Consider the following 55,723-nt stretch of genomic DNA (forward strand, 5'->3'; position numbering starts at 1 on the left):
ATATAAGGGATAAAAAAAGTACTAACCTCTATGTGATTGAATTTTTAGTAATCGATTACTCGATAAGTGCTCTTTTTAGTAGTGATAAGCATCGTTTGTGAATTTTTATTCATTTATAGCAGTAAAGAGAGTAGAAGGTTCTCTTTATAATTAGGAGTTATATAAAAATGGAAAGCATAATTATCCAGCGATTAATCAGGCCATAGTGGAAGCAGGCTGAAGAGTAAGATGATAATTTTGTGTACTCTCCGAGCGTTTGTTAACCCAACGCATACCAAGAGGGTGTGTTTTGTGGTGTATTGGAGAGACTATTCATATTGGATTGTCATGTAAGTGTGGCTATGGAAGTAGAAGAGATCTATCGGCGAGACTTAAACCTGCTGGTTGCACTGCGCATTTTAGTCGAGGAGCGTAGTGTGAGTCGTGCGGCAATGCGCTTAAACTTGAGCCAATCGGCAATGAGTCGCGTGTTAGGACGGTTGCGTGATTTGTTAGCTGACCCATTGTTTAGTCGTCAGGGGCAGTCGCTTATCCCGACAGAAAAAGCGTTGTCAGTCAATCGTGCTCTGGATGAACCGCTCGCATCGTTACAGCAAATGTTAGCACCGAGTGATTTTAACCCCGGCACGTGTGATCATACCTTTACCATCGCGACAACTGACTATGCGATGCAAACAATCTTGCCATTTGCGCTGCCGCGTATCTATCAGGAAGCCCCTCAAGTGGCATTTGATTTTCAACCGTTGCAGAACGAACAGTTAAAAGAGCAATTGACATACGGCCGAGCGGATTTGGCTATTTGTCGGCCGAGTAACCCGCTTGATCCCCTTCATCATGAGACGCTTGGGCGGGTTGGGGTACAATGCTTGGTCTCACAGCAGCATCCACTGGCAGGAAAGTCCATGACGCTGGATGACTATTTGCGATTCCCCCATGCGATGATTGCCATCAGTGATGGGGTGAAAGCACTGATTGAAAGCGCGCTAGCTGATAAACCGAAACGAAGAATGGTGCTCCGAGCTTACCACTTAGAGGCAGCACTCGCGATTATCGACACGATGCCTTTAATTATTACCGTGCCAGCTGACCTGGCTTATCTCGTCGCGGAGCGTCATCAACTGGTGGTAAAGTCGCTACCATTTCATTTTACCCCCTTTGACTACTCGATGATTTGGCATCCACGCTGTGAATATTCACCTGAACATGAGTGGCTACGAAGTGTGGTGAAAGAGGAGTGCGGGAAGTTGATAGCGAAGCGAGTCGAAGACATACAGTTAGACCAAGTAAGGCTCTAATGAGCCTTACTTGCGAGTACTCAGACTATTAAAGCTTTATCACGGTGCGACCAGAGATTTGTCCTCTAATAATTTTTTCTGCAAATTCAGGAGCCTCACTTAAATTGATCTCATGGCACGCTTGCTCAAAGTAGCTCTCAGGCAAGTGGTTTACCAATGCTTGCCACGCGGCGATGCGCTTTTTTCTTGGGCAGCTGACGGAGTCAATGCCTTGTAGGCGTACATTACGAAGAATGAACGGCATGACGCTGGTAGGAAGGTCAAACCCACCGGCTAAGCCACAGGCAGCCACAGTACCGCCATATTTGACTTGGCTGAGTGTTTTAGCCAAGACTTTGCTGCCTACGGTATCAATAGCGCCTGCCCAGCATTGTTTTTCTAATGGTTTTGCCGGTGTTTCCATCGTACTGCGTTCAATAATCTCTGAGGCGCCTAATGCTGTGAGGAACGGTTGGTTCTCGTCAGCTCGGCCTGTGACTGCGCCGACTTGGTAGCCGAGTTGAGCTAATAAGGTGATCGCGACCGATCCCACACCACCACTGGCTCCTGTAACCAATATCGGTCCATCTTCTGGTTTGATATTGGCATCGAGTAAGGCCTGAACACAGAGCATGGCGGTTAAGCCAGCGGTACCTACCATCATGGCTTGCTTAGGTGTCAGTGCATCGGGCAAAGGAACAAGCCAATCGGCTTTTAAACGCGCTTTTTGAGCCATTCCGCCCCAATGGGTTTCACCGACCCCCCATCCTGTCAGAACGACATGGTCGCCTTCTTGGTAGCGGCTGTCTTCAGAGTGGATTACCTGACCAGCAAGATCAATGCCTGGTACCATAGGAAATTCGCGAACAATTTTCCCTTTGCCAGTGATAGCCAAGCCATCTTTATAGTTAAGGGATGAATAATCGACAGCAACGAGTACGTCACCATCAGGGAGTTGAGACTCATCAAGTTGCTCGAGAGATGGAAGGGTTTGCTTGTTTTCTTGCTTAAGAACGAGCGCATTAAACATATCAGTCTCCTAGACGATAGCAATGGTGGAATGGCTCTCAGTCTAACGCTGACACATCTATGAACTAAATGAAACTTAAGCATTGCCTGTATGCGTTTTAGTCATGACTTGCTCGCTTGAGAGTAACGATGTGCTACTTTCCCAGCTTGTATCACAGGTATGTAGCTCACTGGCATACAATGTGGCGACCCAGGGCGAGATTGCGAACGCTTTTTGACCTGCTCTTTGCTTCATTGTGTGCGGTTATTGTGGGGGTTAAACAGATATTAGATGCAACCCCTCCATATAAAAGCTGGTTGGATTCAGTATCGATTTATATTTGGTTATTTGATTCAAGCGTCCGAAAGGGCGCTTTTTTGTTAGAGGTCGCTGTCACCACAAGAGCCGTAAGGTACAATCTCCCCAATTTTCGTCAGTTTGATTATAAGAACTTATGACCAACAACAACTTCTCCCAAACCGCTGCCTTCATTTGGTCGGTGGCTGACCTGCTTCGCGGTGACTTCAAACAATCTCAATACGGCCGTGTGATCCTGCCATTTACCCTGCTTCGTCGTCTTGAGTGTGTGCTTGAGCCAAGCAAAGATGCCGTGGTTGCCGAATATGAGCGCATCAAAGCGATGAGCCTGCCAGAGGATGCGCAGGAAAAGTTCTTGCTGCGTGCAACAAAATCGCCAGCTCAGCCTGATGGTTTGTCATTCTTTAATACCTCGCCAATGAACCTTGGCAAGATGGGACAAAGCAACATCAAGGCGAACCTTGATAAATACGTGCAGTCATTCTCAAAAGATGCGCGGGAGATCTTCGAGCACTTCAAGTTTGATGAATTTGTCGGGCTGCTGGAAGATGCCAACCTGCTTTACAAAGTGGTGAAGACATTCGCCACCACCGACCTTAGCCCAAGGAAAATCTCAAACTATGAGATGGGCTTGGTGTTTGAAGAGTTGATCCGCCGTTTTGCGGAGAGCTCGAATGAAACGGCGGGTGAGCACTTTACGCCGCGTGATATCGTGCGCCTGACCACCTCGTTGGTCTTTATGGCCGATGATCAGGCGCTCAGCCAAGATGGGATTATTCGTACCATTTACGATCCAACCGCCGGTACGGGCGGTTTCTTGTCTTCAGGCATGGAGTATGTGGCGGAGATGAACCCTAACGCGGTGATGCGCGCGTTTGGTCAAGAGCTAAACCCAGAATCCTACGCGATTTGTAAAGCCGATATGCTGATCAAAGGGCAAGACGTTGACCGAATCAAGCTAGGTAATACCTTATCCAATGATCAACTGCCTGCCGACAAATTTGATTATATGTTGTCCAACCCGCCGTTTGGAGTGGATTGGAAAAAAATTGAAAGTGACATCAAAGATGAGCACCAGCAAAAAGGCTTTGATGGGCGCTTTGGCGCAGGCTTACCGCGTGTGTCTGATGGTTCGCTGCTGTTCTTGATGCACCTTATCAGCAAAATGCGTGACAAGAAGACTACGGACAACCAAGTTACCGATGGTGGTCGTATCGGCATTATCCTCAATGGTTCACCACTCTTTACCGGTGGCGCGGGTAGCGGTGAGAGTGAAATACGCCGCTACATCCTTGAAGCGGATCTACTTGAAGCGATTGTCGCGCTGCCAACCGACATGTTCTACAACACCGGCATTGCGACCTATGTTTGGGTACTGACTAACAAGAAAGACCCAGAGCGTAAAGGCAAGGTGCAGCTTATCAACGCGGCTAACCTCAGCACGAAAATGCGTAAATCATTAGGATCTAAGCGTCACTATTTAACGGATGACGAAATTCGCACCATCACCAAAAACTTTGGTGACTTTGAAGAAATTGATACATTGACCCAAGATGGTGTGACGGACAATAAAAAACACTTCGCCAGCAAAATCTTTAATACGCATGAGTTTGGCTATCGTCGCCTCACCATCGAGCGTCCATTGCGTCTCTCCGCACAAATCACCGATGAAGCAGTAGAATCATTGCGCTTTGCACCTAAGCCGTTTAATGCCGTCATGCAGGCGGTCTTTGAGCAATTTGGCACTGAGTGGACGGAAGACACCTACGGCTCATTGATTGACGTGGAAAAGGAAGTTCGCGTCTTGATCAAAGCCGACTTCCCAGAGCTGAAAGAAAAGCAAATCAAAGACGTGCTGGATAGCAAGCTGTGGCTCAATCAAAAAGCCCTGATGGATGCGGCAAAAGCCCTGCAAATTGCTGTGGGTGACAGTCTTGGTGGAAAATCGCAGCAATCCGACGATTTCAACCAGTTTGAACTGACGCTAAAAGGCGCGTTCAAGGCTACAGGCATCAAGTTCGATGCCAAGCAGAAGAAGCAATTTATTGATGCGGTAACGTGGAAGAACCAAGATGCCGAACCTGTGATCAAAAAAGTGCTGAAAGAAGAGGCACAGCCGCTATACGGTGCATTTGATTACAAAGGCAAAGTGGTTGAGTTCCAACAAGATGGCGAACTGCGTGATAACGAGAATGTACCGCTTGACCCAAGTGTCACCACCATTCGCTTGATTGAGAGATACTTTGCACGCGAGGTGCAACCACACGTTGCCGATGCGTGGATCAACGCGGATAAGCGTGATGAAAAAGACAATGAGATTGGTGTGGTGGGTTATGAGATCCCATTCAACCGCCATTTCTATGTTTACCAACCACCACGTGCACTGGAAGCCATTGATGCTGAGTTGGATGCGGTCAGTGCAGATATTATGAAGTTACTGCAAGAGGTGCATTCGTGATCCATATGTATCGTCTAATTGCTTCATTTCGTGTTGCTAAACGGTTTTGTCAACAATTTTACTTGACTAAAAATGACGGTGTGGTCGATAATGTTACTAACACGCCCACCAAGCCTATGCACTGCAAGCTCAAATTGAGTGGGCTTTTTTCTGCCTATAATTTTCCTCAACTGGCTATTTGTTTCGCACCACTCATGGAGGCGAACTGATGGCAACCTTTACCAAAACCGCTAAAGCATTAGATGAACAAATCGCTTTGTTGCAAGAGCGTGGTCTAACAATTCGCGATCCAGAACGCGCCAAGCGTTACCTTGAGGTGATTAGCTTCTTTCGTCTTTCTAGCTACATGCGCCCTTTCCAAGTACCGAATGATCAGACTCACCAGTTTAAAGCTGATGCAGAGTTTAAATCAGTGGTTGAATTGTATGCTTTTGATCGTGAATTGCGCTTACTTATCATGGATGCGATTGAGCGCGTTGAAGTCGCTGTACGCGCAACATTTAATAACCATATGGGGACGAAATACCAAACCGAAGAACCGCATAGCGGCTCACATTGGTACTTGAACGAATCTCTGTTTAAGCGTGATTACAACCATAAGCGGATGTTGAGTGAGGTCGAACGATGCCAAAGTCGTGACACCAGCGATTTGCAAAAAGACATCAATAAGATTAACCGCAGCAGACAAAGCAAAGAAGAAAAAGCAAACAGGATTGAGAAAAGAGTGCGTGAGCGCTACCCACGCTTTTATCAGCACAACTATCAACATCCACGCTTGATGCCAAGCTGGGCAATGGTCGAAGAGTTGACCTTCGGCACCATATCACACCTCTATGAAGGGCTAGCGAAAGATGCTGATCGTAAAGGCATCGCCAAACGTTTTGATGTACCTCAAGAAGTGTTTGAGAGTTGGCTGCGTACCCTTAACTTTGTTCGTAACTGTTGCGCGCACCATAGTCGTCTGTGGAACCGTGAACTTTCTATACCGCCCAAAGTGCCTCATGGCGAGCACTGGCAGCTTCCGCATCGATTAGAGCCAAGCAAGGTGCAACCTAGCCGTCGTATCTATATGGTGATGTTGATGCTGGCGCATTTGATGCGGCAAATTAGCCCAGATAGCCAGTGGCATAACAAAGTCAAAGCTTTAGTAACCGTAATGTACCCAAATGTGCCTCTCGCACCGATGGGATTCCCTGAAGATTGGCGTACACATATTTTTTGGGGTGGGGAAGATGAGTAAGTATCAGGCGTATCCAAAATACGAACCAATAAACGCAGAGTGGCTGAGCGAGATTCCGATAGGTTGGAGTACAACACCACTTAAACATGTCGCAAGTATCAACATGGGTCAATCGCCAAGTTCGGACGATTGCAATATTGATGGTATTGGTGTTCCTTTCTTACAAGGTAACGCTGAGTTTGGTGTTAAATCTCCGACAGAAAAGCAATTCTGCCCTATTCCCAAAAAAGTGGCTAAGGCAGGAGATTTGCTGTTTTCCGTTCGTGCTCCAGTAGGGTCACTGAATTTCGCCAATAAGGATTTTGGTATAGGTAGGGGACTTTGCAGTATTAGAGGAACCAATGCGATATCGCAATCTTTTCTTTGGTGGGTATTGCCATCATATAAATATCAATTTGATGCAATAGCAACAGGAAGTACATTTGAGGCAGTATCTGCGGAAGAGGTAGGAAATCTCAACTTAGCGTTACCACCTATTCTCGAACAAACCCAAATCGCCAACTTTCTCGATCACGAAACCGCCAAAATCGATACCTTGATCGAAAAGCAGCAGCAACTGATTAAACTGCTGAAAGAAAAGCGCCAAGCGGTGATCAGCCATGCGGTGACCAAAGGGTTGAACCCACAAGCACCAATGAAGGATTCTGGTGTTGAGTGGTTAGGGGAAGTGCCTGAGCATTGGGTGACTAAAAGCTATCGTTATGCCTGTAGGATATATCGTGGAAAATTTGGGCATCGTCCTCGCAATGATCCTGCCTTTTATGATGGTGATTATCCTTTTATTCAAACAGGCGATGTTGCTAGAGCTGGCAAAATGATCACTACCTATAGCCAAACGCTGAACGAGAAAGGTAAAGAAGTTAGCCAGTTGTTCCCTTCTGGCACCTTGGTGATGGCTATTGCTGCAAATATTGGTGATACCGCAATACTGGGTTTTGAGGCTTATGCGCCTGATAGTGTTGTTGGTTTTAAGCCCTATGCCGACCTTGATATCGAGTTTCTTCGATATAGCTTTATGGCAGCACTGCCAGCGCTAGAGCAGACATCGACGCAAAGCACGCAAGCAAACTTGAATGTGGATCGAATTGGTGCAGTTAAGGCGGTTTTCCCTACGTGCGATGAACAACGTGAGATTGTCCAATATCTGGATGGATTACTTAATCAATATGATTCGATTGAGAAAAGATGCAAAGAGGCTATCGCGTTAATGCAAGAACGCCGCACCGCCCTAATCTCAGCCGCAGTTACTGGCAAGATTGACGTGCGCAACTGGCAAGCACCAACATCTCAACAGCAAGCGTTGGAACAAACCGCCTAAGTAGAATAAGAGAATGGTTATGAAAGACACCACACAAGAACGGATATTTCAGGACGACATCATCCGCCAGATGGTGGCCAATGGCTGGGTGCAGGGCACGGGAGAGGGCTACAACCGCGAATCAGCACTCTATGAAGCGGATGTGCTGACCTTTATCAAACAGACCCAGCCGAAAGAGTGGGAGAAGTTCTGCAAAGTTTTCCCAACCGATTCAGAGCGTCACTTCCTTGATGCCTTGGTGACGCAGCTAAAAAAAGCTGATGAGAACGCCACCGACCGTGCTTCACGCACTTTTGGTACCTTGGGCGTGTTACGTCATGGTTTGAAAATCCGCAATGCCCGTTTTGAATTGTGTCAGTTTAAGCCCGAGCATAACCTCAACCCTGAAACCTTAGCGCGTTATCAGCAAAACATTTGCCGTATTGTGCCAGAACTGGTTTACAGCCCGTATGCCACGCAAGCGGAATTTGAAGCGACAGGCAAGCAAGCCAAGAAATGGCGCATTGACTTGGTGTTGTTCGTTAATGGTTTGTCCGTTTCTACCCTTGAGCTGAAATCTGAATTCAAACAAGCGGTCGAAAACGCCATTGCGCAGTACAAGCTAACCCGTTTACCGAAAGACCCAGCCACCAAAAAGCCAGAGCCGCTTTTAAGCTTTAAACGCGGTGCCTTAGTGCACTTTGCGGTAAGCCAGTATGAAGTCTACATGGCAACCAAACTCGCGGGTACCGATACCTTCTTCTTGCCGTTTAACAAAGGGACGCATGACGGCGGTAAGGGCAATGATATTCCTGAAGATGAAAACCGCTATGCCACCGACTACCTGTGGAATGAGGTATTAACCCCAGATAACCTGCTCAATATCATCGGGCGCTTTATCCACCTTCAACTAGAAGAAAAGGAAGATTGGGAAGGGCGCAAAACCAAGAAAGAAACCCTGATCTTCCCGCGTTACCACCAGTGGGATGTGGTCACCAAGCTGGTCAATGCTGCGATTGAAGAAGGCACAGGTAACAAATACCTGATCCAGCACAGTGCAGGGTCGGGCAAGTCCAACTCGATTGCATGGACAGCGCACCAACTCTCGACCTTGCATGATGCCAAGGGTAACAAGCAGTTTGATTCGGTGATTGTGGTCACTGACCGCACCGTTCTGGATGACCAACTACAAGACACCATCTACCAGTTTGAACATGCTGATGGCGTGGTAGGGCGCATCAACCGTAAAGAGGGCGATGGCTCGAAATCAGAGAAGTTGGCTTCGGCATTGGAAACTTCTCAACCAATCATCATCGTGACCATTCAAACCTTCCCGCATGTGTTAAAGGCGATTGAGAATTCAACGTCATTGAAAGCGCGTCGTTATGCCATCATTGCCGATGAAGCGCATTCGTCACAAACAGGCGCAACCGCTCGTCAACTTAAAGAAGTGTTGATGACGGATGAAGTCGATGATGACACCGAATTATCGTCTGAAGATATTCTCGATGCCACTGTTGCGGCGCGTCGAGGCAGTGCCAACCTGAGTTATTACGCCTTTACCGCCACACCAAAGCCAAAGACGCTGGAGTTGTTTGGTCGCAGGCCTGACCCAGAGCAGCCAGCATCTAAACGCAACTTGCCGGTGGCTTACCACATTTATTCGATGCGTCAGGCGATTGAAGAAGGCTTTATCCTTGATGTGCTGAAAAACTACACCAACTACAAGGTGGTCTATCAGCTCAAGCAAAAGCTGGAAGCGGAAGATAAAGAAGTGGATGCCGGCAAAGCCAAGGTGAAGCTCAACAACTGGGTACGCCTGCATGACCACAATATTTCACAGAAAGTGAAAGTGATCATAGAGCACTTCAAAAAGAACGTGATGGGCTTGTTAGGTGGTCAAGCTAAGGCCATGGTGGTCACCAGTTCACGTAAAGAAGCGGTGCGCTACAAACTGGCGTTTGATAAGTACGTTTCAGAGCATGGTTACGCGGGCATTCGCGCCATGGTCGCTTTCTCTGGCGAAGTCGAGTTTAACGCTTCCGATCCAGACAGCACCGCATTTATGGACCAGAAATTTACTGAGCACAGCATGAACCCTGACCTTAAAGGGCGTGAGATGCGCAAAGCCTTTAACACTGATGATTATCAAGTGATGCTGGTTGCCAATAAATTTCAAACGGGCTTTGACCAACCGAAGCTCTGCGCCATGTATGTCGATAAAAAGCTGGCTGGCGTTGAGTGTGTGCAGACGCTTTCTCGCCTCAACCGAATCTATCCGGGCAAAGCAGAGTGCGGTACGTTTGTGCTTGATTTCTACAACGAACCGCAAGATATTTTGGATGCTTTCCAGCCTTATTACCAAGTGGCAGAGCTTGAGGATGTCACTGATCCTGACAAAATATTCGACCTATCAGAGAAGCTACGCGCTAGCGGTATCTTCCTTTGGTCGGAGGTCGAGCAGTTTATTGATGCCTTCTTTACCAAAAACAAGTCTAATGCGGCGATCAGTAATATCTGTAAGCCTGCGATAGACCGTTGGCGTAAGCGCTATACTTCTGCGGTAGATGAGTACATTCACGCCAAAAATGTGTTTGAACGCACCAAGAAAACCGGCGATGCGGTATTAATCGCTAATGCGGAAAATGCCTTCAAAGAGAGCAAGCAGGAGAAAGACCGCCTTGAGATCTTTAAGAAAGACTTAGGCAGCTTCGTACGCTTTTATGAGTTTATGTCCCAGATTGTCGATTACGACGATAAAGAGCTAGAGAAGCTGAGCCTGTATGCACGTCACTTGCGTCCAATGCTGCGCGAGAAGGTGATTGAAGAGGATGAACTAGATCTTGGTGGTGTGGTGATGAGCCACTATCGCTTATCAAAAATCCGTCAGCAGGACATTCAGCTTCAAGAGAATACGCCTGAGTATAAGTTGCACCCAAGTAACGATGTAGGTACAGCTAAGCCAAAAGACAAGAAAGAAGAGTTTTTGTCTCACATCATTGAGCGATTGAACGAAGTATTTCTCACTGACAACCTGACCGACAAAGACATGATCAACTATGCCTTTACGGTGCGTGACAAGCTCACAGAAAACGAAACGGTGATGAGCCAAATCGCCAACAACACTCGCGAGCAAGCCATGCTGGGTGACTTCCCACGTGCGATTGATGATGCGATCTTGAATAGCAATGAAGCCCACCAAGAGCAGATGATGCAGTTGTTGTCTGATCCGAACAAAACCAAACAATTTGCGCGGGTGATTTTTGATATGTTGAGTGGCGTTAAATAGTGGCTATCTATCAACTATCGAATGATGAGCTAGTTTCTGTTGAAACAACTTCATTTGAGGTAGAACAACTCAAGGAAAGGCAAGACATTCAGCGGCTATTAAGAACTAATATTGCCGCTATCAGCGAAGAAACGTTGGTTATAGCCGAAGAGTATGGTCACTTCGTGGATTCTAACCGACGTATTGATCTTCTTGGTATCGACAAAAATGCCAATCTCGTTGTTATCGAGTTAAAGCGCGATGATGATGGCGGACATATGGAGCTTCAAGCAATCCGCTATGCTGCCATGGTTGCAAACTTAACTTGGGAGCAAGCGGTCAGTGCCTATGGCGACTTTCTTACCCAGACTGAGCAGGATTTGGATGCTCAAAGCTCATTGCTTGACTTTCTCGGTTGGGATTCCCCGCAAGAGGATGATTTTGGTAAAGAAGTACGCATCGTGCTTGCTGCTAGAAACTTTTCAAAAGAGATCACTACCTCTGTCTTATGGCTTAACGATATGGGGCTGGATATTACCTGTGTCCGCCTTAATCCCCTTCGTTTGGGAGAAAGGTTGTTGCTTAACGTTGAGCAAATAATTCCTCTGCCTGAGGCCCTAGACTATCAAATTGAAGTTCGCCATAAAAAGCGTGAAGAGAGGGCGGCGCGCAGTGGTAGTAAAGATAGGTCAGTGCTAAGCCTGTTCGTTGGTGGTGAGTTGTTTGAGAAAGACTTTAAAAAGTCGGATGTTGGTTTGTTTACAGTCTTAGCTCTCGCCCAAAATAACCTGATTGACGAAGACGCTTTTCAATTCCTACGTCACAACAAAACCTGCTCTTTCCAGCTTTTGAAAAAGCGCGAAGAGATCAAAGCTACTGAAGATAAATATAAGAAGTATCGTACTCATCTCGAACCTGAATTTACTTATCAAGGGCAGGAATATTATGTAGCTCGCAACTGGGGATTGCCAAACACGAAGCGATTTATGGAAGAAATCCAAAACAGGTTCTCCAGCTTGCGCTTTGAGTGGGGGGTAGGCTGCCTATGACATGTCAAAAAGGGCGAGAAGTCAGTGACTTGTCCTTTCCAATCGATTGGTGGGCTGGCGTAACTTGAGCTCGTGATATAAGTTCATGTGTTTGCTAATTTCTCCCGGCTTGACTTTCGTAAGGTTTACCATTGGGTTGAAAGTGAAATAGATGAGTGTTTAGCTGGAAGGTGACTTCGTGCCGCTTTTTTTCAGAGGGAGTCGTCACACTCTATCATTCTTCTTACATTCTCTATCGCCTTATGCAACCAGGCTGTATATCATCGTAAATTAATGATGTTTGATGGTAGTGTAGGTTTTGGTTAGTGGAGAATAGAAAAAAAAGCTTAGTTAATGTATTGAAGTCCTGGCATTTAGTAGAGTTTTTTCAAGCCTACACAGTACCAGACAAAGACGACAGTAAAATTGCTCCAGTAAACGTGGCTGGTCACGAACTGCAGTCGTACGGTAATTACTTACTTCCGTGGTTAAATCCCGCCGCTCGTGACAAGCTCGGCCTCACTCCGGGAAAAAGGTGTGTTTATACCCTATATCTAGGGTTGTTCGATAAATCGGCGATAGATAAAAAAGTTTCAGAGTATTTTTCTACCAACCGCCAGGAGGACTGCTTCTCTGAAGAGGTAGAGCAAAGAAGAGACAATGAAGGGGCATCTTGCTTTGCCAAATTGATGTTGGATGAGTTTGGTTCTCCCCGACTCGATACCTTTTCGGTAAGTACACTACCATGGGCTTTAGCCGAGTTACTCGGGGGAAGGGCTGGGTCGATATCTCAGGAACGATTTGAGAGTCGGTGCGACGATCTTAATGAATTTGTGGATCGCTGGTATAAAACTTTGCCAAGCCATCCTCGCTCAGAGGGAAGACATACTCTTTGTGTGAAAAGCCTAATGAACTTGATTGAAGGGCTTTATCAATGGGCTGGTATTTCCAATCAGGAGTTATTGCTTTCAGATAATTCAAAGGTTTACCCGCTTCAGATGGCTTTTTATGAGTACGAGGCGAAGTCAGACAATCTTTTGGAGAATAAAAACAAGTCAGCAAAAGCTGAAGACGATAACGAAGATGACCCTAGCGATGACGAATCTCAGTTACCCATCCTGAACAGCTTTTACATTCGAGATATAGAACGTGCCATTAATGCAATTTCTACTAGCAGGACTAGCAAGCCCCTTCAAACCTATCTGGGGCAATCCGGTCACAAGCATGTCGATCTGTACACAAACGATTCTATGCCATTGATTCATAAGAATCTTAGCCCTAAAGAAACGCCAGAAGGAAGGTGGTTGACAGAACCTGCGCACAACATGTCCTTAATGCAGCAGTTTGCTATAAATACCGTATTCAAAGAGCTAGATACTGGCGGTCTTATCTCAGTTAATGGTCCGCCAGGAACAGGTAAAACGACGTTATTGCGGGATATAATTGCGCAAAATATTGTTGAGAGAGCGAAAGTATTAGCTTCCTTTTCGAAAGCTCGTGACGGGGTAAGTCCTGAAGGATTTCTTGTTGAAGAACTTGCTGATTTTGAAATGGTCGTAGCGTCCTCTAACAATGCCGCGGTTGAAAATATCTCAAAGGAGCTTCCTCAAGTAAAGTCGGTAGCTGGCAGGTATGCTGATACTGGTTTTTTTCGCTCTGTTGCCAATCAAGTAAGTGCTGATGAAAAGAAAGGTCGTTTACAGCCTTTGGACGACAAAAAGCAGAGCTGGGGGAATATTTCAGCTGTCATGGGAGCTTACAAAAAGAGGTATAAGTTTCTTGATCGTTTTTTCTTCAAGAATCATTACGAAAAAGGCAAAGAACCAGCAGTTAGAGAACCTTCTTTAGACTTCTTGAACTTTTGGAAATATCGCTCAACTTATGCAGGACCTTCTTTTAACACGGCTAAAAAAAATTTTAAAGAGAAGTTATCTCGTTTCCATGAACTGAATGACAAGTTAGCCTATTTTGATAGCCTGAAAAATACTTTCGATGCACATAAATTTGATGGTGAACTACATCGGATGAACCTAGCTCTCAATGAGCTAGAGAACTACGTTCATTCGCTTTCTATGGAGTTAGATGCCCTTAATTCGATAAGAAATGCTGAAGTAAAAAGGGAAGAAGAAATTGCAGTCTCCATAGAGTTGATGAAGGTGAACACGCCTAGTTGGTTTAGTCGGCTCTTTAACACTAAGAAAAATAAACAATATAAGGCCTCACTATCCCAAAAGCTTGGCGAGTTCGAAAGTGTCAAAAAAGCTATCCGGTCGGCTGTTGGTGATGTTGAAGCCAAAGAAATCGAGATAAAAACATATACAAAGAAAATTTCACAGCAGCAGGTTGATATTCAAGCTTTAGAGCTTGAAAAGAAGAAGCTTCTAGATGAGTTAGGAGCCTATAGAAAGGAGTTTGAAGAGTATCATTTACCTGAAATTACTGATGACATTGAGGGGCATGACAGACAGAGGCACGCATGCTGGCAGCACGAAGAGATCAATGCATTGAGGTCTGATGTATACGCGGCAGCGTTACTGCTTCACGAGGCTTGGTTGATAGAGGCTAGCAATCTGAATAGTTTTCTCTCGCAGATACATAAAATTAATGATGTTGTATTAGGGAAGAGTCGCGAGAATGCTCTGGCGATTTGGCAGATACTATTTATGTTTGTCCCTGTGGTTTCGACGACTTTTGCTTCATTGGGAAATATGTTTTCTAAGTTGCCCCCAGAATCTCTAGGTTGGCTCATGATTGATGAGGCCGGGCAAGCAATACCCCAAGCAGCGGTTGGTGGATTGCTTCGTGCTAAGAGGGCTGTGGTTGTTGGAGATCCTCTGCAAATCGAACCTGTTTTTACTTCTCCACCAGAGCTTATTGACTATCTAATGCAATCTATGTTGCAAGAGGAATCCGAGAAGTGGGACCCTTGTAAGTGGTCAGTTCAGACGTTAGCCGACCGCGTTAACCCATATGGCTGTATGATAGATATGGACGGTGAAGACCAATGGATAGGTATACCGTTGTGGGTACATCGTCGATGTATAGAACCAATGTTTAGCATTTCTAATGAAATAGCTTACAACAATCGAATGATACATGGCTCTGAAAACAATAAAGATGTTGAGCCAAGAAATCATAAAGCCTTAGGACACAATCGATGGAATGATTCACAAGGAGACTGTGTACTCAAACAGTACAAACGTGAGTTGGGGGAAGATGTTAAAGCTCTTTTACTCGAATTAGCAGCGCATAATGGTGACTTAAGCAGCATCTACCTGATAACACCGTTTAAAGCGGTAAAAAAAGAATTGAGAGAAGATCTACGGCGTAACAAGTCTGAGCTGTTGAGTAACTCGAATTGGAAAGAGAAGGATTTTAATAACTTTTTGAAACACAACGTGGGGACTGTTCATACCTTCCAAGGCAAGGAGAACGATACCGTTATTTTGGTACTTGGTTGTGACACAAGAAACAGTGGTGGGGCGTCTTGGGCTTCTTCAAAACCAAATTTGTTGAACGTAGCGGTTACCCGAGCCAAAAAACATTTGTATGTCATCGGTGATCTTCAGGTTTGGTCCGACAAGCGCTATTTTGATATAACATACATGAAGTTAAGCTACGTTAGCTCATGTAACCCTCCCCAAAAAACTGGTCATTAGCAATTAGAGTTTTCCGTTTATACTAAAACAATCTCAAACGTATAGATACAAAAAGCCCCGCTGGACTAGGAGCTCAGCGGGGCTTTCAAACGTTCTAGAACGTCTTCGTATACGAATTTGGTGGAGCTGGCGGGAGGCTATTTCCCAATCCAGCACGCTGCACATAACCTTTTGATTTAAAGGCTTTATTTCGTGTGTCTTCGAGCGTGTGATACCAAATTTTCCCCGAATTGTAGCTCAGCTATGTAGGTGAGTAAATAGTTAAGCTGATTGGCTGTCTTGTAATGAGTACAGATGGGCTTTCAATCACAGCATGCTTGCTATGTTGATGGTCTAATAAAAAAGCACATGTATTAAAGCTGTTGCATCTGCAAGCACACTGAAGCAGATATAAGGAGAGTGAAATGGACTTTATAGAGCGACTACAAGCTTTGTCCAAAAAGGTGGGACAGCTATCTGACTCGATAGAAACAGAAGAGGCGACAAAGACTGCTTTGGTGATGCCGTTTCTTCACAATGTGCTTGGATACGATATCTTCGACCCCAGCGAGGTTATCCCTGAGTTCACTGCTGATACAGGCACGAAGAAGGGAGAGAAGGTTGATTATGCTCTGATGAAAGACGGGGATGTTCAGATCTTAATCGAGTGTAAGAAAGTGAATGAAGCGCTCTCACCAAAACACTCTAGCCAACTATACCGATATTTTTCAGTGACCAATGCTCGTATAGCTGTATTGACTAACGGTTGTGAGTATCAGTTTTTCACTGACCTCGATGCGCCAAATAAAATGGATGACAAACCGTTCTTGATTCTAGATATGTCCGAGGTCGACGAGCATGTAGTCCCAGAGCTGAAAAAACTGACGAAGACTTCTTTCGATGTCGATTCCGTGGTCGATGCGGCTGGTGAATTGAAGTATCTCAATCAAATAAAAAAGGTGTTAGCAGAGCAGTTCCAAGATCCAGAGGAAGACTTTGTAAAGCTTTTGACTGCTAGGGTCTACGATGGGATGCAAACAGCCAAGGTCAAAGCACAGTTTACTGAAATAACGAAAAAAGCTTTGAAGCAATTCCTCAACGACAGCATAAACGCTCGTTTGAAGTATGCCATAGGCAGTGAAGAGCGTGAGGCGAGAGGACCCAACGAACAACCAGAGCAGGATGAAAGCGCTTCCGAAGCTGATGGTAGCAACCCTAAGATAGTCACCACAGAGGAAGAGCTCGACGGTTATAATGTTGTCAAAGCTATTCTACGAGAAAAAGTAGAGGTATCTCGCGTTGCACACCGCGATACTCAAAGCTACTTCGGTATCTTGCTTGACGATAACAACCGTAAACCCCTATGTCGTTTACACTTTAACGGTCGTCAGAAATACATTGGTCTATTCGACGTAAATAAGAAAGAGACTAAAAATCCGATTGATAGTGTCGATGATATATTCCAATACGCAGGGCAACTTAAGGCTTCTATAGATCTGTATGAATAATACATTTAGAGCGCTAGGCTATAAGAATTACTCACCTAGCGCTTTAGATTATATGAATTAGCTATACTGCTGGTGGCGCTTTGTCTTTGGCAGTCTTCGCTTTTAGTTAACTATATAGCGTATCAGAGTTGTGTCTTTTTTATGCTTGAGAATCTATTATGTCGACAACGCTTTTAAGTGAGGTTGATGTCATATGTGTGTACCTCGCAGTCATAATAGGTGTTTTGTGACCAATCCATAACATTCTTTTGGAATCACTTACATCTAACTCTGCTAATCTGGTAGCGCAAGTATGGCGCATCATATGAGGAACAAACTCTTTCTCTTTATCAAATCCTAAAGACTTTTTCATAACCTTCCATTGCCAACTAAGACGGTCTTGAGTCAGATTGAATACATTTTCTTCTGGGCTGTTCATGTTTTGATATCTTCGTTTAAAAACATTTCGGGAACGTTTTGTTAGAGGAACAGTTCGGAATTCATCATTTTTAGAGTTTCTTATAAAAATAGACTCACTCTCTAGCCTGTAGTCTGACCATGTAAGCCTCATTAGTTCACCAACTCTAGCACCAGTGTCGATTGCTACCATCACAAAATCAGCCATAAGGGTATTACCTTTCTTATGAAAGAAATTTATTACCTTCTCTTCCTCTTCCTTACTAAGTATGCGAGTTCTAGCGTTAGAGTGTTTTTGCCAAGGAAATTCAGGTACATGTGGTATGTAGTCAAGCATGACAGCGTGTCTCAGTATTACCCTCAGCTTGCTCAAATTCCTATTTATAGTAGCATTGGATAAGTTTTTAGCTTGTAAGTAACCAACGTAATCAACGAGTCTTCTTGGCGTGATATCACTTGGTGGTGTTGAATACCCAAAGTGTTTGATGACATTCTCTGCTTTTCTTTTTGTTGCTTTGTGGTCTTTTATGTTTCTTGAATTCCATTTTATTTCACAAGCAAAATCGTAAGAATCCTTTAGTGTTCCTAAAGGAGGAGAAGGTCTGGTTGTATACCTTGGGTCGAGTATGAAAATCTCACTGAAGTATAATTGCTTTTTAGGGTTTAGTTTAAGAAATCTCAATTGGTTTATTAATTGCATGTAAAGCTCTTTGTCACCCTGTTTGTTGATTGCTTCTCTTATGGCATCTCTTGGGTTGTTATTTTTTATAACAGAGGTCTCACCTTGGCTGTAATATGATAAATAGTAGTCATATTTCCCTTTTTTTAAGTTCATTCCGTAATAGCTTAGGACTCTGTTTACATTGGTGTGTATTGGGTTTTTCATTATTTAGTCCTCTGATTGAGAGGGGTCTATATTTATTTTTATCTTTCAATTTTTAAACCTATGAAATTAATTTCATTCACATGTTTCATTTTATTTTCTAATGCTTTTCTTTTTTTAAAACAATGATATAAGTTAAAACATACGACATTGCTTGTTAATATTTTTCATGTTTTTATTTTCGCTTTGTTTTTTTGTGAAAAAATCTCTTGCGACTTTAAGTATATATGTGTTGTTTAAATTTCCCCCTATGCCCCTACTAGAAACTTCAGTATCTGACTTGGTGAAATCGAAAATATCTCTAATAAGCAATGAAGCTTTACTTGGAGTGAGTGTTATTTTTCTCTACTTTATGGGTTTGTAAATGTTGCCTTTTGAACCTACCTCAAACAGCTACGGCAGGGTGGTCTATAAGTCATGTTTGACAGTTTTAGACCTATATGAAATTATGAGCCCATCTTATAGACCAAGATGAAGAGTAAGAAATGGCTGTTATCGCGTATTACCGTGTTTCAACTGACGACCAAACAATCGAGAACCAAAGAAGAGAGCTCAATAAGACATATCGTATAGACAAGGAGTTCGCTGATTGTGGAGTGAGCGGGACAGTTAGCGCTGAGAAAAGGCCAGAGTTTAAGAAGCTACTCGACTATGTGCGCGAAGGAGACACACTTGTGACGGTCGATCTTGATAGATTGGGGAGAGACAGCATTGATGTGCAAAACACCGTGAGAGAGCTCCTGAGAGGCGGTGTGAACGTCATTGTGACAAGGTTAGGGGTAGACCTCAGCACAGACGCAGGAGAGCTTCTGGTGACCATTCTGTCCAAGGTTGCAGAGATGGAAAGAAGGAAGATGTTAGAACGCGCAAATGCAGGCAGAGAGCGCGCTAAGGCAGAAGGTAAGCATATGGGTCGCCCTCACACTATAAGCAAAGAGCAGGTGCATGAGCTTCGCTCAAAGGGGTACTCTATTAATGCCACAGCCGAGGCTTTGGGGTGCTCTGTGTCGTCGGTTAAGAGGTTACAAAAGTCATAGATGAAATATCAACCGAGCGATACATCGCTGACTTCAAGTATTAAAGTTGTGCGGGCAGCTTGATTTACAACGTCTAATTGAAGAGCCCAAGGAAAACTTTTAGATATACACTAAGAGTCCCCTCACTGCCACTCCTTCTCTGGCTCTTTCTCATCAGAACCTCTGTCTCATCAAGCCATTTACAACGTCTAATTGAAGAGCCCAAGGAAAAACTCTTAGATATACATTAAGAGCCCTCTGTGACATCACACGACCGCTGCCCTAGTCGTAGCAGATACTAAATAGACCACCAGCACAAGACTATCGCACCTTTGCTTACATGGATAAGTAGCTAAGTAGAGCGACTCTGCGTTGACTGTTATTTCACTTGATAGAAGGAGTTATCATTGTGAGCAGCAGTCGACTAGAGTGTGTCTGAGTTGTATGGTCTGTAGGTGCTAGTGGAATATTGTATAGGCACAACCAAGAGAAAAGCTTTAGGTCTCTCTTCGAGGACTACGTTAAGAGAGTGGTCTGGGTATCATAATGATTCAGGTGAATGCCTGAGAGACTGTGTTGAGACCAACCTCTAGCCAACGCTCTCATAAGAAATGGCCTTGGTTATCTGGCTTATACACAATCTCACACCTATGGTGGCGAAGCGTGACTTAGCCGTCCAGACTGTCTCTGATGCAATCAAAATCGCTTTTGGATATAAGTGAGCCAGTGACTTAGCAAAATACTATTAGTTGAGGTGTGGTACATCATTGTAGTATTGTCTGAAAAGAAGTGTGGTCATTTTCTACGAATTGCATCAAATAGTTCGAGGTTGTTTGACGAACTGTCTCGAAAAAGAGCACAGTAATATATTGATTGCCTTTTCTAGCAACTTCAAAGCTAAAGAAAAAGAACTCTTGCGAACACTCTTCGAAAAGGAAATATCCATTTGGAATGCGGGAGTAAGAGGAGAGATGCCCCAATGATGTGTATGGTGGAAAAACACAGTACGGTTAACCTTGGAATTATTGACGAGGAAGGTTGCTCGTTAACCTTACCTGAAAATACGAAAGAAAGACTTATCGAAAGAAAATCACTTTCAAGAGGTCTAAATACTATAGGTTCAACGATAAGGTGGAGCTAATGTCAGATAATAAAAAGTTGTCTCAAACTAAGCTTTTCAAAGCTGCAATAGGAGCTCCTATTCTCGTCTCAATAGTATTAGGTTACGTGCTCTACACCTATGAAGATGTGCCTAAGCTACTAGCTGACTTTTGGACGACCTTCAGAATACCTATGACTATTGCCTCTTTGAGCATTCCTTTAGTTGCTTGGGTTACTGCTAATCACCGTTCAGAACAAACTATAAAAGGGTTAGAGTTACAAAAAGATAAACGCCTTTATGAAATGTATTACGAACAACAAAAACATTTTGAAAAGGTAATGGGGAGGCGGGTAAAGAATGCGAAGTTTAAGTATATAACAGAGGAGGATTTACCTGTGATTTTCTCGGAACTGTACGAGTTCAATCGCATCAAAGAAAAAGGCGAAGTCACCTTAAAATCGACTGCTGTAGCGGAAATGAATAGGTTCATAACTGATACAGGTGAAATCCTTTACAGCTTTTACGAGCATTTCTCGGAGCGCAAAGAAAAGAATCCCGACCAAAGACGAGTTTTAAATAACATCATTCAGCAAATGTACACGCTTCTACAAAACAACCTCCACAAACTAAGTGATGACATAGGGTTTAAATTCATAGGCTTGCCAGATTCTAGTGTGGAAATCTTTAGAAGGGCTTATTTAGAGGTTTTGCACTTCGCATATTACATGGGTGACGACTTCAAAGAAGTGTGGGACGTACCGACAGAAGAAGACGGAAGATCTAGAGACCAGAACATACTGAATGTTTTCAGTGCCATTGAAGAAGTTATTCGTGGTCACATGGGGGTCGATGGAGAGGCAAATTTTAGTAACCTACAGAATGACGAGTCACTTAGCGAAGTTATGAAGGTGGTCAACGCGACACCTTTACAGAATCTTGTCAATAATTCATCTCGGAAGTTAATGGAAAATCTAACCAATAACTTTGAGTTTAGCGATATAGCCTTAATAGAAGGTAAATACGAAAGATACCAGTTCCCTATGAGTGAAGAGCTACCGGCATTTGAGCTGTGGTTTGATGAAATCTCAGATAATGAGGGAGATCTAGTGCTAACTACACCAGACAGCGAGCATAGAGCTAGATTCACTATCCTAGATGAGAAGGTTGAAGTTGATGGAAAAAAACAGACCAAATACACCATTGATGATGATATGGGTGAGAGATTCGAGAAGCTATCTTTTCAATCTCTCAGTTCTTTTTTTTGTAGTTCGCCAGGCTAACCTTGATAAAGCCTACAAACATTTTAGATGTTCTAGGGTTAGAAAAAGTGAGCTAGAGTAATCTGTCAAAGCACGTCCTGAATAATCCAGTCTTAGTCATCAGAGAGAACAGACTACAAACCGACACAAGGGCTTTAGCCTCAAACGGCTTCCACCTATGCATTGTGGTTTGTCTGGTCTACCGCTCAAAGGAAATGCATGAGGAAATCATGGGGCACTGCTACTCGCCCCAACAATAGAAAGATAAGCCACCATCAATCGACAATAGTGTTTCTACTTGGCGGTTATAGGCTCCCCTAGAGGCCATAGAGTGGCTACTCTGCCATATGGAGTCGAGTGTCAACTGCTTCTTGCTCGTCGATGGGGTAATCTATGGTCTCTACATGCTTCTTGAGACTAGCTATCGTCAGACCTGAGCCGTAATTGCCACTCACAGAGCTCTCTGACCATCCACCAAGTTGCTTATAAGCTACTTCAGGCACTCCAGCATTCAACGCGAGGTCTTTGAAGTTGTGTCTCAAGCTATGGAAAGTCACACGGTCTGCTCTTAGTTCATGCTTGCGACAGAAATAGGCATAGCGCTTACTGTATATGTCTGAGCGATATCCGCCCTGTTTTGGAAGAGGAATATCGAATAGCGTCTCTGTACTCAATGACTGTACAAACTCGATGAAACCAAGGTTTAACAGTGCGTCAGGCAGAGGCACAGATCTGGCAGAAGAGCTAGTCTTTAACGCCTTGCCGTCCTCTTCATTTACAGAGACATACCAAATGCCTTGGTGTTGCCTGATGTCTGAAGGTCTCAACTGGACGATTTCATTCATACGTAGACCACAACAAAGTGCTATTCGTACAATCCAGTAGTGCTCTGTGCCTTTGGTCAACTGAAGTAACCTGTCGAGCATCTCTGGTGAGTATGGTCTCCGAGCATCCTTGTCCGCGACTCTTTTCTTGAGCCTCATGTTCTCTGCAGGGTTGAATGCGATATATCGTTCTTGCATAGCGAACTTAAACATTGCAGAAATCGCTTCTAAGCGCTGATTGATGCTCGTGATAGAAAGAGGGGGAAGATGCTTCAATTGCCCGCTACTCACTACAGCTATAAGCTCAGGAGTCGTAAGATTCTTGGTCTCCTTTAACTTAGCTGAGTTACTTGGCGTGTCTATCAGTACCTTTCTCAGATTTCTTATATCTGGTGCCAAGACCTCTTTGACAGGATAGTCAGCCCCCATAAAACCAAGAAGGAACTCAATAGATACTTGATAGCGTTGCTTGAGTTTCTCACTCATTGGCTTACCAGTTGCTACCATTTCTGTTTGCTTGTTCTCTAAGAACTCATTAGCGACATATTCAAGTGTTGGAGCTTTTTCTATCTTAGGAATTGGTTTGGTGATGGTCTTAATGTCGCTCGAGAAGCCGCTAATCGAGTCTAGGAGAGTCTGTGTCTGGGCTTTTAGGTGCTGGGCGAACTCGATGAATGCACGCGCTTTCTGTGGCTCTGTGAGCGCGTTGTACTGGCTGGTGGTTCGGTCAGGGATGGCTCCCTCAAAAACACGTTGTACGCGAGGTGCATCAGCTAGTTTTAGGCTGTCGTGTAGCATTCCTGCTGCATGTTCTTGAATGGCGTCTAAGCTTGCTTCTAACCCGTTCCGTATGCCCTCAACATCGACAGAGCCAGTTAGCATGTTGTCCTGCTTGTCTTTTACCCACGTATTGGCGGCTTCAATGGCAATGTTCTGAAGGTCGACCAGCTCAACTCTCTTCTCTGGTACAGAATAGCCACTGAGCTCCGCGAACTCTTTCATCAGGCGACCAGCCTCGATGGTGGCTAGTTGTTTGGCTTGTGTCTTGTTCGAGGTCTTCAAAGAGAAGCGAATAAGGCGCTTGCCATAGTGCTCGACTAGGCGGCTAGGAACTCGCTTTTGGAAATAGTAAACGCTGCTGTTTTTACGTTTGTATATGTGCAAATCGTCGCCCGTGTAGCTCAGCTGCGTATCACACATATGCTTTTTAACTGCTTGAAACAAAAGAACTTTTAATAAAAACAACAACTTAAAGGAAAGTGGTGGGCTGGCGTAACTTGAACTGTAATTATAAGTTCATGTATTTGTTGATTTTTTACAGTTTGACTTTAATTAGGTGTACCATTGGGTGTATCTAAAGTGCAGGCTGTGTGCTTAGGCTCAGTATAAAAGGCACCTACTCACCACGTTTAAGGTAATGCTTGTAAGACATGGTACCAGGTAGTGACACCAGCTTTGTGTACTCAAAGACACGGCCGTCTCTTGGCAAGTTGATGGATAAGCAGAGAATAGATCTACATTTTATTAACGACTAGTGATAGCCATAAATGATGTTCAATGCTTATACGCTACCTTCAGCGAAAACCCGATAAACGCTCCGTCTAGAACCTTCAGAAACAGTCGCGCACCGATGTTATGATGATAGTATAGGACTTTTAATTCTATTAAGTAATAAATATGTACTTTTTATAACTATAGGTGATGTTATCATAGAGTTACTAACAGAAAAACAATACTATTTCCTTCATCGCCGTTATGTTTGGATTAGTTGGCCTGCTATTGTCATCTCTGCCGCTAGCTCGTGGCATCCTTTATTCCTTTTCTTTTCTTGTATACCAATCTGTAATTGGTTGCGAGTTCATTATTTGTTACCCCACGAATCTGCCTGGTTAAGTGAGGCTTGGACTCAAACAGAACAGCTCAACTTCAACCAAGCGCTTGCCACATTAACCAGAGAGCCTGCTTGCTCAGGATATAGTGCAAAGCTCAAAGCAAGAATGTTGCAAGTTCGTATATTGCTCAGAATGGGCGACCATTTAAAAGCTCAGAAAACTTTAGCGACAATTGATACCACTGCGCTACTTAAAAGGGAGTCTATACGGCTAGATGGTTTGCGCGCCTTTTTCTATCAATGTACTGGGGATGTGAAGTCATTTTACCAGGCAGTAGAAAAGTTTGCCGATGCCGATATAAGCATAGATACTGAGTATACATTATTAAAAGCTGATGCTTTATTGACTGAAGGATCGATTGAGGCGGCGAGAGAGTGCTTAGAGAAGAGAATCAATGGCACGCAAACCCCAGAAAGTTTATATAAACTTTACAATAACTTAGCGCAATGCGATGACAGGTTTGGCCTTAGGGAACAGAAGTTAACTCACCTGCGGCAAGCATGGCGAGAATGGAAAAAGCGTCCTGAGCCGAACGCTATTGAGTACCTGATTCATAACCTAGCTATAGAAATGGTGCGGAATAGCGAACTAAAAAACGCAAAGGAGCTTCTCAACGAAGTCTTATCGCTTATTAATCAATCACAGCCAGAACAAATCTTGATGTGGCATAACGTCGTAATCGATACAGCGCGTGAAGCGCAAAGTGTTGAATTACTAAAAGTGGCTTACGCAACATTCGAAGAACACTTTCCTCATTGGAATTGCACCGCCGCACAAAAGCTGACGGTCAAAATCACTAGGCTTCGAATGTACTTTAATGATGGACTACAGTCAGATACTAAGGACTTTGTTGCGCAGATAGGAGAAATTTTTGATGAACTCTATCTGTTGAGTGCATCAGAACAGTTATCTGCTTTGAAAGAAATTAGCCATAATATCACGCAAGTCATCCTTACCAACAAGGGCCAACGATCTGTAATTGCGGAACTTAATGGCCTGTTAGATCGTTGTGATTCGATTGCTATTGCGCTGAGTGATACTGTTAAAGCTCAACTTGAGACACTACCGCCCGCGCTAGTGAACCAGCGTATACACTGGCTTGGTCTGCAACATTACCTTGAAAAAATTCGTATACGTCAAAGTACTGCAAGCTTCCCCAAGCAGGCACTGGAAAGCCTGTTCAAATGCCAAAAGGAAAGTGCAGAGTTACACCAGAGTAAGAGGATTCATCGCGTAGCTATTCACGCATGGATGATTATTTGTGACGAATACGTTGCCTATCTTGACCAGTTTTTCTCTCATAAGCCATCGTGGGCGATTGACCTAAAAGAACAACATCAAGATACGGCTATCTCTGCGCTTTATGCAGCCGAAGAAATCCTTAATGAACGAAGAGTCTCCGGCGGCTTTGAGGAGGTAATGGTCGGTGTCGCTTATTTTTACTTAAAGCTCTTTGATGATAAAGCCGCTGCTCAGTACTGGATGTCACAGTTTGACGAAGGAAACTGGAGCCTACAGCATTATGCGCAGAGGTTCCGAGATATGTATGCCTGGGCAAAGTCGGTAACTGGTTAAGTGACATTTTTTCTGTCCAGTTTATGACCAAAGGAGTCAATCATTCGGCTCCCTTTCTCGTTAACTCTCATCGTTGACCTAGAGCTCCACCACTTACTCACTCTCCAGTATGTCCAAAATCTCGTCCCAATCCAGAATGGTAATGAGTTTTTTTATGACGTCCTGGGGAGTGCTTTGAGTCTCTTCAGCCAGTTTGTCGAGCTTATCAAGTACTTCATTTTCTATTTCTAGTGTGTCTCCTCTTTGTTTATTTCTAGACTTCTTTGAGCTCCAGGTGCTCCTGAATTTATCGATGAACTTTTTTTTATCGCTTTCAGGGATGAGATCATAAACCGCTACAAGGACTGACTTCCTATCCTCAGTGCTAGACGGTGTCCAAGTGTACTTTATTTCTTCCTTTTTTTGAATGTGTTCATAAGCCCATATAAGCTGATTGTGGTGGCAGCCATCTAACCATTTTATCATTTCATTCCGTTTGCTGTTTTTAAGCCACTCACTTTTTAAGTGGTTCGATAATATTTTCTCCTCCTTCTCAGAATAGGGCGAAAAAATAAAACAGCTCTCTATTTGTTCTCTTTTTTCTTCTGTCGTGTTTGGGCGTTTTTCTTTTAGGTATTTGTCATCTAGCTCAAGAGTTATGGGTGTAAAATTTTCGATTATTATTCCTTTCTGGGGCTCCTTGTGCCTCAAAATCATTACCCGTTTTTTTGAATTTTTTCTTATATAGCACCACAGCCAGTTTGTTTTTCTATCTTCATCGCAAAGGTTCTTGATGTCATAATTTTTTAACTTTTCATCATGTAGTTTATCCTTTGTTCTTTTTAGAAATCTTCCGGTTTCCTCTAGACTGTATTTTATTTCTTTATCGATTATGACAGATAGACGCTTTATTGCTTTATCGAGTGTAGGCTGACTTTCAATGTCGGCGGTTACGCTTTTCCTCCTTTCAGGCCCTAGCTCTATGAGACCTTCCTCGAGGATTTTACCCCAAAAGAAAGCTAACTCTCTTTCCGTATGTATAGCTGTCGAAAGATGTGTATGTATGACTTGTTTTTGCATGTTAATCAGCTTGCTTGTTCTTTTAGCCCCGTTTTATCACCTTCTTCATGTGATAAAAAGTGAGTTTTTCGCCTCTCGTTCTTATTGTGATTGTGATCACAAAAAGTGTCATTTTTTGCCTTTTGAGTGACAATAGTGTGCATAAAACGGCATTGGGGTTATGCTCGCCTTTGGGGGGGGCTCATAACTTCCACATGCTCAGATCGTCGGTGACAGAGGGAGAGGCTAGGTTGGCTGGTGGGTGATATGGTCACAGGAGTAAGGGGAGTTGTCGGTATAGTAATATACGTATTCGCTCTTCTCTTCATATACCCATTACCAGTAAAGAAGATAAGGTAAAAAATAATATAACCAGTGTTCCTTTGTAGTACTCACAGAGGAGCATGAGATGGACACACATACCTACAAAGACTTTCCTATCCTTCTACCTATCAATGAATGCAAGGCACGTTACTTAGAGAAAATACGCAATATGTTAGCTGATGGTTATCAGGACTATAATAACCTCACTGTTGCTCGTCTTGACTTAAGGTTTCCAGCTACTGATGAGTCTGATGACTTTCTGAAGCGTGATGAGGCCCTCTCTTTCGAGCGATGGAAAAAAGGCACGATTAAACGATTTATTCGAGCTATTGAATTAGAAATGGCAAAGCAAGAGTGTGAGAAGCGAGCGAAGGGTAAGCGGGTGCATCGTTGTAAGGTGCGATATTCTTGGGCAAGGGAGCGTAATCATTCACACAACGATCATTATCATTTCGCGTTGGTTTTAAATAAGGATAGGTTTTATTGCTGGGGGAAGTTTGAGAACGTCGAATGCGGTGATGGTTTATATAATATCATTGTCCGTGCCTGGGCGAAGGCAATCGGCCTGTGTAATAATCAAGCGATGGGGTTAGTGCATATCCCTGATAATAGCATTTACTACCTTCACGGACGTCCTGAGAGCTCTGAGCGAGCTGAGCAGGAGTATAAAGATATATTCTATCGACTAAGCTATTTAGCCAAAAAAAGAACCAAGCGTCGCAACGAGGGGTTTCGTTGCTTTGGTTCTAGCACCAAGTAAATCTTGCACAATCGTTTTTTATTGATGATATATATTTAAAATCCCGTCGGCCGTACTGTCATGGTGCGGCCTTACCTCATATCTCTAAGGCAATAAAATCATTGTCGACATCCTCCTGTGTAATACCAATATAACGAAGCGTGATGCCTTCTGAGGTATGGCGCAGCATTTTCATCACCCGACCAATATCTTTTGTAGCTTGATACAGCATATAACCGCGTGTTTTTCGCATTGAGTGCGTCCCTAACGAGAGGTTGAGCTCTTGCCCGACCTGTTGAAAGGCGAGAGTAACAGCGCGCCGAGAGAGCGGTTTAGGCGGCAACTGCTTAATCTGCTGACAGCGGTGAGATTGAAACAGGTAGACGTGATCAGGATGGTCTGCCCGTATCTTTTCAATGCGCGCCAGTGTTTTGGGGTTGAGCTGGATATCAGCAATCTTACCTGTCTTACGTTCTTTGATTCGCAACCGGTCACCGTGGATATCGTCGAACTGAATAGCAAGCAGATCGGAGATACGTAACGCCAGGTTTAACCCGATATACCAGACGTCGGCCATTTGGCGATGATAACGAATACTCAATAGGTGGCCGATAAGCTGAACAGTCTCAGCATCTTTGATGGCTTGAACTTCTGACATGGCTTACTTCCTTTTTTCTTCACAGATGGAGGTTTTGAGAAGCACAGCACGACAGCGACAGCCAGACCCTTGTTGCGCCTGGGTTGGCTGCTTCCCGTTTTAACATAATGAGAAGCAGGGAAAGGTATCGCTGCCTGTGTGCATGTGTGGCGTGTAAAAATGGCCTGTGAAGCCGCTACACGACTGGGATCCAGCCTCGCTCGGCGAAAGACACACAGTCTTCACCGACAACCACATGATCTAAAACGCGAACATCGATAAGGCCCAACGCTTTGATCAATTTGTCAGTGATATGACGGTCTGCTTGTGACGGCTCGGCAATCCCCGATGGGTGGTTGTGCGCAAAGATAACGGCAGCTGCATTGTGACTCAGTGCCGCTTTTGCCACTTCGCGTGGATAGATAGACGCGGCATCAATGGTGCCAAAGAACAGGATATCGAACTGGATCAGCCGATGTTGGTTATCCAGCAGCATCAACGCAAACACTTCACGATCGTACGCGCCGAGCTTGAGCTTTAAGTATTCCATCACGTTTTTAGGGCTCGTGAAGGTGCCTTCGCGTTTGTACTTTTGTGCGAGCGCTTCCGCCGCGTGCTCTAAGAGCTGATTCAACTCAGATGGCTGGTGGACAGGGTAGTTGTCTGCAGGGGTGAACAGGGGAGCGTGTGACGTACGCATAGGGAGTCTCCTTTAAGTAATTGATGTGGCTATGCGTATCGATGACATATATCTGAAATCAGGTTGGTTAGGGGAGTGGGTACAAGAGGGGCGAAACCGGTAAATCTTTACGTGCGCGGAAATCTCATGAGTCCAATAACGGAGTAATATCATGAGATTAATTAAACTGAGCGAAGTAAAACACATGACAGGCCTTGGCCGTTCAACCATCTACAACCTGATGAAAGACGGTACCTTCCCGAAAAGTGTGCCCCTGGGAGGTCGAGCGGTCGCGTGGGTAGAAAGTGAAGTCGAAGAGTGGGTGATGGCAAGGATCGCGGAGAGAGATAGTGAGGTGCGATAAAGATAATAGTTTTTGTATTGCCGTTTATAGCGCTCGTGGTTCGGCTTGTTACCAGAAACTCGGAATTGCCTGTTTGATACCTCTGTCGTATCATTCGACATCTGAATTGGAGCTAAGTATTTATTCTGTCATCAGAACTTGCTCGTATCCGAAAGCTCAAAAAACGATTGGCACCAGGAGTCTGTACATGGCGATTAGTCAGGCACGCATTATCGAATCCATGGAGCAGGCTTGCTCCAACCTCAATCCGAATGAGTTCATTTTCTCCTTTCTTGATGCCTACGGATTTCCGAAGAGCACCATAACTCGCCTTCGTAAAGGTGACGACAGCCGGAACGTTGCAAGCGGTAATGATATTGGGCTGAAGAAGAAGCTCTATTTCCGAACCGTTCCAGAGGGGATAGATTTGAATGCCGAAGCAGACTCGCTCAAGGCAAGCGAAGTCGTATCAAGGAACGATATCCGCTTTGTGATCGTCACTGACTTCAAGAGCCTGGTTGCCTTCGATATCAAGGCAGAAGAGCGCCTTGAAACCAGCATGGATGAACTTGACAAACAGTATGCCTTCTTTCTCCCGCTGGCTGGGTATGAGAAAGCGGTCATGTACTCAGAACATCCAGCTGACGTTAAAGCCTCTGAGAAGATGGGGCGGCTGTTTGATTTGATCCGCGAGCGCAATGACCTATCGAAGCCTGAGGACATTCACGCGCTCAACGTTTTCCTTACCCGCCTCTTGTTCTGCTTCTACGCCGAAGACACTGGCATCTTCGCTCAGGGCCAGATGACATCTGCCATTCAGTCAACGACGCAGGAAGATGGCTCTGACGTAGATCAGTTTTTCTCAGATCTCTTCACTGTCCTGAATCTGGATGATAAGGCACCTGAGCGAGCATCTATGGCTGCTCACTTCCAGGAGTACCCCTACGTCAATGGTGGCCTTTTTGAGGCAGATGAGCCCATCCCCGAATTTGGACGAAAAGCCCGGAGACTCTTGATTGATTGCGGGAGCATGGATTGGTCTGAGATAAATCCAGATATCTTTGGCTCGATGTTCCAGGCAGTCATTGATGAAGAACAACGGGGAAGTCTGGGGCAGCATTACACCTCTGTCTCCAACATCATGAAGGTAATTCAGCCTCTATTCCTCGACAAACTTTATGCTGAGCTTGAGAAGAGCCGGAAAAACGGGCGAAAACTGAAAAAATTGCTTATGCGGCTCCAGAATCTGCGCATTTTTGATCCGGCATGCGGTTCCGGAAACTTCCTGATCATTGCGTACAAAGAGCTTCGCAAGCTAGAAATGCAAGTCATTGATGCGCTAAACAAAGTCTCGGATCAGACTGAAATGTATTACTCAGGGATTAAGCTGTCCCAGTTCCATGGTATCGAGATCGATGATTTTGCGCACGAAGTCGCTGTTTTGTCTCTCTGGTTAGCAGAACATCAGATGAATATGGCTTTTAAAGAGATGTTCGGGTACGCAGAGGCAGCGCTTCCACTTCGAGACTCCGGCAATATTAGTTGCGGAAACGCTCTCCGCGTTAATTGGGAAGAAGTATGCCCCTTAATAGAGTCAGGGGAGGCGGGCCATGAGCTCTATATTTGCGGCAACCCTCCATTCTCAGGCCGAGGAAATAGATCTGAAGAACAATTGGCAGAGATGAGTGATATTTTCAAAGGTTTTAAGCATTACAAAACGTTGGATTATGTTTCGTGCTGGTTCATTCTAGGCGCCAGAATGGCAAAAAAATATGATGCCGAAATAGCATTTGTCAGCACTAACTCTATATGTAAGGGCGAGCAGGCGGGCTTGTTATGGCCTGAAATATTTAAACAAGGAGTGGATATCCATTTCGCTCACCAAACGTTTAGCTGGAAAAATAGCGCAAAAGATAACGCCGGCGTTCATGTTGTAATAGTTGGCCTATCTACTCACCCTGAAGATAAGTTTTTATACGATGGAATTCATAAAGCTCATGTTCGCAATATTAGCGCCTACCTGACAGAAGGCGCTAGTGATGCGGTGGTGGCGAGAGAGGCCTCTGTTTCGAAGGCTCCTAAAATGCTATTTGGTAGCATGCCTCGGGATGGCGGACACCTTTTGCTTTCCGATGTTGAGAAAAAAACCTTAGAAACTCAATCTCCAGCTGTTTCAACTTTTATTAAAAGAATATATGGAGCTTCCGAATTTTTAAATGGGAAAACACGCTGGTGCCTTTGGCTTAAAGATGCAAGCGAGGATATCCTGAAATTACCTGGCGTTAGTGAGCGCGTTGAAGCAGTCCGTGCTATGCGAAGTAAAAGCAAGGCAGCTTCTACCAGAGAGTGGTCAAAACTGCCTCATTTGTTTGTTCAAATGGCTCAACCCGAATCAGGAAGTTATATTTTGGTGCCTCGCGTCTCATCTGAGCGAAGGGAGTATATCCCTATTGGGCTCATGGATGCTTCCCATGATGTATGCAGTGATGCAAATCTGTTTATTCCGAATGCTACCCTTTACGAATTCGGCATCCTTACATCCGAAATGCACAACGACTGGATGCGCACCGTCGCAGGACGTTTAGAGAGTCGGTACCGCTATTCTGCCACGCTGGTTTACAACACATTCCCTTGGCCCGAAGTTAATGATCGGCAGCGAAAGAAAATCGAAGAGCTTGCCGAGGAAGTCCTTCTTGTGCGTGAGGATTATCCCGACAAATCCTTATCAAAGCTTTACGACCCAAAAGAAATGCCGGAGCCACTTCGAGAAGCTCATAAGGCCTTGGATCGTGCTGTCGAGAAACTTTATCGAGACAAACCATTCAGAGATGCAACCGAACGTTTGGAACACCTCTTCGCCCGTTACGAAAAATTGATTGCTGAAGAAAAAGTGAAGAAACCTGCCAAGAAAACAGCCAAAGGGAGTAATTGATCATGGCTGATCTGATGACGGTCCAGTACAAGCAAACTGGCAAGAGTTCGAACTTGAACGAATTGGGTATGCGGGAGATGCAAGCTCGGGCGTATGAGGCTCGTGAGGCTCAATACCTTCTCTTGAAAGCGCCTCCTGCCTCCGGGAAATCCCGAGCCCTGATGTTCCTCGGATTGAACAAATTGCACCACCAGGGGCTCAAAAAAGTCATCGTAGCCGTGCCCGAAATGTCCATTGGTGGCTCTTTCAAGGACACCGACCTCAAAAGCGCAGGCTTCTTTGCCGACTGGAAGGTGCATCCCAGCTACAACCTCTGTGTACCTGGCGGGGAGGATCGCAAGGTCAAAGCCTTTATCCGTTTCATGTCTGACCCGGACGCAGACGTTTTGATCTGCACCCATGCAACTCTGCGGTATGCCTACAAAGAGCTGGCTCCTTCGGACTTCAACGAAACGTTGCTGGCGATTGATGAATTCCACCATACCTCAGCGGACGGTGAAAATCGGCTTGGCGAGCTTATTGATGGCGTCATGGCGGGCTCCAATGCCCATATTGTGGCAATGACGGGCTCATACTTCCGTGGCGACGCCGTTCCGATTCTCCTGCCAGAGGACGAAGAGAAGTTTACCCAGGTCACCTACACCTACTACGAACAGCTCAATGGCTACAGGTATCTGAAGTCACTTGGTATCGGCTATCACTTCTACACCGGTCGCTACCTGGATGCTGTGCATGAGGTGCTGGACACCTCGAAGAAGACGATCGTTCATATTCCAAACGTCAACGCGGTCGAGTCCACGAAGGACAAGTATTCTGAGGTCGATTACATTCTCGATGCTATCGGTGAGGTCGTCGAGAAGGATATGAAGACTGGGATTATTACGGTGAAAGACCAGTCTGGCCGGCTTCTAAAGGTTGCCGATCTGGTTGACGATAACCCACTTCGGGTAGAGGTTCAGAACTACCTCAGGAATGTGTCGAAAGCAGATGACATGGATATCATTATTGCCTTGGGCATGGCGAAGGAAGGCTTTGACTGGCCGTGGTGCGAGCATGTGCTGACCATCGGTTATCGATCTTCGCTCACGGAAATTATCCAAATTATCGGCCGTGCCACTCGCGACTCGGAAGGCAAGTCACACGCCCAGTTTACCAACTTGATTGCCCAGCCAGACGCAGAGGATGACGACGTCAAAACGTCGGTCAACAACATGCTCAAGGCCATCACCGTATCGCTGCTGATGGAGCAGGTCTTGGCACCCGCCGTGAACTTCAAGCCGAGGTCTCGGATACGGCCTGGCGAGGAAGTTGACCCCGGCACCGTGGTCATTGAAGACACCACATCGCCTGTCTCCGACAAAGTCATGAAGGCCCTGGAGAACATGGACAACATCAAAGCCGCTATCCTTCAAAAGCCTGAAGTCATTGCACCAGCTGTGACAGGCGACGATGATCCAGAGGTGATGGAGCAGGTGGAAATTCCAAAGGTCGTGGAAACGCTTTACCCAGGCATGGATGACAGTGAGATAAGCACTGTCTCAGAAGCCGTACATGCTTCCATGGCCATCCAGTCTACAGGAGGACTGTTCGATGAGTCTGACCTGCCTGAAGACGCTCAGATCATGACTCCTGAGGGTGTTCAAGAAGATGCGCCGGATTACCAAGGGGGCACCGAGAAACCATCGAAAACCGACGTTGGTGCCGGGAGCGATGAGCCCAAGCCGAATCGCAAGTTTGTGCTGATTGGGAACAAGTTCGTCAATATCGAGAACCTCAATGTCGATCTGATTCGTCAGGTGAATCCCTTCCAGGGTGCCTATGAGATCCTATCAAAATCCGTCACACCATCGGTTCTCAAGACCATACAGGACACCGTGGTTGGTATGCGATCACAGATGTCTGAAGAAGAGGCCGTTATTCTCTGGCCGCGAATCAATGAGTTCCGCAAGGAGAAAGGCCGAGAGCCTTCTGTGACGGCTAGTGAGCCGTATGAGCGCCGTTTGGCGGATGCACTGGCTTACATCAAGAGAAAGGCTCAGGAGCGCAAGGCTCAGGCACAGACGTCGTAAGAGGGATATGAGATGCCACCGATCAATCACAACAGACGAAAAGCCGCAGATCGGCCTTCACTGGACGATATATTTGCTGGCCCGGATGAGTTCGGTCTTCTTGACGTTGAGGCCAAGAAATCAAGCTCGGGTGCGCCTCTTGAAGTGTCTCGATTTGAAGAGATTAGCATGTTCGTCGATCAGAAAGGAAAAGCTCCGCAGGCTGATGGACGTGACCTCCTGGAAAAGCGTCTCGCCCGACGACTAAAGAGCTACACAGCGCGAGAAGATCTGTTGTCGGCTCTGAAGCCATACGACCGCCACAATCTGCTGCCCGAGCCCGCAGCGTCGAATCAGGAGGCCACCCTACATGATGAGGAGAGGCCTTCTCACGCTTCTAGCGAACCTAGTGAGCGAACTTCGAAAACAGATGTGGGTCAGGCGGAAAACGTCACATCACTTGATGACATTTTTGCGAGCGAGGCATTCTCAGAGTTTGATCAAGGAGAAGACTCCATCTTTGACCCTGTTCATGTCTCATTCGACAAAAGCCGAGAGGAGCCAGATGAGATCGCTCAGCGGCGTGTATGCCAGGATTTCTATGCGTTTGAACCAATATTCAGGGATCTGCACGAGAAGCTGAAAACTGGCGACGTGAAGGCAGCCCGCTTCCAGCAGGCTTCACAAGTTCAGCCGGGTGACGCCTTTATACTGGAAGGCGTCATGTGTCTAGTAGATGAGGTTGGCGAGTACCGAGAAGATAACCAGGGACGATACGATCCACGCTTGCGCATCATTTTCGAGAATGGAACGGAGTCCAACCATCTCTTACAGTCGCTGGCAAAACGCCTTTACCAGGAGCCTACTGGACGGAGAATCATCCGTGATGCTGAGTCGATCGTCGATGCCTTCAACAATGTGAACCACAAGGATAAGAGGGTTGGCCAAATTTATTTCGTCACGACGTTGAGCGATAAGCCAGCACTTAGGGAAATTCCGAATCTACTGAAAATTGGTTATACCGAACTGACGGTGGATGAGCGGACAAAAAATGCGGAGCGAGATACAGCGTTCCTCGAAGCACCGGTCAAAAAGCTCGCGTCGATAGAGTGCTACAACTTGAATCCGAACAAGTTTGAGACCCTCATTCATGGGTTCTTGCACGCTCAGCGAATTAAGATGACGCTCACCGGAAAAGACGGAAAAGAATATCACCCGAAAGAATGGTTCTCTGTTCCGCTCGAAACCGCTCGAGAAGTCGTAAAACGAATCATTGATGGAAGTATTGTTGATTACCGTATGGACAATACTACTGGGCGATTGGTGAAGAAAAAGGTATGAGTGATGCGCTACTTTGACTTGCTAAACATGCCTATCCTCTGACCCAGCTACGTCATTGATGAGAAGAGCATTCTGGTGAGCAAAAAATCTGGCTATATTGCAGCTCAACGCACCTAAGCGGGTTATCAATACTCTGTAAGCATATTAGGACAGGCGAGCTGTAAACGTAATAATCGTTGCGCAAACGCCGCTATCAGAAACTGAGCGCAACGACTGTGATGCAGATAGTCCTTCAGTCCGCTTCTGGAGCATATTTCGCCACATTTTAGGCGTTCGTTGCTCCACGGCTGAATAACGCGAGATATGATTGCAATAGGATAAGAGCCCAAATACTATCCAAGGCCACTCTTGCATAAATCCTGCTTTTTAGCCTAACGTTTTTGCGTGGTTGGCTTTACGTTACTCAACGTACTTATCATATGCCCGTTCTTCGCAGAGAGCATGCCACACCGCTTGCGGAATTAGCTTTCTCGCCCAACCATAGTAACCCCACGTTTTAGTTAGATCTTCCTGCCAGCAATCGTCGCAGATCAAGGAATGATAATGGACTCGACCCGCCATTATATCCATATAGATCTCGTGGAGACTCTTTGGATTGTTGCAATAGCATTTGAACTTTTTATCTCGAGTTCTATCGGCGAGAGGACCGACTAACCTCTGGTAGATGAAGGGGTAGTTTTTCTTCAACCGTTGATGAACCGCATCCAAGACATCAACTCTTTCTTTGCCTAGGGCATTATTACGAAGACGTAACAGATCCTCTTCTGAGTCATATCGCCCTTGGTGGATTCTGGATACTAGGCCCGTCATTGAATTTCCCCCCATTTATAATGCTTTACTTACCGTTATATGCCAGAAACGGAACTTCCGCTCGTATCATTTAGGGCAACGTCCAAACTTTCTAAAGCAGAAATTACCTCGTTGACAGTATGCTGGTCGAACTCAGGTAGGTCAGTCTCGTCATGTGTACCTTTGTTCAAGTACGACCAATATGCGTTTCTTCCATCTTGACCTAGCACAGCAGTGAGAGCAGACACTATCGGCTCTTTGTTAGGTATATTTGACTGGGAGCAATTCAGCTTAGATCTTAGATTTTCAGCTAATGCCCTTAGATCCCATGCCGCCGAAGGAGAACGACGAGAGACACTAATCAGCTTGTCCTTCTTATCACTATGCTTTCCGTAATGAAACCAAGTTTTTTCACATAAGTTCTCTAGCGCTCTTCTTGCCGACATCAACGCGTCACGATACTCCCCTTGTGCATATAGTTCTCGTGCAGCTAATACATAATTTTTTGGTCGCCTTAATGAGTCAACTTGAATATGGTCTTCGCCAGCGCTTGATAAGAAAATATATGATTGAGACGCAAGTGACTGACTCTTACCTAGCAGTTGATGTGTGTTATTAAAGAACTCCTCACCATGCACTGCCAAAATTATCTGACAACCTTTGAAAAAATCATCAGCAAATAAGGTTTCCCTTATGGCACGACGATGCTCATCATCAATTGCGTTCACTGGATCGTCAAAAATAAGCACCGGACAACGCTCTTTTATGTTCTTGGCAAGCAATATTGCTAGCCCAAGGCAACGGATATGCCCCTCACTCATAACATGAAGAGCATCAAATAAGGCAGAAGGGTCTTTCAAAAATGCAATGCCCAGCCGTTGATTTTGAGATAACGGAAGTTGAACAGAAGCTAATTTATCTGATTCTGAATCATAACGATTAAAAGCATTGTAAAGTCTCACAACTAGGTCGCCCAGGTCAGCAATTAACTGGCTCGGCAATCGATTCTTATATGCATTCAATCTTTCGACAAAGCTCTTATAAGAAGATGCAATCTCTTGATTTTTTTGCACTTTGGCATGCTCAGCAGCCACATCAGCTATAAGTTCAGCATTCTCCGTATCAAAACTAGTGATTGCCTGTTGCGCAGCAATAATTGCTTGTTTAGCTGTGTTTCTGCGTGTTTCTAAGACAGTGATTTGATCTTTAAACCAGCGTAAACGATTTAGCTCAGTTTGCTTGGTTGAACGTATTTGAGCGTCCTGGTCAGTCTTTTTGTCGGCTTCCTCGAGATACTTTACCTGAGCGTACAGGTGCTGCCATGGCGTAAAACCATCCGCTAACTGTTGCTGCAAGGAGTGCCACCATCCGATATCGACTTGTGAGCCAGGTGAAGTTTGAAAATTTTGGATAGCATTGTTTTGTGGCAGAAACGTCAAACAAACATTCAATATTTGCGAGAGGTCCAGCAACCATTGACTAACATTTTGTTGAAGCCGTTGTGCCGTTTTCTGAAGTTCTGCCAAGTGTTGCAGCTTTTGAAGTTCTTCATTAGCGTTACCGTAAGGGTTTACGGATACTTGGTTGAGCGGCGTTTTACACGCTGGGCAATGCTCTGGACTATTCGATTGTAGCTGAACAACTGCGTCGTATAGATTCTTGAATGATACCTCCTGACTTGCATTTTCCAAGTCTTTTTGATTCAACTCCAGCTCTCTGAGGTCGCCGCTAATGGAGCTACCAAGTGTCTGTAATGCGCTAATTGTTAAGTTGGTTTTATTTGCTTGGGGCTGTTGCAAATCGGTTTCTAGTCGCTGGATTGCTCCTGCATTTTCATCATCACCGTTTAGTTCAAAGACCAATTGGCTAAAGGTTGCTCCGTCACGGTACTGTGTGGCTAATGCTTGCTCCTCAACATTTAGTGTTTGCAGCTCTGCATTGTTAGTCGCTATCTGCTGCTGAGAACCAGAAAGTGCCTGCCTTTTTGTCGCTAACTGAGCTGCTTTAACACCAGTAAGATCAATATATTTTGGGTCAAACTCAGAGGTAAAATTGCGTACAAAGTCATTGAAAGAGTCTAATCCAAATAACGTTGATATAAGCTCTGTTTGCTTGGCGGGTGCCTGAGCGGCAATTCTGGAAAAGTTATCGATACGATTTTTTTCAACGAAACAAAATCTAAATAGTCCCTCATTTGCTTCAATTTCAACCTCAGTGCTTTGCTCGTTTAAGCCTGTAACAACAGGCGTAGCAAAACGATTAGCATGTGCGTTTTTCAGGTAACCACCCTGATCTCGAAAACGCTTGTTTTCCGCTTCAGCCACGTTACCCAGCAGGCTATATTCGAGGGCTTCGCAGAAGCTAGATTTTCCAGTACCGTTTGGTCCGTATATGAGGACTAAACGGCTTTCTAAATCAAAAATCTCTTGCCTAGAGAAACCACGGAATGGCCCCACAGCCATACTTTTTAACTGAGTAATCGGATAGGTTTTCTCGGCAGTTATATCGGGTACAGACTGAACCTCAATGCTTAAGGAATCCCATTTAGCCTGGGCCAAGGCAACCATTTTCTTAACCCGCTGGCCTTGATGGGTTCCGAGGGGAGTAAGTTCATCAAGGTTTTCTAAGACGAGGTTCGCGATCTTTCGCTCTCCCGGAAGAGATTCGTCTGAATCTAGAGTTCGCAAAAATCGTACATACTCAGACTCAATCATAATACTTCCTTAGATTCCATTTCTTCATTTTCTGAAGAGCCTCTCCGGGTTTCTTGTGGTGGGTCTCCAGCCTCCAAATTTGCATAGACTCTCCTATTTCCTAACGGTTGTAATAGTGCATATGCTATCTATCTCAACTCAAACATTCACACTAATCCCAAACGAAACTTTTCAAGGGTATTATTCCGATAGCTTCTATTTTCTCGTCCTAGGTTAGCATGAGCCTGTCAAGAAGAACGCGCACGTTATTTGGTTTCAAATTAACCATCCAGGGTGTAGCCATGCCATCAGCGATCAGTACCAGTAGGTACCTAACATGCCGCCTAGTTGGCGTCACTGGAGTTAGTCTATCAACGGCTGTTTTGGTTTTCGTGCGCTGTTGTCCAAACTGTTAGATAAACCATATTTTGTGAACTGGCTGCAAAAATATTGCTAGGGACACAAAGAGGAGTTACTTAGGTAGGCTCTGTGTGACTGATTGGAGCGAGGGCTTATCAACGTCAGTTAAAAATTGACCCACCCACACGCTTATCCTGTCCTGCGTGACAGGGTAGGTGTGTTGGTATGTATAGCTGAAGAATAATTGGCGCTACACAGGTCGGGTGATTGACATAACTTCGCTACAAGGAAGAGCCGACTCGTTAGACTTGAGAAACGAAAGATAAAATAGTTGCCTCTGAAGGCAATAGAGGCAGGTCAGTGATCAGTTGATAGGCTTTTCACCTTAATCTACATCGATCAGCTAAAAGCCAACAACAGACCCAACATCTGTACATTCATGCAGGCTAAGTAAAGAGCCTGGATGGCAATGAGATTTGAGGGTTTTAATGGTCCCCGTACCCCATGCCGTACCCAGAGCGATTTTTGGTTGATTTAAATGACCGTAAATCCCTTATTTGATGCGCTCTAACCACACCCCCGCTTCGGTATAGTGGGTAGATTGCTTGGCCCCCATGCGGGGTCAGAGTATTCAGGTAGCGTGTTTTTATCAGGGTCTACGGTTAGATCACTTTAAGCTGCTTAGTCCCAGTCACAGAGAGGCTCCCTTTAGCTGCTTGCTCGATGTGTCCACTCCACCAGCACATCATTGGGCGTCGGCGTTCGATGTAGTCTGTCCGGTTATATGCACTCCGTACCTGGTTGTCATCAACGTGGGCAAGTGCGGACTCGATAAGGTCTGCATCAAAACCCTGCTCGTTGAGTGTAGTACTTGCCAGGGAGCGTAGCCCATGACTCACTAGCCGGTCGGCAAACCCCATTCGTTTTAGTGCCATATTGGCCGTTTGGCTATTACAAGGTTTTTGCGGATCACGATCTGAAGGAAATATAAAATCACGATGACCACTTATCGGCTTGATCACTTCTAATATCGCCAGCATCTGCTCTGTGAGTGGGATCCGGTGTTCTCTTCTTTTTTTTGTCCTCTCCGCCGGGATAATCCATAGTTCGTTATCCCAGTCTATTTCATCCCATCGCGCAGCTGCCGCTTCTGCTGGTCGTGTCATGGTGTGTAGCTGCCATTCGATTAGGCACCGGGTAACCCGTTTAATATTCGCGTAAGCAAGCTTTTGCATTAACTCTGGTAGTTCATCGGGAGTTAGCGCTGCCATATGGTTCTTTTTGGGCTTTTTGAATGCAGCGCCAATGCCCGATAACGGATTAGCGTGGATAAGGCCACAGTTAACCGCGTAGTTCATCATTTCGTTTAGTCGTTGGACCAAACGCTTTAATGTCTCTAGGCTGCCCGATGCTTCAATGGGCTTTAAGGCATCTATCACCATAGGGGCAGTGATTTTGGAAAGGGGAGTAGCGCCAAGCTTTGGAAAAATGTGACGTTCCAGAGAGCGCCATATATCGGTCGCGTATCCCTCAGTCACTTGCTCTTTTTTCAGCTCGAACCACTGGTAGGCGACTTTCTCTACCGTATGCTCGGTGAGCGCAATCTCTTGCCTTTGTTGCTCTTCACGGTGTTCCTTAGGATCGATGTTTTGAGCGAGGAGGGCTCTTGCATCCATGGTCGCTTTACGCGCTTGAGAGAGGGTAACAGTGGGATAGGCACCGAGGCTGAGGTTGGTGCGCTTTTTGGTGAATGGGCGCAGGTAATTAAAAAGCCAAAGCTTAGAGCCGGTTGGTTTAACTCTTAATCTGAGCCCGTCGCCATCATAGAGTAGGTACTCTTTCTCTTCTGGCGTTGCCGCTTTTATCTTCTTATCCGTAAGCTTAGCTATGATTTTAGCCATAATGGGTACACCTCTCAGCCTCCATTTTTATCAGTGTACACCTCGGTGTACCTAAAAATCAAAGCGGTTGGTGGACCTCTATGGACCTTTATGAACGCTAAGTTGTTGATTTTTCGTTATTTTAGACAATAAAAAAGACGTCCGTGGACGTCTTTGAATATAAAATTGGTGGAGCTGGCGGGAGTTGAACCCGCGTCCAGAATCAGTCTAACCAATGGCGCTACATGCTTAGTTTGTCTTTAATCTCGTCAGTGTGCTGCGGACAAACACGCCACACAAAGACATACCCAACTTAGTTTTAACGCTTCAGCTCTTGGGTCAAAGCATCCACGCGATCCTGTTTGGTTTTGACTATCCTGAATCCCCGTCCTACAGGCGGAGGCTAGGGAGGATAGGCACTCAACAGGTTATTAAGCTGCTAGTGCGTAGTTTTCGTCGTTTGCGACTATTTTTTTGCGGCTTTTTACGAGGCCAACCGCCCCTCGGCATGCTCCACGGGCCTTCTCAATCCTGTCGAATCCTGAATCAGCCCCAGAGTGTGAGCGGCAGAGTCTAACAGATTGATCTGCCGCGTCAACGATTAACGCGCTGCGTTTTTCATGATCCTGGACTTTTGACGTTGCCAGTCTCTATCTTTCGCGGTATCGCGCTTATCGTGTAACTTCTTACCTTTTGCCAACCCTATCTTCAGTTTAGCAAAAGATTGTTTCCAGTATAAAGACAGTGCCACCACCGTGAAACCGTCTCGATTGACTTTGCCTAGCAAGGTATCAAGCTCACGCCGCTTAAGCAATAACTTACGGGTGCGCTGTGGATCGGCCACCACATGCGTGGAAGCCACATTAAGCGGGGTAATGGTAGCCCCGAACAAGAAGGCTTCCCCGTCTTTTAACAACACATAGCTTTCACTGATATTGGCTTTACCTGCTCGGAGTGCTTTCACCTCCCAACCTTGTAGCTCAAGCCCTGCCTCGAAGTCATCTTCAATGAAGTATTCAAAGCGCGCTTTTTTATTCAGTGCAATGGTGTTGCTGTTTGCTTTGTTCTTTGCGTTTTTCTTAGCCATAGTGTGCGCATTATAAAGGCGATATATCGAAGAATGAAAGGATTATCGTACTCAAGGGCAGAAAGAGTAAGACTTTATTCGCGATGTTGTTTGCTAACATTGGTCAAAGTGGGTCTCGATGGTATTATCTCGCGGTTAACTTGCAAGGAGTCCCTATGCCGCAAATCATCCGCTCGGCTTTAGTGCCGTACAGTGCTGAGCAAATGTTTGCCTTGGTGAACGATGTTGAATCCTATCCCGCTTTTTTGCCCGGGTGTGTGAGTACCCGTCTTATTGAGCACACAGACACCACCATGGTTGCGTCGTTAGATGTGGCGAAAGCGGGCATAAAGAAAACATTTACCACTAAGAATTATCTGGTAGATAACAGCCGAATTGATATGACGCTGGTGGATGGACCATTTAAACGCTTGAGTGGTGGCTGGAAATTCACGCCACTATCAAGCGATGCGTGTAAAATCGAATTAGATCTCGAGTTTGAGTTTACTAACCGCTTGGTTGAAGCTGCCTTTGGCCGTATCTTCAGCGAGTTAACCAGTAGCATGGTGAAGGCGTTTACAGAGCGAGCGAAAGAGATTTATGAGTGAAGAGACATTGCTGCATGTTGAAGTGGTTTACCCGTTGCCTAATGAGCAGCGCATCTTCAACTGCGTGGTGAAGCCCGACTCGACGGTGGAAGATATTATTCGTCAATCAGGTGTCTTAAGCGCCTATCCGGAGATTGATCTTGCGACCAACAAGGTTGGGGTATTTAGCCGACCGGTGAAACTAGACGCGCAAGTGCGCGACGGGGATCGCATTGAGATTTACCGGCCGCTGCAAGCCGACCCGAAAGAGATCCGCCGTCGCCGCGCCGAGCGCGCGAAACAAGAGGGGAAAGCCGATCCTGTCACCGGGGGCCGTGTTGATTCCCAGCGCAAACGCTCGTAACGGGGTAAAAAGAAAGGCGCCGATCGGCGCCTTTACTAAAGGATGAATATATAGCGGCATCAGAGTGCCGGATGCATCACCGTTACTGAACGGCTTCGAAAAATTGCTCGCCCGGCTCGAAATCACCGTCCATGTTGACTAATTGGTTATTATCGTCAAAGGAGAGGACCAGATCTTTTTGTGTCGGCGCTTCATGGCCAGGTTGTTGCCATTGCACAAAGTACCAAGTGTTGGGGTAGCCTGACTCAACGAGCATAGGAGGACCGAGAAGGAACTTAACCTGCTCTTTGGTCATGCCAAATTTCAAGGCGTCCACGGCCTTTTCTTCAATGTAATTTCCTTGGTTTATATCCACTCGATAAACCAGTTTTTCGGCATAAGAGCAGCCCATCATGGCAATCGCCATCAGAGAGGCAACGGCGGCTTTAGTCCAACCCATAGTTAATATCTTCACTGTCTTTTGATGGCAAATCACGTCTTTCGAAGACGCTTAGCAGTTCGTGCCTGCTGGCTTTCGCGTCCCGAGTATAATCAAGCAGAGAATATATGTAAAAAACCTGCTAACGACCAGCGTTTGGACGGTGATAATGTGAAAAAGTTCGACGTGTGTAAGGAAATAACCGAGAAAAGCAGAGCTAGTGCACTTTTCTCGGTCTTAATGCCACATTCAACGCTGTTTTGACTTGGCAGAATCAAGCGGCCACTAGAAGATCTTCCGCGTTTGCGAGGGTGCGATCAGTGATTTCACTGCCGCCCAGTAACCGTGCAAGTTCACTAATTCGTGCCTGATAGTCGAGCGGGTACATACGGGTTGTGGTGCTGCCTTTCTCTGTGTCTTTGGCAACAAACATTTGCTGATGGCCACAGCCTGCGACTTGCGGCAAGTGGGTGACGCACATCACTTGGGTGGAGTCGCCAAGTTGACGCAAGAGTTTGCCCACAATCGCTGCTGTAGGTCCACTGATCCCCACATCAACCTCATCAAAGATAAGGCTTGGTGTTTCAACCTTTTGCGCGGTGATGACTTGAATGGCAAGTGAGATTCGAGAGAGCTCGCCGCCGGATGCCACTTTAGCCAGTGGCTGTAAAGGCTGACCTGGGTTCGTCGACACAAGAAACGCCACAGCATCGCCACCCAGTGGGCTGAGGTGGGTTTCCGCTTTATTCTCGACTTGGATCTCGAAGCTACCATGTTCCATGCTCAGCTGGTGCATGCTTTGCGTGATCAGTTTGTTCAATTCTTTGGCATAGCGGCGGCGGCTTTTGCTCAACTTCTCAGCGGTGTCGAGACAGTCAGCAAACTGCTTGTCCACATCGGCTTGCAATTGCTCAATCGCCTCATCGTTATGTCCCAGTTTCTCCAACTCTTGAATCAATTGTTGATGCGTTTCATATAATGCATCGGGTTGAACCTGATGTTTACGCGCCAAACTCATGATAGTGCTCATGCGCTGATCTAGATACTGAAGGCGTTGAGGATCCATATCGAGTTGATCAAGATAACTGCTCACTTCTTGACTCGTCTCTTGCGTTTGGATCCGCGCCTCTTCAAGCATCTCAGCGAGCGGTGAAAAGTGATTGTCCATCGCGGCTAATTCACTTAAACGCTGTTGAGCGGCGGTCAATAAACTTAGGGTGTTAGTTTCTTCGCCTTCACTGAGTAGATCCACTACCGCCTGACTGGTCATGGCGATATCACCACTGTTCGATAAGCGCTTGTGTTCTTCTTCAATGTGTTGGTATTCCTCTTCACCCAATGCGAGTTCATTGAGTTCACCCACTTGATATTCCAATAGCTGTTGCTGAGCATCAATGTCATCTTTTTTCTTGATCAATGCTTTTAGCTCATTTTTAGTGCGGCGCCAACGCTGATAGCGTGTCGCCATTTTATCCAGCAAAGACTGGTGACCGGCGTATTGATCCAACAAGGTAATCTGGTGTTCGGGACGTAACAGCTGTTGATGCGCATGCTGACCGTGGATATTAATCAATAACTGCCCAAGCGCTTTTTGTTGTGAGGCGGGAACCGGGTTTCCGTTAATGTATGCGCGTGAACGACCTTCTTTGGTGATCACACGCCTTAGAATGCAATCGTCGCCGTCTTCGAGTTCGTTATCTTGTAGCCAGCGACGCGCGGCACTGTTTTGCTCTAGGGTGAAACTGGCAGAAATCTCTGCGCGCTTTTCACCCGGGCGAACCATATTGGCATCGGCACGATCGCCAAGGCACAAACCCAGCGCATCGATAGAAATGGATTTACCCGCCCCGGTTTCACCGGTGATCGCCGTCATGCCTTTACTAAACTCCAGCTCCAAGGATTTAACGATGGCAAAGTTTTGAATGGTTATATCGGCTAACATAGTAAACACCTGTATCTATCAACAACTGTGTATAGATACAGTATATACTGTTTTTTCATCCAGTGAATACTGTTTAGCAAGAATTGTTGTGAATGCGATGAACAGCACAAAAATTGTGCATGAAAAAAGCAGGAAGACCTGCTCTTTATCGGATGCGGAGAATAAGAATAAGAATAAGGAAGTGGCTCGCTTAAAATAGCTTAGAAGACCAACCCAGTTTTTTACGTAAGGTATTGTAATAATTGTAGTCTTGAGGATGAATGAGCTTGAGAGTGGCCGGGCTTTTGTAAATATGTACCTCATCACCTGGGTTGACTGGCAAAGAGACCTGACCATCACAGCTCACTTCCAACGTGCCGCGGTTATCTGGTGAAACCAGTAATTTTATACGGCGGTTGCCATCGACGACCAGCGGGCGGCTTGACAGTGTATGCGGAAACATAGGCACGAGCGAAATCGCGTTGAGGCTGGGGGATAAAATGGGGCCACCGCCGGACAAGCTATAGGCTGTTGAGCCTGTGGGGGTCGAGATAATAATCCCGTCTGAGCGCTGAGAGAAGGCAAACTGCTCGTTAATGTACACCTCAAATTCAATCATGTGCGCGACTTGCCCGGGGTGAAGCACTGCTTCATTCAATGAGGCGTTATGACTTTTTACCTGATCATGGCGATGGATTTCGGTTTCAAGCAAAAAACGGTCTTCGTCCACGTAATCGCCGTTTAATACCGCTTCTAGCGCATGTTCGAAGGCTTCGGGATCTAAGTCGGTGAGAAAGCCGAGGTTACCGCGGTTTACCCCGATCACCTTGATATCGCAGCGAGACAATACGCGGGCAGCACCTAACATGTTACCGTCCCCGCCGATCACAATGGCCAAGTCAGCGTGTTGGCCAATGCTGACCAGATCCAAATAATGTGCATCCGGCAAACCCAGGTTAGTGCTTAAACGTGTATCGATACACACGTCATAACCGCGCTCGATAAGCCAATGGTAGAGGCCTATGTGTGTGTTAACCGCTTCCGGGTTACGAGGTTTGCCAATTAAGGCAATGCGCTGGAATGGTGTCGACATAATTAGGATCTCATCGTTATTTGAGCTCAGTATAACGCGGGAAAAAAGCGATTGTCGTGATTTGCGTTATGTGGGCGGTTGAATCACAAAGATTCATCCCCATAATACTTTCGTCAATCAAGTTGAATAGTCCCAGTGGCGTGCTGGGCAATGCCATTTGTGTCGGAGTGATCATGAGCGAAGAACAGAAAGTGAAGCAAGAGCAGGAAGCGATGAAAAACGCGCAAGCTGCTGAAGCCAAAGGTACAGAGCAGGCCGCTGAGCAACAAGCAAGTAGTGGTGCAGACATTGAGCATGAGGAAACCGCAGCCATGATTGCACGTATCACCGAACTTGAAGCGGCGCTCGAGGCGAGCGAAGCCAAGGTGCAAGAGCAGCAAGACAGTGTGCTGCGTGCCCGTGCAGACGTGGACAACATGCGTCGTCGTACCGAGCAAGAAGTGGATAAGGCGCGCAAGTTTGCCTTAGAAAAATTCGCCGGTGAGCTTTTACCTGTGATTGATAACCTTGAGCGTGCCGTGGAGATGGCCGACAAAGAAGACGAATCAATCAAGCCAATGGTGGAAGGCGTTGAGCTGACGCTGAAAACCATGATGGATACCATCGATAAGTTTGGGTTGAAAGCGATCGATCCACAAGGTCAGCCGTTTGACCCTGAATTGCATCAGGCCATGACCATCCAAGAAAGCGCGGAGCATGAGCCAAATACCGTGATGATGGTGATGCAAAAAGGTTATGAGTTAAACGGCCGTGTTGTGCGCCCAGCCATGGTGATGGTGTCTAAAGCGCCGCAAGGTAACGTAGACGAAAAAGCCTAACGAGGGCGCTGAAGAAGGCCCTTGCCGAACTCGATTCGGTGTTTTTTTTGCCTTCTCCCCTTGAAAAGCATTTGGCTGCCCTTATTTAAACGGCAGCATTAAATAAAAATTGCGGTGAGGGGTTGAACCTCTCACAGTTACCCCCACATAAGGGGTAACGCATTAAAGCCACAGAACGAATTTCGGAGAGCACCAGATGGGTAAAATCATTGGTATTGACTTGGGTACAACCAACTCATGTGTCGCCGTACTTGACGGTGAAAAAACGCGCGTCATTGAGAACGCAGAGGGTGATCGTACAACACCATCGGTTATCGCTTACACACAAGATGGTGAAACACTTGTCGGCCAGCCTGCGAAGCGCCAGGCAGTGACAAACCCAGAAAACACCCTGTTTGCTATCAAGCGTCTGATCGGCCGCCGCTTCGAAGATGAAGAAGTGCAGCGTGATATCAGCATCATGCCTTACAAAATTGTGAAGGCAGATAACGGTGACGCTTGGGTTGAGGCGAAAGGCCAAAAAATGGCTGCGCCACAGGTGTCTGCTGAAGTCCTGAAGAAAATGAAGAAAACCGCTGAAGATTTCCTCGGTGAGGAAGTGACTGGCGCGGTAATTACTGTCCCTGCTTACTTTAACGACTCACAGCGTCAAGCAACCAAAGATGCTGGTCGTATCGCAGGTCTAGAAGTTAAACGTATCATCAACGAGCCAACAGCTGCGGCACTGGCTTATGGTCTAGACAAAAAAGGCGGCGATCGCACAATCGCTGTGTATGACCTAGGTGGTGGTACCTTCGATATCTCTATCATCGAAATCGATGAGGTAGATGGCGAGCAAACGTTCGAAGTATTGGCAACAAACGGTGACACGCACCTTGGTGGTGAAGACTTCGATAACCGTTTGATCACCTACTTGGTTGACGAGTTCAAAAAAGAGCAAGGTATCGACCTACGTCAAGACCCGCTAGCGATGCAGCGTGTCAAAGAAGCGGCTGAGAAAGCGAAGATTGAACTGTCTTCAGCACAGCAAACAGACGTGAACTTGCCTTATGTGACGGCGGACGCAACCGGTCCTAAGCACATGAACATCAAAGTTACGCGTGCCAAGCTAGAATCACTGGTTGAAGAGCTGGTTCAGCGTTCACTTGAGCCAATGAAAGTGGCACTGGCTGATGCGGAGCTATCAGTTGACGAAATCACTGACGTTATCTTGGTCGGCGGTCAAACTCGTATGCCAATGGTACAGGCCAAAGTGGCAGAGTACTTCGGTAAGGATGCACGTAAAGACGTGAACCCTGATGAAGCCGTTGCCATGGGTGCCGCGGCACAAGGTGGCGTACTGTCTGGTGATGTAAAAGACGTACTGCTGCTTGACGTGACCCCGCTTTCACTGGGTATCGAAACCATGGGCGGTGTGATGACCAAGCTGATTGAGAAAAACACCACGATCCCAACCAAGGCGAATCAGGTGTTCTCGACGGCAGAAGACAACCAAAGTGCGGTAACGATCCACGTGATTCAGGGTGAGCGTAAGCAAGCCATGCATAACAAATCACTGGGTCAGTTCAACCTTGAGGGCATCCAGCCTGCGCCACGTGGTGTGCCACAAATTGAAGTAACCTTCGATTTGAACGCCGACGGTATCTTGAACGTGTCTGCTGCTGATAAGCAAACGGGTCAAGAGCAGAAGATCACTATTCAAGCGTCTGGCGGTCTGAGCGACGAAGACGTTGAAAAGATGGTTCAAGAAGCAGAAGCGAATAAAGAAGCGGACAAGAAGTTCGAAGAGCTAGTGACTGCGCGTAACCAAGCTGACCAGCTGGTTCACGGTACACGTAAGCAAATGGACGAAGCGGGTGACAAACTGCCTGCGGAAGACAAAGAGAAGATCGAAACCGCCATTTCTGAGCTAGAAACCGCGCGTAACGGTGAAGATAAAGAAGACATCGACGCGAAGGTTCAAGCACTGGTTGCCGCTTCATCAAAATTGATGGAAATCGCGCAGCAGCAAGCTCAAGATGAGCAGGCGCAGCAAGACGCCGGTGCTGATTCAGCAAAACAAGACGACGATGTTGTCGATGCTGAGTTCGAAGAAGTTAAAGACGACGACAAGAAATAAGCGAAAGCACTGTCGTTAATAAGCACGGGCGTAGGGGAGCAATCTCCTTCGCCCGTCGTTTTATCAAACAGTGAATTGAACGTCTTTGTTTTGTTGACGTAAACAGGTGCAGTCAGACCATGTCTAAAAGAGATTTGTATGAAGTGCTCGGCTTAAGCCGCGATGCAAGCGAGCGCGATATTAAAAAAGCCTATAAGCGGCTGGCGATGAAATATCACCCAGACCGCAACAAAGGCGATGATGCCGCCGACCAGTTTAAAGAAATCAAGTTGGCCTACGAAGTGCTGACCGACCCGCAAAAACGTGCAGCCTATGACCAATATGGTCATGCCGCCTTTGAGCAAGGTGGTATGGGAGGCGGCGGCTTCGGCGGCGGAGGCTTCGGCGGAGGTGCTGACTTTAGCGATATTTTTGGTGACGTATTCGGCGATATATTCGGCGGAGGTCGTCGTGGTGGTCAGCAACGCGCGCAACGTGGTGCCGATTTACGCTACAACATGGAGCTTACCTTGGAAGAGGCGGTCCGTGGCGTCAGCAAAGAGATCGAAGTGCCTACTTATGTCGGGTGTAAAACCTGTGATGGCAGTGGAGCGAAACCGGGCTCGAAAAAACAAACTTGTGGGACTTGTAACGGGATCGGCCAAGTGCAAATGCGCCAAGGTTTCTTCGCGGTCCAACAAGCGTGTCCAACGTGTCATGGTAGCGGGACCATTATTAAAGACCCTTGTAATAGCTGCCACGGCCAAGGTCGCGTAAAAGAAACCAAGCACCTAAATGTGAAAATTCCTGCAGGTGTCGATACGGGCGATCGCATTCGCTTATCTGGTGAGGGAGAAGCCGGTGAAAACGGTGCTCCGGCGGGTGACTTGTATGTTCAAGTGCACGTCCGCGAACACCATATTTTCACCCGTGATGGTAACAACCTCTACTGCGAAGTACCGGTGAGCTTCACCATGGCAGCGCTCGGTGGCGAGGTTGAAGTCCCTACGTTAGATGGCCGTGTTAGCCTAAAAGTCCCAGCAGAGACACAAACGGGCCGCATGTTCCGTATGCGCGGTAAAGGGGTGCAGTCTGTTCGTGGTGGCGGTGTTGGCGATCTCATCTGCAAAATGGTGGTCGAGACCCCCGTTAACTTGAGTAGCCGACAAAAAGAGCTGCTTCAAGAACTGGAAGAGTCGTTTAGTGGCACTGAAGCGAAAAAGCACAAGCCAAAATCAGAAGGCTTTTTTGACGGTGTGAAGAAGTTTTTTGACGATTTGACCGGATAAACGCTTAGCCTGACAGACAGTAAAGCGTTATCTGTGAATAACAATTGCGAATAGTGAATAGCCAGCCTTGTGCTGGCTATTTTTTTGCCACAAGAACCTATTTCAAAGAGACGTCTGTCGTGCCCTACTCGGAGGGAAGCGAGCAGGATGTCTCGGCTGACATGCTGGTAATTACCCCATTAGGGTGCAATGCCAACCTATTGCATGGGTCGTCATGCTGACGACCATCTGCTTGAGGGTGAGCGATAATTCTATAGCTTGTTTTACTGCCTTTTATCGAGAACTGATAGTCGGATGATACTTGGCAATCTGTGCAAACAAGCCCCTGTTCTAGAAGTTCAGAGTGAGAAACGCTTGGGTAATATGCCTTGGTGATGACTTGTATTTCTACCCAGGACTGGAGCTGCACTAACCGCCCAATCGCTGCTTTGCGTGCTTGTGTTTGCTGATACTGGTGAAAGTGAGGCACGACCACGGCCGCTAAGGTGGCAATAATGGCGAGCACTATCAGGATCTCGATCAACGTCACTCCATGTTGAAAACGGCGGCTTTGACGCTGACGCATTCTTTTTAACCTCTCGAAGAGTTGATAATGAAAACCCTACTGAGCCTATGCGGGTGTTAGCCTGCAGGCAATGGCGACCCCCAAACCTTGGGAGACAGTATGCGTTTTCAAACTCTGCGCTTAAGTCAGTGCTCTCGGCGCTGTCTTAAAAACATGAGTGGCATCACCCTTATTGAGTCCCTGCTGGTACTGAGCGTGTTGGCGGCTGTTTGCACCATCGCGATTCCTCGCTTTTCGTCTGCCCAGCAAGCAACGATGATCGCGAGCCGCAGTGAATCGCTCACAAGTTTGTTTCATCTTGCTCAAGCTCGTGCGATGGAAGAAAGCCGGGTCTATCATCTTCGCCTGCTTAAAGCAAAAAACACCCAGTGTATCGTTGCGCAACCGAGTCGTGGAAGCGGTCTACTTAGCAGTGCACCTGATCAGCTCTCCGCCATGTCTTGCCAACAGACAAGATTGCCTATGGTGACGATCCCGACTGATATCTCGCTGTTGCTGAAAGCGAAAAAAAGCTGGGCGCCGTTACCGGAAGGCGAGTTATTCTCGATTGATTTTCGCACCCAGCGACCAACCTTGAATCTGACCGTCGGTTTGGGCGACGGCGACGGGCAAGCGCCTGACTATGTGGTCACTGTCCGTCAATACCTCGGTTTTGAATCCTGTCAGTGGGGTGGTATCGACAGTGCATGCAGCTAAGTCTAAAGGGTACTCATTAGTTGAGCTTTTAGTCGGTTTGTCAGTGAGTATTTTAGTTTCAATCACAGCACTTGCTGTCTTGACTTCGGCAACCACGATGCAAGCCAGACTCGATGCCAAGACGCGCTTATCGCTCGAAATCAGCCGCTTATTAACGATGATGGAAACTGAGATACGCCGAGCCGGGCTGTGCTACCAGTGTGGTGGCGCATCACCCTACCTCTTTGACAATGGTCATGAACCTCAGCTTTTATTGATTGATGAAACCCCTTCGCAGCGTCAAGGGCAATGCCTTCGTTTTGCTTATCAACAAGGCAGCACCCATCCTACGAATACCGTGGGTAAAGATGACGCCAAAGGCTTTCGACTAGACACTGAAGCCCATGCCATAGAGGTCTATGAAAACCACCGAGACACAGCAAACTGGTCGTGTGAATCAGGCTATTGGCGAGATATTTCTTCTCGCGCATTGAAGATCTCGCATTTATCTTTTTCCCGTAATGCGGTGCGCACGGAAGATGGGCGACGTATTACCTCACTGACTATCAAGGTTTCCGCTTCGTTAATACGCCAACCTAGCCAGCGGAAAGATGTGTCGCGAACGTTGGTTTTAGCTAACACAGTGGTCTCACCATGAAGTACATCGCGGAATATAAGCGTGACCAAGAAGGTATGGCCACTCTCGCGGTGGTCGCCAGTATCGCTCTGATTACGCTTCTGATTGTATTAGGCGCCAGTCGACGCGCAGTCAATGATATCCAACAAACACAGGCAAAAATCACGACTGAACAATCCCTTTCCAGAGCTTGGGCGGCTCTGGACTGCGCGGTAGCCAAGATTAAACATGATGGTATTCACCTATCGAAAGACGATGTGGCAGCGGGGATAGCGCAACTCTCACCTTGTCAACATATCGCAGGGAGCCAATTATGGTTGGATCCTTGGCAAAATAGTGATCGCGGAATGTGGCATCTTTACGCGACTCATGCACAGCAACAAGTCGGAGTGACCCTAGCAAAAGCCACCGGTGCACGAAGAAGTTCATTTGTCACTTCAGGATCAGCAGCGTTTTACGGTGGCAATACATGGCGACCAGCAAAGGGAAAAAAGCGAGAGGATGGTTTATATGAATGCCATTCAATTGTAGCCGGGGGCGATGTCATGATTCGTCCACGCACTTCGGGTGAAGGTGGGCCTGAGAGTGAAGAGGAGAAAAGTGAAAACAAGTTCACCGTCAGCTTAGAGAGCAGTGATAAATGCGCTCCCGAATATAAAACGGAGATTAGCGACTATACAGTGGCAGATAGTCGCGATGAAACCGGCGCGCGACTAAAAAAAGATGTGCAAACCAATGTTGAGAATATGGACTTGTTCAAAGAGTACTTTGGTGCTCCTCGCGCGCAGTGGAAAACAGTCAGAGAACAATTTGAACGTCAAGGCGGCACCGTTTTTAGTACCCATGGTGATCCCTCTGAGTGTTATGATCCATTACTGAGTGCGGTTTCAAACAGTACATCATCAGAGAACGCGAATATTAAAGTGTGGGTTGATGGGCCTTGCGATTTGAGTCGGGGAGAACATGCGGTGTTAGCAAGCGATGTACCTATTCTCCTCGTTGTTCAAGACGGTATTCTGGCTTTACGAGGTGGTATGGATGCATTTAACGGTGTGATTTATCAGTTTACCTCGACGCCTAGCGATAATGATTTTGCCGATCAATGGGGGATGAGTATTTCCGAGTCTGGACAGATGTCTTGCTCGAGCTCTAATAGCAATATCCAAGAACTTTGCCCAATGATCACATCGACCGTCACCGATCCTGATCAAGCACGGCATGTCCCTTTTTGGTTTCACGGTAGTTTCATCACCAAGGGCGCATTTATTACCGACGTGCCGGATGGCCACTCCGTGGTGTATGGTTCATTCAAACCGACCTATAGTGGTGAGATATTGCAGAAGAGTTTTGCTGGGCTTAGGCAGTGGCGGCCTGTCGGTAACAGTTATCATGACATCAAACCGCCTCATGGAGAGGGGTAGCATGTTACGAGCGCGAGGTTTCTCATTTATCGAGATCTTACTGGCTCTTGTGTTGGTTTCTATGACTAGCGCTGGCGTGTATCGCCTGACAACGGATATTCAGACTCAGCAGCGTGATGCGCGTTTAGCTAAAGAGGCTATGTATTTGGCTAACAACCAACTCTCTCACTGGCGATTGATCAATACTGATGCGCCATGTTCAACAAGTAACCGTGATCCCATCAGGTTAGATAACCTTTCGGAGTGTTTGATTACGACCGAAGACTCGATCTATGAGCTGGTGGTGACTAATGTGCAAAACACACTGATAGTCGATGATAAGGTATCTGCCAAAACACTAACGCTGGCAGTGCGGTGGCAAAACCGCCGTCAACAGCAACAATCTCTGGTTTTCTATTTCACAGGGGCGCGGCGACAAAACGATTTCAATTAAAGTCCCCCTCCACGAACGGCAAACGTGAAGTGGTGGCTTTTTGCTCGCTTGAAACGTTTTTAAGAAAAACCCCTTGCGTCACAAAAATACCTCTCTATAATGCGCTCTCGTTGGCACGGCAAGCCGCGCTAACAACGGCAAAATAAACAAGCAAAACAAAATGCTTGACTTGTTGCCTAAGTGGCGTAAGATGCCACTCCCGCTCAAGATTGAGCGGCGCTCTTTAACAATTTGACCTATGCAATCTGTGTGGGCACTCGTTGAGAATAGACAAAAAGATTTATTCGATGAACTGAGTGACCAAACGACAACTTTTACAGTTGTTCGGCACAGTCAATTCGTTTTTCTCTTCGGAGAGAAACAGTAATCAGTATTCATTGAGCTGAAACTTCGGTTTCGAAAAAACTTAAATTGAAGAGTTTGATCATGGCTCAGATTGAACGCTGGCGGCAGGCCTAACACATGCAAGTCGAGCGGAAACGGCAGTATTGAAGCTTCGGTGGATTTACTGGACGTCGAGCGGCGGACGGGTGAGTAACGGCTGGGAACC

38 protein-coding genes, 1 rRNA gene and 1 other RNA gene are annotated in these 55,723 nt (G+C 46.1%); 26 read left to right on the forward strand and 14 right to left on the reverse strand.

Annotated elements, in window-relative coordinates; genetic code table 11:
- Positions 1-341: 341 nt before the first annotated feature.
- The gene (locus BZG73_RS11500) at positions 342-1,295 is read left to right on the forward strand and encodes a LysR family transcriptional regulator (protein WP_077578338.1); all 954 of its coding nucleotides are present in this window, start codon (positions 342-344) and stop codon (positions 1,293-1,295) included.
- 28 nt (positions 1,296-1,323) lie between these two features.
- Here the strand turns inward: BZG73_RS11500 and acuI are convergent, their stop codons facing one another.
- Positions 1,324-2,304, reverse strand: a complete 981-nt coding sequence (gene acuI / locus BZG73_RS11505; protein ID WP_077639197.1) for an acrylyl-CoA reductase (NADPH) — start codon at positions 2,302-2,304, stop codon at positions 1,324-1,326.
- Positions 2,305-2,737: 433 nt separating this feature from the next.
- Here acuI and BZG73_RS11510 point away from each other — a divergent pair, with 433 nt between their 5' ends.
- The 7 genes from BZG73_RS11510 (at position 2,738) to BZG73_RS11545 (ending at position 17,038) form a co-directional block, all read left to right on the forward strand.
- Entirely contained in the window at positions 2,738-5,059 is a 2,322-nt protein-coding gene (locus BZG73_RS11510; protein ID WP_077639196.1) for a type I restriction-modification system subunit M, read from the forward strand.
- 208 nt (positions 5,060-5,267) lie between these two features.
- Positions 5,268-6,299, forward strand: coding sequence for an Abi family protein (locus tag BZG73_RS11520; RefSeq protein ID WP_077639194.1), 1,032 nt, complete (start codon positions 5,268-5,270; stop codon positions 6,297-6,299).
- Complete coding sequence (locus BZG73_RS11525) at positions 6,292-7,617, forward strand: restriction endonuclease subunit S (RefSeq protein WP_077668363.1); 1,326 nt, start codon at positions 6,292-6,294, stop codon at positions 7,615-7,617. Before BZG73_RS11520 ends, BZG73_RS11525 begins: the two co-directional genes overlap by 8 nt.
- A gap of 19 nt (positions 7,618-7,636) precedes the next feature.
- Positions 7,637-10,885 carry a type I restriction endonuclease subunit R gene (locus BZG73_RS11530; protein ID WP_077668364.1) on the forward strand — a complete coding sequence of 1,083 codons (3,249 nt, stop codon included), beginning with the start codon at positions 7,637-7,639 and terminating at the stop codon, positions 10,883-10,885.
- Complete coding sequence (locus tag BZG73_RS11535) at positions 10,885-11,913, forward strand: PDDEXK family nuclease (protein WP_077639191.1); 1,029 nt, start codon at positions 10,885-10,887, stop codon at positions 11,911-11,913. Before BZG73_RS11530 ends, BZG73_RS11535 begins: the two co-directional genes overlap by 1 nt.
- Before the next feature lie 305 nt (positions 11,914-12,218).
- On the forward strand, positions 12,219-15,551 hold the full coding sequence (locus BZG73_RS11540; RefSeq protein ID WP_077639190.1) for a DEAD/DEAH box helicase: 3,333 nt from the start codon (positions 12,219-12,221) through the stop codon (positions 15,549-15,551).
- Positions 15,552-15,955: 404 nt separating this feature from the next.
- On the forward strand, positions 15,956-17,038 hold the full coding sequence (locus BZG73_RS11545; protein WP_077668365.1) for a type I restriction endonuclease: 1,083 nt from the start codon (positions 15,956-15,958) through the stop codon (positions 17,036-17,038).
- 139 nt (positions 17,039-17,177) lie between these two features.
- On the opposite strand, the gene BZG73_RS11550 is transcribed toward BZG73_RS11545, so the two are convergent.
- Entirely contained in the window at positions 17,178-18,320 is a 1,143-nt protein-coding gene (locus BZG73_RS11550; protein WP_077668366.1) for a tyrosine-type recombinase/integrase, read from the reverse strand.
- A gap of 482 nt (positions 18,321-18,802) precedes the next feature.
- Between BZG73_RS11550 and BZG73_RS11555 the strand changes: the two genes are divergently transcribed.
- Both BZG73_RS11555 and BZG73_RS11560 read left to right on the forward strand, forming a co-directional pair.
- Complete coding sequence (locus BZG73_RS11555) at positions 18,803-19,354, forward strand: recombinase family protein (protein WP_077579574.1); 552 nt, start codon at positions 18,803-18,805, stop codon at positions 19,352-19,354.
- 1,119 nt (positions 19,355-20,473) lie between these two features.
- Positions 20,474-21,715, forward strand: a complete 1,242-nt coding sequence (locus tag BZG73_RS11560) for a hypothetical protein (protein WP_077668367.1) — start codon at positions 20,474-20,476, stop codon at positions 21,713-21,715.
- A 314-nt stretch (positions 21,716-22,029) separates the two neighbouring features.
- On the opposite strand, the gene BZG73_RS11565 is transcribed toward BZG73_RS11560, so the two are convergent.
- On the reverse strand, positions 22,030-23,742 hold the full coding sequence (locus tag BZG73_RS11565) for a site-specific integrase (protein WP_131826195.1): 1,713 nt from the start codon (positions 23,740-23,742) through the stop codon (positions 22,030-22,032).
- A 641-nt stretch (positions 23,743-24,383) separates the two neighbouring features.
- Here BZG73_RS11565 and BZG73_RS11570 point away from each other — a divergent pair.
- Positions 24,384-25,985, forward strand: a complete 1,602-nt coding sequence (locus BZG73_RS11570; RefSeq protein ID WP_131826196.1) for a hypothetical protein — start codon at positions 24,384-24,386, stop codon at positions 25,983-25,985.
- 93 nt (positions 25,986-26,078) lie between these two features.
- On the opposite strand, the gene BZG73_RS11575 is transcribed toward BZG73_RS11570, so the two are convergent.
- Complete coding sequence (locus tag BZG73_RS11575; protein WP_077668370.1) at positions 26,079-27,044, reverse strand: hypothetical protein; 966 nt, start codon at positions 27,042-27,044, stop codon at positions 26,079-26,081.
- Between the two features lie 388 nt (positions 27,045-27,432).
- Here BZG73_RS11575 and BZG73_RS11580 point away from each other — a divergent pair, with 388 nt between their 5' ends.
- The gene (locus BZG73_RS11580) at positions 27,433-28,107 is read left to right on the forward strand and encodes an inovirus Gp2 family protein (RefSeq protein ID WP_077668371.1); all 675 of its coding nucleotides are present in this window, start codon (positions 27,433-27,435) and stop codon (positions 28,105-28,107) included.
- A gap of 76 nt (positions 28,108-28,183) precedes the next feature.
- Here the strand turns inward: BZG73_RS11580 and BZG73_RS11585 are convergent, their stop codons facing one another.
- Together BZG73_RS11585 and radC are read right to left on the reverse strand one after the other, a co-directional pair.
- Entirely contained in the window at positions 28,184-28,744 is a 561-nt protein-coding gene (locus BZG73_RS11585; protein ID WP_077668372.1) for a tyrosine-type recombinase/integrase, read from the reverse strand.
- A 175-nt stretch (positions 28,745-28,919) separates the two neighbouring features.
- Positions 28,920-29,423 (reverse strand): RadC family protein, encoded by a 504-nt coding sequence (radC, locus tag BZG73_RS11590; protein WP_077668373.1) that lies wholly within the window; start codon positions 29,421-29,423, stop codon positions 28,920-28,922.
- A 151-nt stretch (positions 29,424-29,574) separates the two neighbouring features.
- On the opposite strand from radC, the gene BZG73_RS11595 reads away from it, so the two are divergent.
- The 4 genes from BZG73_RS11595 (at position 29,575) to BZG73_RS11610 (ending at position 36,066) form a co-directional block, all read left to right on the forward strand.
- On the forward strand, positions 29,575-29,766 hold the full coding sequence (locus tag BZG73_RS11595; RefSeq protein WP_077668374.1) for a helix-turn-helix transcriptional regulator: 192 nt from the start codon (positions 29,575-29,577) through the stop codon (positions 29,764-29,766).
- Positions 29,767-29,953: 187 nt separating this feature from the next.
- Positions 29,954-32,677, forward strand: coding sequence for a DNA methyltransferase (locus BZG73_RS11600; protein WP_077668375.1), 2,724 nt, complete (start codon positions 29,954-29,956; stop codon positions 32,675-32,677).
- 2 nt (positions 32,678-32,679) lie between these two features.
- Complete coding sequence (locus BZG73_RS11605; RefSeq protein ID WP_077668376.1) at positions 32,680-34,746, forward strand: DEAD/DEAH box helicase; 2,067 nt, start codon at positions 32,680-32,682, stop codon at positions 34,744-34,746.
- A gap of 12 nt (positions 34,747-34,758) precedes the next feature.
- Positions 34,759-36,066, forward strand: coding sequence for a GIY-YIG nuclease family protein (locus BZG73_RS11610; protein ID WP_077668377.1), 1,308 nt, complete (start codon positions 34,759-34,761; stop codon positions 36,064-36,066).
- Between the two features lie 845 nt (positions 36,067-36,911).
- Here BZG73_RS11610 and BZG73_RS11620 read toward each other — a convergent pair.
- From BZG73_RS11620 to smpB, 4 genes are all read right to left on the reverse strand, one after another.
- The gene (locus BZG73_RS11620; protein ID WP_077668378.1) at positions 36,912-39,569 is read right to left on the reverse strand and encodes an AAA family ATPase; all 2,658 of its coding nucleotides are present in this window, start codon (positions 39,567-39,569) and stop codon (positions 36,912-36,914) included.
- Between the two features lie 1,001 nt (positions 39,570-40,570).
- Positions 40,571-41,809 (reverse strand): integrase domain-containing protein, encoded by a 1,239-nt coding sequence (locus BZG73_RS11625; RefSeq protein ID WP_077668379.1) that lies wholly within the window; start codon positions 41,807-41,809, stop codon positions 40,571-40,573.
- Positions 41,810-41,975: 166 nt separating this feature from the next.
- Positions 41,976-42,342: a transfer-messenger RNA gene (gene ssrA, locus BZG73_RS11630) on the reverse strand.
- Positions 42,343-42,389: 47 nt separating this feature from the next.
- Positions 42,390-42,875, reverse strand: a complete 486-nt coding sequence (gene smpB / locus BZG73_RS11635) for an SsrA-binding protein SmpB (protein WP_046075179.1) — start codon at positions 42,873-42,875, stop codon at positions 42,390-42,392.
- A gap of 155 nt (positions 42,876-43,030) precedes the next feature.
- Between smpB and BZG73_RS11640 the strand changes: the two genes are divergently transcribed.
- Positions 43,031-43,462, forward strand: a complete 432-nt coding sequence (locus BZG73_RS11640; protein ID WP_046075180.1) for an SRPBCC family protein — start codon at positions 43,031-43,033, stop codon at positions 43,460-43,462.
- Entirely contained in the window at positions 43,455-43,805 is a 351-nt protein-coding gene (locus BZG73_RS11645; RefSeq protein ID WP_046075181.1) for an RnfH family protein, read from the forward strand. Before BZG73_RS11640 ends, BZG73_RS11645 begins: the two co-directional genes overlap by 8 nt.
- Before the next feature lie 82 nt (positions 43,806-43,887).
- Here the strand turns inward: BZG73_RS11645 and bamE are convergent, their stop codons facing one another.
- From bamE to nadK, 3 genes are all read right to left on the reverse strand, one after another.
- Positions 43,888-44,244, reverse strand: coding sequence for an outer membrane protein assembly factor BamE (gene bamE / locus BZG73_RS11650; RefSeq protein WP_046075182.1), 357 nt, complete (start codon positions 44,242-44,244; stop codon positions 43,888-43,890).
- Positions 44,245-44,497: 253 nt separating this feature from the next.
- Complete coding sequence (gene recN / locus BZG73_RS11655) at positions 44,498-46,165, reverse strand: DNA repair protein RecN (protein WP_046075183.1); 1,668 nt, start codon at positions 46,163-46,165, stop codon at positions 44,498-44,500.
- Between the two features lie 190 nt (positions 46,166-46,355).
- The gene (gene nadK, locus BZG73_RS11660; RefSeq protein ID WP_046075184.1) at positions 46,356-47,237 is read right to left on the reverse strand and encodes an NAD(+) kinase; all 882 of its coding nucleotides are present in this window, start codon (positions 47,235-47,237) and stop codon (positions 46,356-46,358) included.
- A gap of 173 nt (positions 47,238-47,410) precedes the next feature.
- Between nadK and grpE the strand changes: the two genes are divergently transcribed.
- The 3 genes from grpE (at position 47,411) to dnaJ (ending at position 51,442) form a co-directional block, all read left to right on the forward strand.
- Positions 47,411-48,055 (forward strand): nucleotide exchange factor GrpE, encoded by a 645-nt coding sequence (gene grpE, locus BZG73_RS11665; RefSeq protein ID WP_077606433.1) that lies wholly within the window; start codon positions 47,411-47,413, stop codon positions 48,053-48,055.
- A 196-nt stretch (positions 48,056-48,251) separates the two neighbouring features.
- Entirely contained in the window at positions 48,252-50,174 is a 1,923-nt protein-coding gene (gene dnaK / locus BZG73_RS11670) for a molecular chaperone DnaK (protein ID WP_046075186.1), read from the forward strand.
- Between the two features lie 119 nt (positions 50,175-50,293).
- Positions 50,294-51,442 (forward strand): molecular chaperone DnaJ, encoded by a 1,149-nt coding sequence (gene dnaJ / locus BZG73_RS11675; RefSeq protein WP_046075187.1) that lies wholly within the window; start codon positions 50,294-50,296, stop codon positions 51,440-51,442.
- Positions 51,443-51,566: 124 nt separating this feature from the next.
- Here dnaJ and BZG73_RS11680 read toward each other — a convergent pair whose 3' ends face one another.
- Positions 51,567-52,007 carry a type IV pilin protein gene (locus BZG73_RS11680; protein ID WP_077606432.1) on the reverse strand — a complete coding sequence of 147 codons (441 nt, stop codon included), beginning with the start codon at positions 52,005-52,007 and terminating at the stop codon, positions 51,567-51,569.
- Between the two features lie 99 nt (positions 52,008-52,106).
- On the opposite strand from BZG73_RS11680, the gene BZG73_RS11685 reads away from it, so the two are divergent.
- From BZG73_RS11685 to BZG73_RS11705, 5 genes are all read left to right on the forward strand, one after another.
- On the forward strand, positions 52,107-52,703 hold the full coding sequence (locus BZG73_RS11685; RefSeq protein WP_077668380.1) for a pilus assembly FimT family protein: 597 nt from the start codon (positions 52,107-52,109) through the stop codon (positions 52,701-52,703).
- Between the two features lie 97 nt (positions 52,704-52,800).
- Entirely contained in the window at positions 52,801-53,340 is a 540-nt protein-coding gene (locus BZG73_RS11690) for a hypothetical protein (RefSeq protein WP_077668381.1), read from the forward strand.
- The gene (locus tag BZG73_RS16015) at positions 53,337-54,740 is read left to right on the forward strand and encodes a hypothetical protein (protein ID WP_077668382.1); all 1,404 of its coding nucleotides are present in this window, start codon (positions 53,337-53,339) and stop codon (positions 54,738-54,740) included. The genes BZG73_RS11690 and BZG73_RS16015 overlap by 4 nt, the downstream gene beginning before the upstream one ends.
- A gap of 1 nt (position 54,741) precedes the next feature.
- Complete coding sequence (locus tag BZG73_RS11700; protein WP_046075192.1) at positions 54,742-55,173, forward strand: type IV pilus modification PilV family protein; 432 nt, start codon at positions 54,742-54,744, stop codon at positions 55,171-55,173.
- A gap of 408 nt (positions 55,174-55,581) precedes the next feature.
- Positions 55,582-55,723 (forward strand): 16S ribosomal RNA (locus BZG73_RS11705); the annotation flags it as partial.

Origin of the sequence: Salinivibrio siamensis (assembly GCF_001996005.1) — a bacterium.
Lineage (GTDB): Bacteria > Pseudomonadota > Gammaproteobacteria > Enterobacterales > Vibrionaceae > Salinivibrio > Salinivibrio siamensis.

Excerpts from the sequence above, each read along its gene's own strand:
- BZG73_RS11575 (WP_077668370.1), bottom strand. The coding sequence starts at position 27,044 with ATGCAAAAACAAGTCATACATACACATCTTTCGACAGCTATACATACG.
- nadK (WP_046075184.1), bottom strand. The coding sequence starts at position 47,237 with ATGTCGACACCATTCCAGCGCATTGCCTTAATTGGCAAACCTCGTAAC.
- BZG73_RS11680 (WP_077606432.1), bottom strand. The coding sequence starts at position 52,007 with ATGCGTCAGCGTCAAAGCCGCCGTTTTCAACATGGAGTGACGTTGATC.
- BZG73_RS11685 (WP_077668380.1), top strand. The coding sequence starts at position 52,107 with ATGCGTTTTCAAACTCTGCGCTTAAGTCAGTGCTCTCGGCGCTGTCTT.
- BZG73_RS11645 (WP_046075181.1), top strand. The coding sequence starts at position 43,455 with ATGAGTGAAGAGACATTGCTGCATGTTGAAGTGGTTTACCCGTTGCCT.
- BZG73_RS11520 (WP_077639194.1), top strand. The coding sequence starts at position 5,268 with ATGGCAACCTTTACCAAAACCGCTAAAGCATTAGATGAACAAATCGCT.
- BZG73_RS11640 (WP_046075180.1), top strand. The coding sequence starts at position 43,031 with ATGCCGCAAATCATCCGCTCGGCTTTAGTGCCGTACAGTGCTGAGCAA.
- acuI (WP_077639197.1), bottom strand. The coding sequence starts at position 2,304 with ATGTTTAATGCGCTCGTTCTTAAGCAAGAAAACAAGCAAACCCTTCCA.
- dnaJ (WP_046075187.1), top strand. The coding sequence starts at position 50,294 with ATGTCTAAAAGAGATTTGTATGAAGTGCTCGGCTTAAGCCGCGATGCA.
- BZG73_RS11690 (WP_077668381.1), top strand. The coding sequence starts at position 52,801 with ATGCAAGCCAGACTCGATGCCAAGACGCGCTTATCGCTCGAAATCAGC.
- BZG73_RS16015 (WP_077668382.1), top strand. The coding sequence starts at position 53,337 with ATGAAGTACATCGCGGAATATAAGCGTGACCAAGAAGGTATGGCCACT.
- BZG73_RS11700 (WP_046075192.1), top strand. The coding sequence starts at position 54,742 with ATGTTACGAGCGCGAGGTTTCTCATTTATCGAGATCTTACTGGCTCTT.
- recN (WP_046075183.1), bottom strand. The coding sequence starts at position 46,165 with ATGTTAGCCGATATAACCATTCAAAACTTTGCCATCGTTAAATCCTTG.
- BZG73_RS11605 (WP_077668376.1), top strand. The coding sequence starts at position 32,680 with ATGGCTGATCTGATGACGGTCCAGTACAAGCAAACTGGCAAGAGTTCG.
- grpE (WP_077606433.1), top strand. The coding sequence starts at position 47,411 with ATGAGCGAAGAACAGAAAGTGAAGCAAGAGCAGGAAGCGATGAAAAAC.
- bamE (WP_046075182.1), bottom strand. The coding sequence starts at position 44,244 with ATGGGTTGGACTAAAGCCGCCGTTGCCTCTCTGATGGCGATTGCCATG.
- radC (WP_077668373.1), bottom strand. The coding sequence starts at position 29,423 with ATGCGTACGTCACACGCTCCCCTGTTCACCCCTGCAGACAACTACCCT.
- BZG73_RS11525 (WP_077668363.1), top strand. The coding sequence starts at position 6,292 with ATGAGTAAGTATCAGGCGTATCCAAAATACGAACCAATAAACGCAGAG.
- BZG73_RS11550 (WP_077668366.1), bottom strand. The coding sequence starts at position 18,320 with ATGAAAAACCCAATACACACCAATGTAAACAGAGTCCTAAGCTATTAC.
- BZG73_RS11595 (WP_077668374.1), top strand. The coding sequence starts at position 29,575 with ATGAGATTAATTAAACTGAGCGAAGTAAAACACATGACAGGCCTTGGC.
- BZG73_RS11510 (WP_077639196.1), top strand. The coding sequence starts at position 2,738 with ATGACCAACAACAACTTCTCCCAAACCGCTGCCTTCATTTGGTCGGTG.
- smpB (WP_046075179.1), bottom strand. The coding sequence starts at position 42,875 with ATGGCTAAGAAAAACGCAAAGAACAAAGCAAACAGCAACACCATTGCA.
- BZG73_RS11530 (WP_077668364.1), top strand. The coding sequence starts at position 7,637 with ATGAAAGACACCACACAAGAACGGATATTTCAGGACGACATCATCCGC.
- BZG73_RS11600 (WP_077668375.1), top strand. The coding sequence starts at position 29,954 with ATGGCGATTAGTCAGGCACGCATTATCGAATCCATGGAGCAGGCTTGC.
- BZG73_RS11585 (WP_077668372.1), bottom strand. The coding sequence starts at position 28,744 with ATGTCAGAAGTTCAAGCCATCAAAGATGCTGAGACTGTTCAGCTTATC.
- BZG73_RS11545 (WP_077668365.1), top strand. The coding sequence starts at position 15,956 with ATGGACTTTATAGAGCGACTACAAGCTTTGTCCAAAAAGGTGGGACAG.
- BZG73_RS11560 (WP_077668367.1), top strand. The coding sequence starts at position 20,474 with ATGTCAGATAATAAAAAGTTGTCTCAAACTAAGCTTTTCAAAGCTGCA.
- BZG73_RS11580 (WP_077668371.1), top strand. The coding sequence starts at position 27,433 with ATGGACACACATACCTACAAAGACTTTCCTATCCTTCTACCTATCAAT.
- BZG73_RS11620 (WP_077668378.1), bottom strand. The coding sequence starts at position 39,569 with ATGATTGAGTCTGAGTATGTACGATTTTTGCGAACTCTAGATTCAGAC.
- BZG73_RS11555 (WP_077579574.1), top strand. The coding sequence starts at position 18,803 with ATGGCTGTTATCGCGTATTACCGTGTTTCAACTGACGACCAAACAATC.
- BZG73_RS11610 (WP_077668377.1), top strand. The coding sequence starts at position 34,759 with ATGCCACCGATCAATCACAACAGACGAAAAGCCGCAGATCGGCCTTCA.
- BZG73_RS11500 (WP_077578338.1), top strand. The coding sequence starts at position 342 with ATGGAAGTAGAAGAGATCTATCGGCGAGACTTAAACCTGCTGGTTGCA.
- BZG73_RS11625 (WP_077668379.1), bottom strand. The coding sequence starts at position 41,809 with ATGGCTAAAATCATAGCTAAGCTTACGGATAAGAAGATAAAAGCGGCA.
- dnaK (WP_046075186.1), top strand. The coding sequence starts at position 48,252 with ATGGGTAAAATCATTGGTATTGACTTGGGTACAACCAACTCATGTGTC.